Here is a 54,644-nt window from a genome sequence, read left to right as displayed (position 1 = left end):
CGACTTTCCTAAGTGATTGTCGTTACTTAACCTTCTGACAAAGCGTCGCTTTCCACCGTCCCGGTGCTACAAAGTGGTGAGCGTTCCCGCATGCGGGGACGCCCGGTTCACTGATCCACCGACATTGAACCTTGGCAGCAGGTTGACCGCCCGAGCCAAGACATCGATCGGCCACTCACCGTAGGTCTCTCCGATGCTGCGGGGCGCGTGGCCTTGGATCGCGTCGCGCACTTCGGGCTCCATCCCCGCTCGGCGTGCGACGGTCTTGTATAGATGCCGCCACCCATGGTTGGGCTGGACATGCGGATCATCGACGCCGAGGTCGCGCACCCATGCGGCCAAGCGTTCGCCGACCTTCCGATAATGGGCGTTGCCAGCAGACCCGCCTCGGCCACGGGCAGGGTCATAGAAGATCGGCCCGTCGCCAGCCTGTTCCGCGACCCTCAGCAACCCCTGTTCAACCAGATGTGGGTGAAGCGGCACGATCCGCGCTTGTCCGCTCTTGGTCGAACCGGCCTCCGGCGTGATCCGCATCGCCCAGATGCCCTCCACCTCAATGATGTCCCGGCCTCGCATCTGAGCAATCTCGCCGACACGCGCGCCGCTGTAGGCGCACATCCATGGTATCCACCGTCGAGCCAGAGCGTGCTCTCGGCTGATCTTGCCCTGATCCCTTGAGAGCGATGCCGACAGGATCGTGCGCGCCTCGGCTGAGGTGAAGCTCGCCCCACGCGGGCGGTGCCGCTTCGGCACCCGCACGGAGACGCCAGCGGCGGGGTTGGCGTCCAGCTTCCGATTCTCGACGCCCCATGCGAACACCACCTTGGCGGCGGCGAGATACACTTCGCGGATAGTCCGCCCACTCGCGCCCTGACGGGCCAGCGCCTCCTTCCAGCCAATGATGTCATCGGCGCTGATGCTACCCGGCTCGTCATGCCCGAGATGATCGACGAGATGGGTGATCACCGGACGCCACCGCTTGATCGTCGCAGGCGACGGTTGCCGTTCGCGCAGATACCCGTCGAAGATTGCCATCAGTTTCGGCGAGAAAGCCTGCCGGGGAGAAGGCTTCGAAGGCTGGGGCAAGGTGGCGACGGCAACAGGTGCAGGAGATCGATCGTCGAGCGGTCCTGCCTTTGCTCGCTCAATGAGATCATGGAACTGCTGGATGACCGGTGCGGCCAGACGATTGGCGTCCGATTTCGAGAGCCGCCCGAGGCGTCGGGTGAGGTTCGTTTTTCCAATCGTGGAGCGAAGGCCAGCGGGGACCACTATGCGGACTTCGAATCCGCCATCACTCGACCTTCGAACATGCGTCATCAACCGCATTTTGTAGCACCACTTTGTAGCACCGGGACGGTGGAAAGCGACGCTTTGTCAGAAGGTTAAGTAACGACAATCACTTAGGAAAGTCGTGGCGGAGAGGGTGGGATTCGAACCCACGGTACCCGCTAGGGCACGCCGCATTTCGAGTGCGGTACATTCGACCACTCTGCCACCTCTCCGCAGAAGGTTCAACAGGCCGTTCAAGGCGCCATATTCCCGGTCGAGGGGCGGCCATTAGCGAATGAATTCGCACTTGCCAAGCGCTCTTTCGGCTATTTTTCTTGTGTCCGTGCAACAGGCTCCTAAATTGGTCACATGAAAGACACGATTCAGATTTTCGGCACCGGCATCACCGCTCCGCCGATCGTCCATGCCCGTTTCAGCATTGGCGATGTGGTCAAACACCGCATGTTCGGCTTTCGCGGGGTCGTGTTCGATATCGATCCGGTCTTCGCCAATAGCGAGGAATGGTATGAGGCGATTCCCGAACATGCCCGGCCCGACAAGCAGCAGCCCTTCTATCACCTGCTCGCCGAAAATGGTGAGTCCAGCTATGTCGCCTATGTCAGCCAGCAGAATCTGGCGGTGGATGACAGCGACGAGCCGGTCGATCATCCCGCCATCACTGGCATGTTCGGCAGCTATGCGGACGGCAAATATAATCTGCGCCCGTCCCATCGTCATTAAGGCGGCCTTGCCCGGCATGGGGCCCGGCACAGGCCCCGGTATGAGGCCCGCCGTCGTGAAGGCGTTGGCCGCGTTGCTGATCGGCTGCGCCGCGCCGGCGGCCATCCTTGCGGCACCGCCATCCGGCCCGGCCGATCCTTTGGCGCCCAATGCCGATCCGTCCTTCCCTTTTTCGAGGGAGATAGAGGCCTTTGCCCAGGCGAACAGTGCGGGATTGCCGGTGCGCGATGCCACCTTGTTCCTGGGCAGTTCGAGCATCCGCCTGTGGGACATAGCGGACAGCTTCCATGATATCGGCACCGTCAACCGAGGCTTTGGCGGTGCGACGACCGCCCATGTGCTGCATTATTATAAACGGCTGCTGCCTCCCGTGCCGCCCCGTTCGGTGGTCGTCTATGTCGGAGAGAATGACCTGGCGGCGGGCACATCGCCCGAAGCCGTGTCGCGCGACATATTGACGCTGCTCAAGAAATTGCGGGCGGATTATCCGCGCGCGTCCATCGCCTGGCTTTCCCTGAAACCCAGTCCGATCCGATGGACGTTGCGGCCCAAGATGGCGCAGGTCAACGCCGCCGTCGCCGCGCGCGCCAAGGCGGACGGGTTCGACTATCTGGACGTTGGTACAGTGTTGCTGGCCAGCGATGGCCTGCCCGACGCCTCGCTGTTCAGATCCGACGGCCTGCACATGAATGCGCGCGGCTATCAGCGCTGGACCAGCCTGGTCGATCATTGGCTGGACCATCTGCCGCCCGTCGCGACCACCCGAAACGCCTCCTGATTCCACTTTCCGATTGATCCAAGCCCAAGCAAGATTATTACCAGCCGTCTGATAGAAGCTGCCAAGCCAAGGATTGAGAGAGATGACGGACGCAACAGGCCAGGGTGCGCAAACCCACGCCATGGCCGAACTGACGCTGCGCGGGGTCATACTCGGCGCGCTCATCACCCTCGTCTTCACGGCGGCCAACGTCTATCTGGGTCTCAAGATCGGCCTGACATTTGCGACATCGATTCCCGCCGCCGTCATCTCCATGGCGGTGCTGCGCCTGTTTGCGACCGGCACGATCCTGGAAAACAACATCGTCCAGACGATCGCGTCCGCCGCCGGCACATTGTCGGCGATCATCTTCGTGCTGCCGGGCCTGGTCATCATCGGCTGGTGGCAGGGTTTTCCCTATTGGCTAAGCGCCTGCACCATCGCGCTGGGCGGCATATTGGGCGTGATGTATTCGGTACCGCTGCGCCGGGCGCTCGTCACCGGGTCCGATCTCCCCTATCCCGAAGGCGTCGCTGCGGCCGAAGTGCTGAAGGTCGGTGCCGGCTCGCGCGAAGGGCTTGAAGAAAACAAGCGCGGCCTGGCCGCCATCGTCGCCAGCGCAGTGTCCGCCGCCAGCTTCTCGATCATTGCCAAGACCCGCATCCTGGCGGAGGAAGCCGCCACCTTCTTCAAATTCGGCGCGGGTGCGACGTCCGTTTCCACCAGCTTTTCGATGGCGCTGATCGGTGTCGGCCATCTGGTCGGCCTGTCGGTGGGCGTCGCCATGTTCATCGGCCTGCTGATCAGCTGGGTCGGCCTCGTCCCCTATCTCACCTCGCCATTGCCCGGCGGCGCGGAGCTTTCGGACATCGTCGGCACCGCCTTCCGCATGAAGGCGCGCTTCATCGGCGCCGGCACGATCGGCATCGCGGCGATCTGGACCCTGCTCAAGATCCTTGGCCCCATCGTCAGCGGCATCCGCAGCGCGCTGGTCGCCAACGCCACGCGCAAGTCCGGCAACGCCGCCAGCCTCGACATTACCGAGCGCGACCTGCCGATCGGCATCGTGGGCGGCACCATCCTCCTGGCGTTGCTGCCCATCGGCATCCTGCTCTGGGTCTTTGCGCAGGGTGGCCCGATCGCTGCCAATCCGGTGCCGGTCATCGGCCTGACGCTGGCCTATGTGCTGGTCGCGGGGATCGTCATCGCGTCGGTCTGCGGCTATATGGCGGGCCTGATCGGCGCATCGAACAGCCCGATTTCGGGTGTAGGCATCCTTGCCGTGCTGGGCGCATCGTTGCTCCTCGCTGCCATTTACGGGTCAGGCAACAGCGACCCGTCGCAGACGCAGGCACTGATCGCCTATGCGCTGTTCACCACCGCGATAATCTTCGGCATCGCCACCATCTCCAACGACAATCTCCAGGATCTCAAGACCGGCCAGCTGGTCGGCGCGACCCCGTGGAAGCAGCAGATCGCCCTGATCCTGGGCGTGTTGTTCGGCGCGCTGGTGATCCCACCGGTGCTCGACCTGCTCAACAGCGCCTTCGGTTTCGCCGGCGCGCCGGGCGCTGGCCCCAATGCCCTGCCCGCCCCGCAGGCCGCGCTGATCTCCGCGCTGGCCAAAGGCGTGCTGGGCGGCGACCTGGACTGGAATCTGATCGGCATCGGCGCCGGAATCGGCGTGGTCGTGATCGCGATCGATGAACTGCTGGGCAAGTCGGGCAAGCTGCGCCTGCCCCCGCTCGCAGTCGGCATGGGCATCTATCTGCCGATGGCGCTCACGCTGCTGATCCCGGTCGGTGCGCTGGTCGGCCATCTCTACAATCGCTGGGCGGTGCGTCAGGCGAACCCGGAATTTGCCGAGCGTATGGGCGTATTGATGGCGACCGGCTTCATCGTGGGCGAAAGCCTGTTCGGCGTCGCCTTCGCCGGCATCGTCGCCAGTACGGACAGCGATGCGCCGCTGGCGCTGGTGCCGGAAAATCACTGGGCCGTCCCGCTTGCCATTCTGGTGTTCGCCGGGGTGATCGCGGGCCTCTATGCACGCCTGAAGCGCTGGGCCTCCGATCCGTTGTAATATTTTGCAAGACGCGCCGTTTCATCAAAATGTAACCAAAACAGCATGAAGCTGTAAGGAACGCACCGCAATTGCGCCCCCGAAGCGACGGGGGCGTCGCGGCCGTGCGCTGCTGGACCTCCTCGCCAACAGGGAGTCCATCATGAGTCGCATTTTCCGTGGCGTCAGCCGCGTCGCCATCGTCGTTGCCCTCGCCACGCCGGCCGCCGCCTTTGCAGGCACCATCACCGGCACCGTGTCGGATGGCACCGGCACGCGCGCGCTTCAATCCACCCAGCTGCGCATCGTCGAAAATGGCCGCGTCGCCGAAGCCGGCCGTGATGGCAATTACCGTTTCCCCGACGTCGCCCCCGGCACCTACACGATCGAAGCACGCTATGTCGGCGCCGATCCGGTCCGCACCACCGTCACCGTGCCCGCCAGCGGCGACATCGATGCAGACATCCGTATCGGTTCGGATGTCGACAGCTCGATCATCGTCGTCGGTCAGGTTGCGAACCAGGCATCGACCCTGTCGCGCCAGCGCGCCGCCGACGGTGTGGAGAGCGTCCTGACCCGCGACGCCATCGGCCAGTTCCCTGACCAGAACGTCGCCGAATCGATCCGCCGCCTGCCCGGCGTCAACATCCTGAACGATCAGGGCGAAGGCCGCTTCGTATCGGTTCGCGGTCTCGACCCCGAACTCAACGCCGCGTCGATCAACGGCACCCGCGTTCCTGCTCCCGAAAGCGACGTCCGCTCGGTCGCGCTGGACGTCATCCCGTCCGAACTGATCGAATCGATCGAAATCAAAAAGTCGCTGACGCCCGACATGGATGGCGACACGATCGGTGCCTCGATCGAAATCAACACCACCAGCGCCTTCGACCGCAAGAAGGATCTTTATTCGGTCAAGCTGGAAGGCAGCTACAACGACTATGCCGACGCGCTGACGCCCAAGGGCAGCGTCGATTTTTCGACCCGCATCACCGATCGCTTCGGCATCGCCGGTGGCTTAAGCTATTACAAGCGCAAGTTCGAGAGCGACAATATCGAGGCGACCGACTGGAACCAGACCGACGATGGCATCGCCTATGCCGAGGAAATCCAGTATCGCGACTATGACGTGCAACGCAAGCGCCTGGGCGGTTCGCTCAGCCTCGACTGGCTGGCGACCGACACGACCAAGCTCTACGCGCGCGGCCTCTACAGCCAGTTCGAGGATCAGGAATATCGTGGCGATGTGATCTTCATCATGGATGAAGAACCGGCCTCCGGCTCCGCCACCACGGCCCAGTTCACCGACGAAGACGGCCGCATCGAAGTGCGCCGCCGCATGAAGGATCGCTTCGAAAAGCAGCGGATCAAGTCGTTGACCCTGGGCGGCGAAACCAACACCGGTCCCTGGAAGCTGACCTATTCGGGCAGCTGGTCGGAAGCCAGCGAGCGTGAAAATGGCTCGATCGACCCGACCCGCTTCCGCGCCCGCTTCGATGGCGACGGCGTTGACGTCGGCTTCGATTATTCCAACCCGATGAAGCCGACCTACACCGTGACCGGCAATACCGAAGCCTTCTACGATGCGTCGGAATATGGCTTCAACGAATTGGAACGCACCACCCTGTCGGATTCGAAGGATCGCGAATATACGATCAAGGGCGACATCAGCCGCGCCTTCGCCATGGACGGCGGCACCCTCACGGTCCAGACCGGCATGAAGGCGCGCTGGCGCAAGAAGAGCTATAATCTGGAAGCCGACGTCTATGACGGCTATGATGGCGACTATACGCTGGCCGACGTGCTGGGTGGCCAGACCTATCGCATCCAGGATATCCTGCCGCAGGCCAGCCACACCGGCCCGACCAACTTCTTCTACGACAATCTGAGCAATTTCGAGCGCAACGACTTCGACTCGCTGCTCAATTCGACCACGTCGGACTATTCGGTGACGGAAGATATCCTTGCCAGCTATCTGATGGGCCGCTGGGACAGCGACACGCTGCGCGTCATCGCCGGTGTTCGCATGGAGCAGACCCGCAACGACATTCAGGCCTTCCAGACGCTGGCGACCGGTGATGAAGTCGAGGACATCACGATCACGCCGACCCGCTTCATCCGCAACTATACCAACTGGCTGCCCAGCCTGACGGCGCGCTACGAGCCGGTCCGCAACCTCGTCTTCCGCTTCGGCGGCTACAAGAGCCTGGTGCGTCCCAAGCTGTCGAACCTGGCGCCGCGCTTCGACATCAACGAAGATGGCGAAGCCACGCTCGGCAACCCGAACCTGAAGCCCTATGATGCCTGGAACATGGACGTTTCGGCCGAATGGTATTTCGGCACCAATGCGGCCCTGACCGGCGGCTTCTTCTGGAAGTCGATCAAGGACTTCGTCGTCGAGCAGACGATCGACCAGCCGGGCACCATCTATGGCGTCGACTATAATCAGCTCACGACCTACATCAACGGCGACAAGGCGAAGATCAAGGGCTTCGAACTGTCCTACAGCCAGGTGTTCAGCTTCCTGCCCGCGCCGCTCGACGGCCTGCTGCTGAACGCCAACTATACCTATACCGATGCCAAGGGCACGGTGCTGACGGACGGCGACATCACCGACCCGCGCAGCATCCCGCTGGCCTCTTCGTCCAAGAACACGTTCAACCTGGTCCTGGGGTATGAAAAGGGTCCGATCTCGCTGCGCGCGGCGGGTACCTATCGCGACAAATATCTGGACGAAGTGGGCGGCAAGGCGGAAGACGACCGTTATGTCGACAATCATTTCCAGCTCGACCTGAGCGCGAAATATCGTGTCGCACCGGGCGTGCGGGTGTTCGCCGAGTGGATCAACGCCACCAACGAACCTTATTTCGCCTATCAGAATTACGCCGGTGCCAAGCGCCTGCTGCAATATGAGGAATATAATTGGACCGCGAAGTTCGGCATCACCGCCAGCTTCTGATCCTTACCCATTCCCGTGCTTGCCGGTCGCGCCCCTGCGTGGCCGGCAAGTCTGGTTTTAAGGAGGCCATGATGGTCCGACTATCCATCGCCATGCTTCTGATGGCGACCGCCGCTCCACTGGCGGCGCAAAATGCCGCGCAGTCGCCCATCCCCCGCTCGGCCGGCACGCCCTATGCGGCGCGCACCCTGCCCGATCGCATCATGCTGACGCCCGCCGCCGATCCGTCGCGCGGCATGGCTGTCGCCTACCGGACAGACGCGGTACAGACCGCCAGCCAGGCGCAGATCGCCATTTCGGTCGACGGCCCGACGCTGGAGGAAAAGGCGGCGACCGTGACCGGCCCCGCCGGCGTGGCGAAGGACAGCGCCAACGGCCCGGCCCTTTATCACCAGATCCGCTTCGACAATCTGACCCCCGACACCGTCTATGCCTATCGGCTGAAGGGCAGCGCGGGCTGGAGCGAATGGCTGCAATTCCGCACCGCATCGGCGCAGGCCAAGCCGTTCCGCTTCCTTTATCTGGGCGATATCCAGAACGGCATATTGACCTATGCCAGCCGCGTCATCCGTCAGGCCTTCCACGCCAATGGGGGGATCGAACTGGTCGCCCATGCCGGCGATCTCGCCGCGCAGCGCGACGATCTGGACCATGATGACGAATGGGGCGAATTCAACCAGGCGGGTGGTTATAACTGGTCGATCGTTCCGCAACTGCCCGCCACCGGCAATCATGAATATGTCGATGTGACGCTGTCCAACGGCCAGGAAAGCCGCCAGCTCGGCCCCTATTTCCCGTTGCAATTCGCGCTGCCGGACAATGGCGTGCCGGGCCTGAAAACCACCTATTATGTCGATTATCAAGGCGTGCGCTTCATCATTCTTGACGGCACGTCGGCGATTGATCTTGGCACCATGGCCCAGCAAACCGCATGGCTGGACGCCACTCTTTCGTCCAGCAAGGCGAAGTGGAATGTCGTGCTGTTCCACCAGCCCGTCTTCACCTGCGCCCGGCCGCAAGACACGGCGGAGGTGAAGGCCGCATGGAAGCCGGTGTTCGACAAGCGCAAGGTCGATCTGGTGCTACAGGGCCATGACCATTGCTACAGCCGCCTGACCTCCGAAGCCGGACGTGACGCCTCCGTACAGGCGCGCAAGGACGGCGCGATCCAGGGGCCGGTCTATCTCGTCTCCGTCACCGGGGCCAAAATGTACGGCCTCAACGACCGCGCCCGTACCCAACCGGACAAGACCGCCGAAGCCACCGAACTTTATCAGGTCGTGGACGTGGATGGCGATCGCCTGAAATTCCGCACCTTCACCGCATCGGGCAAGCTGTATGACGGCTTCGACCTGGAAAAGCGGGCGGATGGCAATCACCTGATCGACACCAGCGAACCCACCATCGCCGTGCGCACTTGTATAGTTTCTGGCACCGGCACTATCGGCCCGGACGGCGGCAAATGCGTCGCGCGCGGCAAATGAGGATCAGCATGATGAAGCGTTTCGCCCTTTCCCTGACCAGCCTGCTGGCGCTTTCCGCTTGCGCCACCGCAGAACAGGAAGCGCCGGTTGCCGTCCGCATCGCCAATGCCACGCCGGCCGTGACCGTCACTGCGCGCGGCGAAACGACGCCGGTCGGCACCCCCAATGCCGACGCGGCGGACGATCCGGCCATCTGGCGCAACGCCGCCAACCCTGCGCAAAGCCTGATCGTGGGTACCGACAAGAAGGCCGGCCTTTATGTCTATGGCCTGGACGGAAAGACGCGCGACTTCCTCGACGCCGGCCGGGTGAACAATGTCGACCTGCGTGATGGTGTCAGCATCAACGGCGGTAATGGCATCCTCATCGTCGCCAGCGACCGCAACGACGTGGCGAACGCCAAGCTGGCGCTGTTCCGCCTCGACCCCGCCAACGCAAAGATCAGCGCCCTGGGCAAGGTCGATGCCGGCAAGGGCGAGGCCTACGGCATCTGCCTGTATCAGGCCGCTGAAGCGACCTATGCCTTCATCGTGCTGAAGGATGGGACGGTCAATCAGGTCGCGCTCGACGCATCGGGCGCGGTGCCGACGGGCAGGATCGTCCGCACGATGAAGCTTGGCACCCAGTCGGAAGGCTGCGCCGTGGATGATCGCACCGGCATCCTCTACGTGGCGGAGGAAGATGTCGGCCTGTGGCGCTTCGACGCCCACGCGACCGGCGCCACCACGCCCACGAAGATCGCAGCGGCGGACGGCAAGAATCTGGTCATGGATGCCGAAGGCGTAGCCATCGCCCCCATCGGCGAGAAGGACGGCTATGTTCTCGTCTCCAGCCAGGGCGACAATGCCTATGTCGCCTACCGGATCAGCGACGACTCCTATGTCGGTCGGTTCCGCGTGGTCGACGGGGCCATCGGCGGATCGGAGGAAACCGACGGTATCGAACTGATGCTCGGCGATTTCGGCCCGGCTTATCCCGGCGGCCTCTTCATCGCGCAGGACGGCCACAATGCCGCGGCGGCCCAGAATTTCAAGCTGGTCGCCTGGGGCGATATCGCGAAGGCATTGGGCCTGCCGCAATAATGTCCCACTAATGGTGGATTGCCCTCTCCGCGCCATCGGGCGACAAGGCTGGAAAGAGCCAGGGAGAGGGCATGACCGTCAAGGCAATCTACGACGCGAAGCGGATGACGGCGGATCAGGCGATCGCCCTGATCCCCCACGGGGCAAGGATCGCCACTGGCCTGGCCGTCAGTTTCCCACCCGCCCTGGTGGCCGCGATCGCCGATCGGGTCCGCGCAGGCGACCTGCATGATGCCAGCATCTACACCATGCTGCCGCCCGCAGCCTCGGCCGCGCCGATTCTGTCCCCCGACCTTGCCGACCGCATCCGCCATGTCAGCCTGTTCCATGGCGGGATAGAGCGCGCCAGCGACGTCGCCCGCCTGGAAGGCGACGGGCCGCTTATCGACGTGCTGCCGGTCCAATTCCACCAGATACCACGCATGCTGAGCGAGTATATCGGGGTCGATACGTTCATTACCACCGTATCCAACATGGACGCCAATGGCTGTTTCAGCCTGGGTACCGACGCTGACTATGCGCTGGCCGTTGCGCGCAGTGGCGCGCGGCTGATCGTGGAGGTGAACCCGGCCATGCCCTATGTCCATGGCGACTGCATGATCCATGTGTCGGACGTCGCGGCGCTGATCGAAAACCATGTCCCGCTCTGTCAGGTGCCGGCCCTTCCCCGCAATGCGACCGACGATGCGATCGGCGCGATCATCGCAGATATGGTGGAGGATGGCGCCTGCCTGCAAATGGGGATCGGCGCAGTGCCCGACGCGGTCTGCGCCGCGCTGATGGGGCACAAGCATCTGGGCATCCATACCGAATTGCTCACCCCCGGCCTCGTCGGCCTGATCCGTGCGGGCGTGGTCGACAACAGGGCCAAGGCGCTGCATCCGGGCAAGTCGGTCTTCACCTTTGCCATGGGCGACCAGTCGCTCTACGACTTCATCCATGATAATGTGGCCGTTGCCGCGCATCCGGTCGAACATGTAAACGCCCCCCATATCATCGCGCAGAACGATCGCGTGCTGTCCGTCAATGCAACGATCCAGATGGACCTGAGCGGCGCGTGCAATTCCGAATATATGAACGGACGCCAATATAGCGGCACCGGTGGCCAGCTGGATTTCGTGCGCGGCGCCTATGCGTCGAAGGGCGGCCGGTCGATCATCGCCTGCCACTCGACCGCAGCCAAGGGCACGATATCGCGCATCGTCCCCTGGCTCGATGGACCGGTGACGACACCCCGCACCGATACGCATATCGTCGTCACCGAATTTGGCTGGGCCGACATGAAGGGCAAGTCGCTGGCCGAGCGCGCCCGCGCCCTCATCGCCATCGCCCATCCCGATTTTCGCGAGGATCTGGAACGCGCCGCCTGCGAACGGCGCCTGTTGGCCTGAAGCAGGAAGGGCGGCCTTGCGAGCCGCCCTTCCCCTTGCTTATTTCTTCGCGAACCATGCCGCCGTCGGCGCCTTCAGCCGACCGCGCGTCTCGATCCGCGTCTTGATAGCGGCGATGGAGCGGTCCACCACCTTGCGCGATTCCGGCGTCAGATATTGGGTCGCATAGGCGTCCAGCTTCGTCACCATCGCCGGATCGGCCGATCCGCCACCCAGTCGTGCGAGCGCCTGGCTGCGCGCCGACACGTCGATCAGCGCCTCATATTGCGCCTTGTGCGCCAGCACATAATCGACCGCCTGCATCGGATGCGCTGCGCCCACCTGACTGATGATCGCGGCACTGGTGGTCTTGCCCGGCTCGTCGGTCAAAGCCAGATCGAGCGCCTGGCTGGTCAGCTTTTCATCCTTCGCCTTGCCCAGCAAGGCATAGACAGTGCTTTTCTCCAGGTCGCTCTTCGCACCCTTGGCCATGGCACGCAGCTTGTCCCATGTCGCCTGATCGGCATTTTCAGCGATGATGCCCAGCCACACATTGCGCAGCGGCCCGTCCAGCGCCGCGGGGTTGCTCGCCAAAGCGGCAAAGCGCTTGTTGGCTTCGGCCACCACCGCCTTGTCGCCCATGCTGCCCAGCGTGGACACGAGGCTGGTGCGCAATACCGGCACCTGCGGCCCTTCTCCAACCTTGGCATCATAGCCGATCCCGGCCAACGCAGGGCTAAGCTTTTTGCTGGCATAGGCCGCGACCTTCGACCGCCCGACGGCATCCCCCTCCAGCATGTCATAGCTGCTCTTGAGATAGGAGGGCACTTCGGCCAGCACGGCGGGGCTGCCATTGGCCGGCACCGCATCCACCAGATCGAGCGCCAGCCCGATCGGCTGATATCCGCCCAGCGCAAGCTGGAAATTATCCGCCATCAGGCCGGTCTGGTCGATGCTCGCAAGACTGCCAAAGCCCTTGGCCAGCGCCTTCACATTCTCGGCCGGATAGAGCGAGCGATAATAGCCCGTCTGGCCCGCATTGATGACATAGGCGCCGCAACCCGGCAGCGTGATCTGCCCCTTGCCAACGGTCAGGATCAGGCGCTGCGCTTCCCCGCCGGTCGTCTGCGCCTTCACCGGCACGTTCCAGCTTTGCGGCGCCTTGTTCTTGGCATCGCGGCTATATTCGCCTTGGCTCAGCGTCAGCAACATGTTGCCGCCCTGGCACTGGGCACTCTCCACCTTGACCAGCGGAATGCCGGGCTTGCTGGTAAAATCATGCGCGATGCTGACCAGCCCCTTGGCGCCAGCCCCCTCGACCGCTTTCCACAGGTCGTCGGTGACGGTGTTCCCATAGGCATGGGCCTTCATGTAGGACTGGATGCCCGCCTTCCACACATCCTCGCCGGCATAGCCTTCCAGCATGGTGATGACGGCTTCGCCCTTTTGATAGGTGATGGCGTCGAACGCCTGATTCACTTCATCCACCGTATGGATTTTCTGCACGACCGGGTGCGTGGTCTTGAGCGCGTCAAGGCTCATCGCCCGTTCGCGCCCATCGACGCGCGACAGCAAGGTTTCCCATTCCGGGTTCAGCTTGTCCGTCACCTTGGTCGCCATCCAGCTGGCGAAGCCTTCGTTCAGCCACAGATCGTCCCACCAAGCCATGGTGACGAGATCGCCGAACCACTGGTGCGCCATTTCATGCGCCGCGACTTCGTAGATGGTCCGCTTGGTTTCTTCCGAGGTGAAGCGCGGATCGACCAGCAACGTACGCTCGAAGGTGAAGATCGCGCCCCAATTTTCCATGGCGCTGAAAAACTGGCTCTGGCCCGGCCCGGCGACGTTGTCGAGCTTGGGCAGCGGGAAGGGTACGCCGAAATAGTCGTTATAATAGGGCAGGATCGCCGCCGAAGCGTCCAGCGCCAGCTGCGCCTTCCCGGTATTGCCCTTGCCGGTGATGACGCCGACTTCGGTATTGCCGGCCATCTTGGTCGCGCGATCCAGTTCGCCCAGGCCGAAGAAGAGCAGATAGGACGACATTTTGGGGCTGGTGCCGAACGTCACCAGCTTCTTGCCACCGCCCAGATCCTTGCTCGCCTTGACCGGCATATTGCCGACCGCCAGCTGGTCCGCCGGAACCACGGCGGAGAGGTCGAAGGTCGCCTTGTAGCTCGGCTCGTCGAAGCTCGGCACGAAGCGACGGGCATCGGGCGCTTCGAACTGGGTGAAGAGCGCGCGCTTCGCGGCGCCTGCGTTGTCGGTATAGTCCAGCGCGAACAGGCCGTTGGCCTGCTGGTTGATGATGCCGGCATAGGCGACGTCCAGCTTGTAGCTGCCCGGCGCGATCGGCTTGCCGAAATCGAAGCTGACGGTCTGCGCGTTGGCATCGACCTTCGCCGTGCCGGTAATGGCCTTGCCCTTGGCGGGGGTCAGGGTGACGGCGGAGACGCTGAGGTCTGCGGCGTTCAGCACCAGTGCGGGGAGCGCGGTCGCGACGGTAAGGTCGATCGTCACCTTGCCGGTGAACTTCAGCTTCGCCGCGTCGGGCGTCACTTCGATCGCATAATGGCTAGGCGCCGCGCCGCGCGGCAACTGGGTCGTGATCCCGGCGGCGGGGCCGGCAGGCGCGGCCGGCTGAGCCAGTGCGGGCGTCGCCAATGCGACCGGGGCGGCCGCGATCAGCAGCGGCAGGATTTTCTTGAAGGACATAGGGTTTCAGACTCCGACACGTCTTGAAAGCGACATGAGATAATATCACGCGCTCCATGAACGTCGGATCGGCCGTTTGGCTGCGCGGGTCAAGTGAACTCTCCGCAAGCCTATGTCGTTCGTCGAACCCTGTCAGCCGTTCGTCAGCCAGAAAGAAGCATCGTCCCTATCCCCATTCGCTTCGAGCGAAGTCGAGAAGCGGCCAGAAATGCGCTTCCCATTTCTCGACACGCTCGAAACGAACGGATGCCCGCTTATCCCCGCCCGCGGTAGCCCGGTACATCCTGCGCCGGCAGCCACAGGCCGGCGGGCGGTGCGTCCGACTGCCAGAAGACGTCGATCGGAATCCCCCCCCGCGGATACCAATAGCCGCCGATGCGCAGCCAGATCGGCTTCATCTCGTCGAACAGGCGCTGGCCGATGCCCACGGTGCAGTCCTCATGGAAGGCGGCATGGTTGCGGAAGCTGCCCAGGAACAGCTTCAGCGACTTGGATTCGACGATCGTCTCGGCCGGGGCATAGTCGATCACCAGATGGGCAAAGTCGGGCTGCCCCGTCACCGGGCACAGCGAGGTGAATTCCGGCGCGGTGAAGCGTACCAGATAGGGTTTGCCGGGACGCGGATTGGGCACATAATCCAGCACGGCCTGTTCGGGGCTGGCGGGCAGCGCACTGGTCTGACCCAGATGCAGCGGAGTCGTGGAAAGGTCGGTCATGACCGGCCATCTACGCCATCGCACGGCTGATGTCAGCCTTTCGCATTGTTCACTTGCGGTTCAGCCATTCTTGTGCCTTGGCTGGGCCATGGGGTTTCATATTCGTCCGTTGCTTCTCGCCGCGCCGCTGATGGTGGCTGCGCCCGTTCACGCCCAGCAGGCCGACGCGCCGGCCGGTGGTTTTCAGCTGCCGTCGGCAGGGTCCGCACCGACGCCCAATAGCAGCCAGCAAGGCCCCGAACTCAACGTCTATCGCGATCCGGTGACGCCCCGGGCCACTCAGCCGGCGACGCCGCCGGTCGTCGCGCCCACGGTCACGCCATCGCCCGCAACGGTGCAACCTGTGCCGCAGCCCAGCCGTCCACGCCCAGCACCGGCCACGACGCAGACAACGCCCCCGGCCGAACCGCGTGCCACCCGTCCAGTCGATCGCCCGACACCCACGCCGCCATCAGCCCAGACGCGCCCTGCGGTCCCTACACCGGCCCCGGCTGAACCGACGCCGACCGACGCGGCCAATGCCAGCGCCAACAGCAGCGCGCCTGCTACCCCACCGGCCCAGCCGCTCCCGGCTCCGGCTGCCAATCCGGTGGAAAATCCCGCCGACAAACCAGCCGCTACCGTTACAGGGGACGAGGAAGGCATCAGCCTGCCTTGGATCATCGCCGGTGCGGTCGCGGTGCTGGTGCTGGTGGCGGGCCTCGTCCTGTTGCGTCGCCGGCGGCCAGCCGCCTTGCGAGAAGAATCGACCGCCACCCGGCCGAGGCCGGTCGCTCCGCCGCCGGCTGCACCGGCTCCGGCCCCCGAACCCGCCGACACCCTGCACGTCCCTGCAACCGCCCCTGCTACCGCTCCTGCAATCGCGGCCGACCGCCCCTGGCTGGACATGGACATGGCTGTGGGTCAGGCCCGCTATTCGCTGATGGGCGTGACGATCAGCTATGCGTTGATCCTGCACAATCGCGGCGACCGCCCGGCGCAGGATGTGCTGGTGCGCGGCATGATCGGCAATGGCGGCGCGCAGCAACAGGCGGTGCTACAAGGCTTTTTTACCGGACAGGACGGTCTGCCGCTGCACAGCGCCGTCGCGATCCAGCCTGGCGAGACGATCCAGCTGAATGGCGAACTGCGCCTGGCGACCGACGAAATCGTGCCGGTCGAAATGGGCCAGCGCAGCCTGCTCATCCCGCTGGCCGCCTTCGACGCTGCCTATCGCTGGGACGGGGAGGCAGGCGATGCGGTGGGTCAGGGGCGCACCGCCCGCGCCTTCATCGTCGGACAGGAACAGGAACCGCCGGCCGCCCGGCTGGCGCCGCTGCGCCTCGATCAGGGGCCACGCCAATATCGCCGCCCCGCCGCCCGCGCCGCAGCCGAACTCACCCCGGCTTGAATCAGACGCAAGGGTCGACGATCCACTGGCTCTTGTCGAAACGCCACGCTTTCTTCAAAGACCTGGCAGGGCAATAGGCAGGACATGGCCAAAGGAAACCGCATGACCATCTTCGTTTCTACCGACTGGCTTGCGACCGAACTGGGCGCGCGCGACCTCATCATTCTGGACGCTACACTTTTCCTGCCGGGTACGCCGCGCGACGCCCGCACCGAATTTGAGGCCGCCCATATTCCAGGTGCCGCTTTTCTCGATCTCGATACGCTGGCCGACCCATCCGATCCCGCACCCCACGCCTTGCCGACCGATGACCTGATGACGCAGCGGCTCCAGACCCTGGGCGTCAATGCCGACAGCCGCGTCGTCCTGTACGACAATAGCCCGATCCGCAGCGCCGCGCGCGCATGGTGGATGATGCGTCTTTATGGCGTCGGCAGCTTTGCCGCGATCCTGGATGGCGGCCTGCCCAAATGGCTGGCGGAAGGACGCATTACGGAAGGTGGCGCCACCACGCCGCCCCGCGGCAATGTCGTCGCCCGCATCGACCGTATGCAGGTTCGCAGCAAGGCCGATCTTCTCGCCAATCTGGACAGCGGCGAGGCGCAGGTGCTGGATGCGCGCGGCGCCGGCCGCTTCACCGGCACGGAAGCCGAACCGCGCCCCGGCATGGCATCGGGCCATATTCCCGGTTCGCGCAACCTGCCCTATGCGGCCCTCTTCACCGCCGAAAACAGCCTCAAATCGGATGAGGAGCTGCGTGCGCTTTATGAAGATGCGGGCATCGACCTTAGCCGGCCGATCATAACAACCTGCGGCAGCGGCGTGACCGCGGCCATCTTGCTCGCCGGGCTGGAACGGATCGGCAAGACCGACGTCAGCCTGTATGACGGCAGCTGGTCCGAATGGGGCTTCGACCCTGCGACACCCAAAGCGACAGGCCCAGCATGAGTGAAACCGATAATCGCAGGCCGCTGACCAAATTGGCGCAGGCGGGGCGCAAGCCGGAATGGACCGGCATGCCGGGGCAACCTGGCGGTATCGTCAACCCGCCGGTCTGGCGCGCCTCCACCATCCTTTATGACGATGTCGCCCATCTGCGCAAAGCGGCGGGCAGCAGTACGCATGAACGCCTCTTCTACGGGCGGAAAGGCACGCCGACCGCCTGGTCGCTCGCCGACGCACTCACCGATATGGAGCCCGGGGCGGAGGGCACGATGCTCTTCCCTTCGGGCGTCGCGGCAATCGCCTGCGCGCTGATGGCGGTGCTAAGGCCCGGCGACCGGCTGCTGATGGTCGATAGTGCCTACGACCCGACCCGCAACTTTTGCGAGCAGATGCTGCGCCCTTATGGCGTCGATACCATCTATTACGACCCGACGGACATGCCGGCACTCGCCGCCCATATGGCCGACGGCCCGGTCCGTGCGATCTTCCTGGAAAGCCCTGGAAGCCTGACTTTCGAGGTGCAGGATGTGCCCGCCATCGCCGCCTGGGCGAAAGCGAACGACATCGTCACCCTGCTCGACAACACCTGGGCTACGCCACTCTATTTCCCGGCGATCGGCCATGGGGTGGATATATCCATCCTTGCCTGCACCAAATACATCGTCGGCCATAGCGACGTGATGATGGGCAGCGCGACGGCCAATGCCGACTGGTTCGGCAAGATTCGCCAGACCGCCTATCTGTTCGGCCAGATGGTCAGCCCCGACGATGCGTGGCTGGCCTCACGCGGCCTGCGCACTTTGGGCGTCCGCCTGCAACAGCATCAGGACAGCGCGCTCGCCATCGCGCTCTGGCTGAAGGATCAACCCGACGTCGCCCGTGTCCTCCACCCTGCACTCCCCGACTGTCCTGGCCATGCGCTCTGGCAACGGGACTTTGGCGGCTCTACCGGCCTGTTCAGCTTCATCCTGAAGGGCGGCGACGAAGCCGCCCGTGCCGCGCTTATCGACGGCCTGGTCCATTTCGGCATCGGTTATAGCTGGGGCGGGTTCGAAAGCCTGGCCCTGCCCGTCGATCCGGCCCGTTACCGCAGCGCCACACAATGGGAAGCGCAAGGCCCGGCCATCCGCCTCCATATTGGCCTTGAAGACGCGGCCGACCTCATCGCCGATCTCGACGCCGGCCTCGCCCGCTTCCGCGCCGTCCGCGACGCAGCATAGGGCGGTGGGGCCAGCCGCCCCACCGTCGATCGCCTGTCTGTGCTTCGACAGCATGACAGGCTAAAGCCGATCGACTCGCTGACATTTTGTTGCAGTCTAGCAACATTACAGAAGCAAAAGACATCATGTGGCAATAATTTCTTGTGCGCCGCAGCGCGTGGAGGCACATCGAAGGCGTTGAGGCAGCCGGCCCATCCCGAGCGGGGGAAGCAAAGAGGCAGGCGCCTGGACGCAGGCGGGACGATCGCAGACCACCATCAAGGGGAATCCCATGCGTAAGTCCATCATCGGCCTCTCGGCCCCCATTTTTTCGGCCATCGCTCTTGTCAGCGCTCTCGTCGCCACGCCGGCCATGGCCCAGGACGAGCCTACGCCAGAGATCACCGTCACCGGCAATGCAGCCGTCGTGACCGACTATCGCTTCCGCGGCATTTCGCAGACCAACAAGAAAATCGCGCTTCAGGGCGGCATTACCGTCAGCCACGCTTCGGGCTTCTATGCCTCGATCTGGGGCAGCTCGATCGACGAATATGTCGCGGCCGGATCGGATCAGGAACTCGACCTGATCGGCGGCTATTCGACCACTGTCGGCGCCGCCACGATCGACGTTGGCGTGCTCTATTATTATTATCCGGGCAATGCCGGCCAGAACACCGACTTTGTCGAGCCTTATGCATCGGTCAAGGGCACGTTCGGCCCCGCCACCGCCAAGGTGACCGTCAACTACGCCCCCAAGGCGAAGGCGCTGAGCGTCGGCAATGGCAAGGAAGACAGCCTCTATGTCGGCGGCGACCTGTCGGCGTCGGTCCCCAACACGCCGATCGGTGTGTCGGCGCATCTGGGCCATAGCTTTGGCCCCAGCTACCTGACCATCGGCGATGAATATACCGACTGGAATATCGGCGCGACCTATACCTGGAATCACCTGACCTTCGGCGTGTCCTATGTCGATACCGACAAATCCTCCTACACGGCGGCAGGCCATAATATCAGCAAGGCCGGGGTGGTGGGATCGCTGACCGCGTCCTTCTGATCCCATATCCTTTCGGGGTGAACCGGGCCGCGATCTCGCATGGGATCGCGGCCCTTTTTGCATCTGACATTCCGGGCCATTACGGGGTCGCCACCCCGCCCCGTCCGCCCTATATAGGCGCGCATGTCGCCCATCATCCTCCTCCTCCTGCTCTTCATCGCCACGGTCGCCGTGATGGAGGGGTTCGCCTATGTCATGCATCGCTGGGTGATGCATGGTCCCGGCTGGTTCCTGCATGCCAGCCATCATCGGCCCCGGACCGGCTTTTTCGAGGCGAACGACCTCTATTTCGTGATCTTTGCCCTGCCCTCCATCCTGCTGCTGCTGGGCGGGGTGCAATGGGGTTGGGGCGATTGGGCGACGGTGGTGGGCGCTGGCGTCGCCGCCTATGGCGCCATCTATCTGGGCTTTCATGACATCATCGTGCACCAGCGGATTGCCCATCGCTATGTCGCCCGCTCGCGCTACATGAAGCGGATCGTGCAGGCGCACCGGCTGCACCATGCGGTGGAGACGAAGGGCGGCACGGTGAGCTTCGGCTTTCTGGTGGCGCCCCATCCCACCGACCTGAAACGTACGCTGGCAGAGCGCGGCCGCAACGGCATCCGCGCTGCCAAAGGGCGGGAGGACGCACAGGCAGAAGGATAATCGGCGCGATCAAGCCTTGGATTTCCATCGCTTCTCCCTACATGGGACTGAGTTTGCGACCGATTCTTAACTGGGAGTCCTTCTGAATGTCCGCTACCCGTATCGAGACCGACAGCATCGGCGCCATCGACGTGCCGGCCGATGCCTATTGGGGCGCACAGACGCAGCGCAGCATCGAAAATTTCCCCTTCGGCGATACGGAACGCATGCCGATCGGCATCGTCCACGCACAGGCGATCGTGAAGCAGGCGGCAGCGCGGGTGAACGGCAAGCATGGGCTGGACGGCAAGATCGTCGCCGCGATCGAGGACGCGGCGCAGACCATCGTGTCGGGCAAGCTGGACGACCAGTTCCCCCTCGTCATCTGGCAGACCGGGTCGGGCACGCAAACCAACATGAACGTCAATGAGGTGATCGCCGGCTTCGCCAACGATCGTCTTGCCGGCACGCGCGGCGGCAAGAGCCCGGTGCATCCCAACGACCATGTAAATATGAGCCAGTCGTCCAACGACAGCTTCCCGACCGCGCTGCATGTCGCGACCGTGCTGGCGACCCGCGACCGGTTGATCCCCGCATTGGAAAAGCTGACGGGGGCGCTGACCGCGAAGGCGGAAAGCTGGCGCCACATCGTCAAGATCGGCCGCACCCATACGCAGGATGCGACGCCGTTGACGCTGGGACAGGAATTTTCCGGCTATGCCGCGCAACTGATCAGCGGCCGGGCGCGGGTCGAGGGTGCGCTCAATGGCAATATCCGCAAGCTGGCGATCGGGGGCACGGCGGTCGGCACCGGCCTGAACGCACCCGATGGGTGGGCGCAGGATATGGTCGCGGCGATCAGCGATATCGCCGGCACGGATTTCGAAAGCGCGCCCAACAAGTTCGAGCAACTGGCGGCCAAGGATGGCCTCGTCTTCTTCTCCGGCGCGCTCAACACATTGGCCGTGTCGCTGACCAAGATCGCCAACGACATCCGTTTCCTGGGTTCGGGACCGCGATCGGGGCTGGGCGAACTGGACCTGCCGGCCAATGAACCGGGAAGCTCGATCATGCCGGGCAAGGTCAACCCGACCCAATGCGAATCGTTGACCATGGTGGCGGCGCAGGTAATCGGCAATCATCAGGCCGTGACCGTCGGCGGCATGCAGGGGCATTTCGAGTTGAACGTGTTCATGCCGCTGATCGGCGCCAATGTCTTGCGCTCCATCCATCTGCTCAGCGTCGGCATGGAGAGTTTTGCAGATCGCTGCGTCGACGGGCTGGTCGCCAACGAGGCGCGGATTGCCGAACTGGTCGACCGGTCGCTGATGCTGGTGACCGCGCTGGCCCCGGAAATCGGTTATGACAATGCCGCCGCCATCGCCAAACATGCGCACAAAAAAGGGCAGACGCTGAAGGAAGCCGGCCTGGAGTTGGGCCTGGTGGACGAAGCGACCTTCGACCGGCTGGTACGCCCAGAAAATATGGTCTGATCCAGATCAACATGGCGGAACCGGCGGGGCTGCGGTACATTAATCCTCTATGAAGAGGAAAGCCCCGTCCCCCGCCATTCGGCCAGCCGCACCGCTGGTGACGATCCGTCCGCCGAAAAAAGCCGGGCTGCTGCGAAAGGCGGCGCGTGTCGGGGCCACTGTGGTCGCCGCGCGGGTCGCCGCTGCGACCGGCAAGAAGGGTGTGGTCGGCCTGATCGCCGGCGCCGGGGCCAAACGCATCATCATGCGCTATCCTGCCGGCGCGCTGTTCGTGACCGGCGCCTATATGGCCGGCAAATTGTACGAGGCGAAGCGCGAGGCGGAACGCAAGAAGGCGATCAAGCTGTTGCCAGACAAGAGCAACGAGCCAGTCCCGCAGGCCCCCATCCCGATCGAGAGCGCCCGCAAGGTCCAGGGATAGCGCCGGGGCATAGCCCTCTTGCAAAAAAGCGTCGGCGGAGGCACTAGCGGCCATGGCCGACAGCATCCCCACCGATACTCCCGACTTCAAGCGCCGCGGCGTGCTTTTCGTACTGTCCTCGCCCTCTGGCGCGGGCAAGTCCACCATCGCGCGCAAGCTGCTGGCCGCCGAAACCGACCTGTCCATGTCGGTATCCGCGACGACGCGGCCGATGCGGCCCGGCGAAATCGACGGCAAGGATTATCATTTCGTCGATCTGGAAGCGTTTCGCCGGATGACGGCGGATCATGAATTTCTGGAATGGGCGCATGTGTTCGGCCAGCGTTACGGCACGCCGCGCGCGCCCGTGGAAGCGATGCTGAAGTCCGGCAAGGACGTCTTGTTCGACATCGATTGGCAGGGCGCGCAGCAGCTGCATCAGATTGCCGGTGGCGACGTCGTGCGCATCTTCATCCTGCCGCCGTCGATGGAGGAGCTGGAGCGTCGCCTGCGCGGGCGCGCGACCGACAGCAACGAAGTGATCGAAGGGCGCATGGCGCGTGCCGCCGGCGAGATCGCGCATTGGGACGGCTATGACTATGTGCTGTGCAATGTCGATGCGGAGGCCTGTTTCCAGCAGGTCAGGACCATCCTGCACGCCGAACGGATGAAGCGCAGCCGCCAGACCGGCCTGATTGGCTTCATCCGCAAGCTCGGCCGTTATCATCAGGAAGACTGAGCGCGTTGCCATGTCCCGTCCGTGCGCCTGAAATACACGAATAGGACAGTTATTTTTCGAACCCCGCAGGATCGGCCCAGTCCGGGTGCGTCCAGGCCATCGCCTTGAACAAGGTCCCCATCTCCGCCTCGTCGGTCAGGCGATGGCGGGCGGTTTCCACTTCGGCGGCGCGCGCCGGGGCGGTGGCGGCAAGCTGGGCGGCGCGGGCGTCTATGCCCAATTGTTGCAGGAAGGCGCCCTGCCCCACGGCCCCATGGACACGAAGCCCCGCCTGACGCGCCATATTGCCCAGCACGGTGAAATCGACATGGGTGGTCAAATCCACTTCGCCAGGATCGGCGAAGGGGTCGGCGAACTGGTGCGCCTTCACCGCTTGCAGCGTGTCGCCCAGCGCCGGGCCTTCATAGCCATAGTCGATCAGGATGGCGGCGCCGCCCTGCTTGGCGATGCGGTGGGCCAGCGCATAGGCGATGCCCGCTCCCACGATCGGCGATTCGATGATTGCCCCCTCCGGCGCGTCGCTGGCGAAGGCGGGGAGGCCCGATTCGATCCGGCGATAACCGGGGACGGCAAGGAAACGCCCCTCCTCATCGCGGCTGACGACGACCCGCTCGCGCCATTCGTCACCGACGCGGATGCACTGGCGCACCGGGAGCGCGTCGAAAAATTCATTGGCGACCACCAGCAGCGGGCCGTTGTCGGGCAGATCGTCTATCGTATCGTGGTGGACGACAGGGGGCAGCAGCGCCCGTTGCCGATCGCGCAGGGTCGGGCTGGTTTCGACCAGATGCAGCCTGGGCGCCAGATCGGCGCGTTCCATGGCGCGCAACGCATCGGATGCCAGCGTGCCGCGGCCCGGCCCCAGCTCGACATAGGTGGGGTCGGCACGGCGGCCCGATCGCATCCAGACGTCGGCCAGCGCCAATCCTACCAGTTCGCCGAACATCTGGCTGATTTCCGGCGCAGTGGTGAAATCGCCGTCCGCCCCCAAGGGATCGCGGGTCGCGTAATAATGCTGGTTCGCCTCACCGATATAGTGGGCGACCGAGATCGGGCCGCCTGAGGCGATCTGGCCGGCGAGGCGCCGGGCCAGAGGGGGCATGTCAGCCGACACTGGCACTGCCGGCCACCGGTTCGACGCGCAGACGGCGGCCCTTGGCCGTGACGATCAGGTAGAGGCCACCCAGGATCATCGGCAGGCAGAGCCACTGGCCCATATGCAGGCCGGTGCGTGCGGCGAACTCCATCAACTGGGCGTCGGCTTCGCGAAAATATTCCACGGCGAAGCGGAAACAGCCATAGCCAAAGACGAAGATGCCCACGAGCATCCCCGGCTTGTAGCGTGCCCTGGTCTTCCAGAAGGCGAAGGCGAGGATGAGAAACAGGACCACGCCTTCCAGCGCGGCTTCGTACAGCTGGCTGGGGTGGCGGGCGAAGGGACCGCCTGTGGGAAAGATGATCGCCCAAGGCACGTCGGTTTCCTTGCCCCACAATTCGCCGTTCACGAAATTGGCGAGGCGGCCGAAGAACAGGCCGAAGGGCACGACGCAGGCGACATAGTCATGGATACGCAGCCAGCTGAGCTTTTCCTTCCACGCCATGTAGAGAATGCCGAGCGACACGCCGACCGCGCCGCCATGGAAGGACATGCCGCCATTCCATAATTTGAAGATATCCAGCGGATGGGCGAGGATTTCAGGCTGGTAGAAAATCACATAGGCCAGCCGCCCGCCGATGATGATGCCCAGCGTCGCGTAGAAGATCATGTCGTCGGCATGGCGCCGCGCCATCGGCGATCCGGGCTGATCGACCAGCTTGAGCAGATACCAATAGCCGATCAGGATGCCGGCCAGATAGGCGAGGCTGTACCATTTGAGCGTGAAGAAGCCCAGGTTCAGGGCCACGGGGTTCAGCCCCAGATCTTCAAAGCGAATGGCGCCCGAAGCGGCGGCGGCGATATCCAGGATCAAAATGGCGTCCTCTTGGGAATTGGAGTGCGGACATAGAACAAGCGCGCGGCAAGATGAAGGGGAAGCTGCGAACGGGACGCGGATTTGGCGCAGAAGGCGGCCGAATAGGTCACTGGTCGAAGTTCACACCGTCGCACGGCCTTTTCGGCCGGAAGCGCTCGCGAGGCTTTCGCGACGCGCGCACAAGGCTTCCGCGACGCATCACCTCCTACATGGTCAGGGTCACATCGGCGCGACACATATGCGCCTGTGTTTGGGCTGGGGAAAGCCGATGGGCCGTTGGAGAGCGAAGGCTTCATTGCGCAGGATAGATCAGAGAATATCCTACATTGGAAGCAGAACGGATGCGCACAGCCGGGCAGGTTGCTGACAATATCGGTTATCTGGTGGCCAATCTGCACCCAATAATCGTGATCCCAACCCAGATTGGAATCTTGGGCGGCGGAAGGAGGCCAGCCGTTTGGCGCCCTCCGTTTACGCGGCGCATCCATGCCTGAGAGCAAGCCTGCGCAGGGATGACGGGATGTTTCGCGCGTTCGCCCTGAAAGCAGATCGTCGCCTAATCCAATCCGCCCCATATTCCCCGCAACAGCCCAATGCAAAAGGGGCCGCCTTTGCAGGCAGCCCCTTTCATCCTCTCCCTGAAAACAGGGATGATCCGTCCGGCCTTATTCGGCCTTCGACTGGAGGTTCACCGCAGCATATTTGCCGCGACGATCGACTTCCAGTTCGAAGTCGAGGCGGTCGCCTTCATTCAGGGCACCCATGCCGGCGCGTTCGACGGCGCTGATGTGGACGAAGGCGTCGGGCTGGCCATCGTCGCGCTGGATGAAGCCGAAGCCCTTCATGGCGTTGAAGAACTTCACGGTGCCGCTGGAGCGCTCACCGGTCAGCTGACGCTGCGGACCACGATCGGGCGCACCACCAAAGCCACCGGCGCGCGGTTCGCGTGCTTCACGCGGCGGGCCGCGATCGGTGACGGGGAGCGGTTCGCCGTCGATGACCAGATCGGTCGCCGACACCTTGCCACCGCGATCGACCAGCGTGAAGCCAAGCGGCTGACCTTCGGCCAGACCGGTCAGGCCGGCCTGTTCGACGGCACTGATATGCACGAACACGTCTTCGCCGCCATCGTCACGAACGATGAAGCCGAAACCCTTCTGGCCGTTGAAGAACTTTACAACGCCCTTACCTTCGCCGACGACCTGGGCAGGCATGCCGCGGCCACCGCCGCCGCCACCGCCGAAACCACCGCCGCCGCCGCCAAAGCCGCCGCGACCACCGCCGCCGCCAAAGCCGCCGCGATCACCACCGCCAAAACCGCCACGATCGCCGCCGAAGCCACCGCCGCCGCCGCCGAAGCGGTCACCGCCGAAGCCACCACCGCCGCCGCCGAAGCCGCCACGATCGCCACCACCGTAGAAGTTGTCGTCGCCGAAACCGTCGCGCTTATCCTTGCCGCGCCCGCCGCGGCGACCTCTATCAAAACTCATGCCCTGTTAGTCACTTTCGCTTCGCCCCAAAGACAATCGGACAAACATGTCGGGCGAATGACATGCAGAATCCACCGCAAAGGCGGGTTTGGGAATCACTATATCAATTTTTCAGGGCAGCGCGAATGATTTTCACTGTTGTGGTCATGTTCCGTTCCAATAACGGAAAATTGCGCAATGTTCCACCGCTCGGCGCAGGAACGCTACGCTTGGCCGCAGCTTTCGCCACGGTAAAAGGGCCGATTGCGGTCGAACCGGTTTCGCCATAGAGGGGAAGCCATGACCGTGTATTTCCATGAAGAAGATTTGCCCGCCGGCGTGCTTGCCGCCGGCCCGATCGCCATCGACACCGAAACGATGGGCCTCATCACGCCGCGCGACCGCCTGTGCGTGGTCCAGATCAGCGATGGCAAGGGCGACGAGCATCTCGTCCGCTTCAACCCCGGCAGCGATTATGCCGCGCCGAACCTGAAGGCGGTGCTGGCCGATCCGGAACGGCTGAAACTCTATCATTTCGGCCGGTTCGATATCGCCGCGATCAAACATTATCTGGGCGTCGTGGCTGCGCCTGTCTATTGCACCAAGATCGCGTCGCGCCTGATCCGTACCTATACCGACCGCCACGGCCTGAAGGAACTGGTCCGCGAATTGCTGGGCCAGGACATCAGCAAGCAGCAGCAGTCGAGCGATTGGGGCGGCCCGGTCCTGTCCGACGCGCAGAAGGATTATGCGGCGTCCGACGTACGCTATCTGCATGCGCTCAAGGCCGAACTGGACAAGCGCCTGATCCGCGAAGGGCGGATGGAACTGGCCCAGGCCTGTTTCGATTTCCTGCCGCATCGGGCCGAACTCGATCTGGCAGGCTGGCCGGAAATCGACATTTTCGCGCATATGTAAGGGAGCAGACGCTTCGTGTCCGTCCAGGCCGATCAGCAACGCGACGTGCGCCGCCACTGGGCGCGGCCGGGGGGCAGCCACGACCGTCTGGTCGGGCTGCTCAAAAACTGGCTGCCGGTCGCGGTCGGCGTGCTGGCGGCGTTGCTGGCGACCGCGCCCTTCACCGGCGGCGACAAGGTCAGCTTCGTACTCGACAAGAACAAGGTCGAAGTGGCGAAGGACAGGATGCGGCTGACCGAGGCGCTGTATCGGGGCGAGGACAGCAAGGGCCAGCCCTTCTCGCTGCGCGCCGGATCGGCCGTGCAGAAAAGCTCACGCGAGCCGATCGTCGATCTCAACACCCTGTCCGCGCGCATCCTGTTGTCGGATGGCCCGGCCGTGCTGACGGCGCAAAAGGGCCGGTACGACATGGAGACGGAGCGAGTCGGCATCCAGGGACCGGTGCAGTTCGAGGCATCGGGCGGATATCGGCTGACCACCCGCGACGTCGGCGTGGACCTCAAGACCCGGCGCTTGAAGAGCGCGGGCCGGGTCGACGGCCGTATCCCGATCGGCACGTTCAGCGGCGATCATCTGGAAGCGGACATGAACGCGCGCACCGTGACATTGAATGGCCGGGCAAGCTTGCGCATCGAGCAAAATGGTCTCAAAGGGCGAAACTGATGAAACGCACCCTGATCCTGCTGTCGTCCGCCCTTGCGGGTACCGCCGCGCTGATGCTCGCCGGTGCCGATACGCCATCATTTGCGCAGGTGTTCAAGAATCACGACAGCAATGCCCCGGTCAATTTCAACGCCGACCGGATCGAGGTGCAGGATCGCGCCGACCGCGTCGTCGTGTCGGGCAATGTCGTGGTGACGCAGGCCGGCATGACGCTGAACGCCGCGCGCATGACCGTGGCCTATAACAACCAGCCGGGCGGCGGCACCGGCACGGACGGCATCCAGATCAACCGGATCGATGCGTCGGGCAATGTCGTGGTGAACAAGGCGGACCAGACCGCGCGCGGCAATGTCGCCATCTACGATCTCAACAGCAAGCTCATCACCATGCTGGGCAACGTCACGCTGACGCAGGGGGCGAACAAGCTGACCGGCGGGCGGCTGGTGATGGACCTCAACAGCGGTCGATCGACGGTGGACGGCCGGTCGTCGGGTGGCGGCGGCGCCGGCACCGGCACCGCGACCAGCCCAAGCGGCCGCGTATCGGGTACCTTCACGGTTCCGCAACGCAAGAATTGAGGCGGTGCGCCGGTCAGGCGCCTGCCACTTCTCATGACCGAAGGAAGCGGGATCCCGGATCAAGTCCGGGATGACGTGTAGGTGTGCTTCTGATCACGGCATGATGAAGACTATCCACATGATGCGTTCCGGGGAACGCATGACCATGGGTTCATATCAATGCGTGTTGAGACTTACTGGCCGGCCAGCGCGTCCATGATCTGGCGCACGGGGGCGATGTCGTAGCCGGCGGCGGCGGCCTGGGCGGCCAGCACATCCCCATTCTCGCCGGCGCGGGCGCGGGTCAGCGCCCAGAGCAAAGTACTGCGCGTGCCGGAACGGCAGTAAGCGAGCAGCTTGCCATCACCCGCCTGTTCCAGCGCCTGCGCCATGCCGTCCAGCTGCCAGGGGGCAAAGCCGCCATGGGCGACCGGCACGGCCAGATAAGCGATGCCCGCCGCCTGCGCCGCTGCCTCGATCGCAGCGCCGTTGACCTGACCCGGCTCTTCATCATCGGGCCGATTGTTGATGATGAGGGTCACGCCCTGCGCCTTCGCCTCACCGACCTGCTCGACGCTGATCTGCGGGGATACCAGGATGCGGTCGGTCAGCTTGCGGAACATGGGCTTCTCCTTTTGCCAGCGCCATGCGCTTTGGCCGGGCAGGTTTCAAGATATTTGGTCAGAGGAAAGGGCGGATCGCGGCGAGAAAGGCATCGCCCCAGGCGTCCAGCTTCTTTTGCCCGATGCCGCTGACATGGCTCATTTCGCGGATGGACGACGGACGCTGTTCCGCCATTTCGCGCAGGGTCGAATCGTGGAAGATGACATAGGGCGGCACCCCGGCCTCCTGCGCCAGTTCGCGGCGGCAGGCGCGAAGGGCGTCGAACAGCGGATCCCCGACCGGGTTCGCATCGGCGCCGTTGCGGGCGCTGCGCTTGCTGCGCCGTTCGCGCCTGGGCGGCATGAGGATGCGGACTTCCTCCTCCCCGCGCAGGATCGGCCGGGCGTTGGGGCCGAGCATCAGCCCGCCATGTTCGGTCGTTTCCAGCGCATCGCGCACCAGCAGCGCGCGCGACACCGGGCGCAGCAGCGCAACCTCCTCCCCCGCGACGATGCCATGGACGGAGATGCGGTCGTGGCCGCGCTCGCGAATCTTGTCGTTGGGCGTAGCGGTCAGCACCGCTTCGATATGGCCGGCGCCAAAGCTCTGGCCAGTGCGATAGACGGCGGACAGATATTTGCGCGCCGTTTCGGTCGCATCGACGCTGGCGGGCGGGGTCAGGCAATTGTCGCAATTGCCGCAGGTGGCGGGTGGATGCTCGCCGAAATGGCGCAGCAATATGGCGCGGCGGCAGGTGGCGGTTTCGACCAGCGCGCCCAAGGCGGCGATCCGGGTGCGCTCGCCCTGCTGGCGGCTTTGTTCCAGTTCGGCGATGCGCATCCGGGCGCGGGCGAAATCCTCCGCGCCCCAGAAGAGATGCGCAACCGCCGGTTCGCCATCGCGGCCGGCGCGGCCCGATTCCTGATAATAGCCCTCGATCGACTTGGGCAGGCCCGCATGGGCGACGAAGCGCACGTCGGGCTTGTCGATGCCCATGCCGAAGGCCACGGTGGCGACCATCACCATATCTTCGCTGGCGATGAAGGCGGCCTGATTGGCGGCACGCACCGCCGGCTCCATGCCGGCATGGTAAGCGCGCACGGCCCGCCCGCCCCGCCCCAGCGTTTCGGCGAGCTTCTCGGTGGCGGCGCGGGTCTGGGCATAGACGACGCCGGGGCCGGGATTGGCGGCGACGAGATCGGCCAGCTGGCGCGTCAGACCATCGCGCGGATGGACGGCGTAACGGATATTGGGCCGGTCGAAGCCGGAAATGATGAGGCCGTCGCGCGGGATGCCAAGCTGGACGAGGATATCCTCGCGCGTGTGCGCGTCGGCCGTGGCGGTGAGCGCCAGGCGCGGGACATCGGGAAATTCGTCCAGCAACGGACGCAGCAGGCGATAGTCGGGGCGGAAATCATGGCCCCATTCGGACACGCAATGGGCTTCGTCGATGGCGAAGAGGGCAATCTTCGTGGCGCGCAGCAGGTTGCGGAAATTTTCCTGACTGGCGCGTTCGGGCGCGACATAGAGCAGGTCGAGATCGCCATTGCGCAGGCGATCCTGCGTTTCGCGCCAGTCGGCGTCCACGCTGGTCAGGCTGGCGGCGCGCAGGCCCACCGCATTGGCGGCGCGCAACTGGTCGTGCATCAGCGCGATCAGCGGCGACACGACGATGCAGCAGCCATCAAGCGCGGCGGAGGGAAGCTGGTAGCAGAGCGACTTGCCCGCGCCGGTCGGCATGATCGCCAGCGTCGGCCGCCCCGCCATGACGCGGCCCACCACCTGTTCCTGCACGCCGCGAAAGGCGGTGAAACCGAAAATATCGTGGAGAAGCGTGGAGATGTCGCGCGCCATCGGGCGGCCTTAGCGGGTGCAGGGCGACGGGGCTAGGGGGTTGGATAGGATTGCACGAAGACTCCCTATCACCCCACAGGGTCGAGCAGGCAGCCCCAGCCGGGTTTGAACCGCGCCGTCCGGCTCGCGAGCAACGGCACGCTGGCCTGAACGGCGCGCTGGTCGGGCAAGTCGGTCAGCCGTACCAGACCCATGCCCGGTTCCTTGTCGTCATTGCAGCTGCCCATGGCGCGGCCTTCGACATAGCGACAAGAGCAGCCGAGGCGCGCGCCATAGGCGGCACCGAGCCGCGCGCGAGCGCTGAGCGCCGTCCAGTGCCAGGCGAGCGCGCCGAGCAGCGCCAAAACGAGCACCCCGGCCAATATCCACCATTTGCGTCGAACCAGCATGGTCCTTTTCGAATCCCTTCTGTAAGGGCGCGGCTTATGCAGATCGATAGTCGAATCGTAAAGCGCCTTGGGCTGGCGCTGGGGGTGGCCGGTGTCGTCGTGGCGGGCACGCTGGCCAGCCGCGCGGCGCCCGTGGCCGACCCCGTCTATCGCGTGTCCAGCGACACGGTGGTGGGGGCAAGCGCGCTGCGCGGAGCGATCGACCCCTTGTTCGATGAAGATGCCATGGGGCAGACGCGCGCCCTGCTGGTGATGCGCGATGGCAAGGTGATTGCCGAACGCTATGCCCCCGGTTTCGGGCCGGAGACGAAGCTGCTGTCCTGGTCGATCGCCAAGAGCGTGACGGCGGTGCTGGTCGGCCTGATGGTGGCGGACGGGCGGCTGGCGCTCGACATGCCGGTGCCGGTCGCGGCCTGGAGCCAGCCGGGCGATCCGCGCGGCAAGATCACGCTGCGGCAATTGCTTCAGATGCGGTCGGGGCTGGACCATGTCGAGGATGGCGAGCCGATCACCAACGGCGACACGGTTCGGATGCTGTTCATGGCTGGCGCGCAGGACATGCGCGCCTATGCCGAAGCCAAGCCGTTGGCCCATCCGCCCGGCGCGGTTTTCTCCTATTCCACCGGCAGCAGCATCATCTTGTCCGACCTGATGACGCGGATGCTGACCAACAGCGGCGATCCCGATGTGCGACGGCGGGCGATGCAGATGTTCATCGACGGGCGGCTGAAGGCGCCGGGCAAGCTGCCCAGCCTGACGCCCGAATATGATGCGGCCGGCACGATGATCGGCGGCAGCATGCTGCACATGACTGCGCGCGATTATGGACGCTTTGGCGAATTGCTGCGCAATGACGGGCGATCGCCCAACGGGCATCAGATCTTGCCGGAAAAATGGGTCGATTTCATGCGGGCGCCCTCCCCGCGCAACCCAGCCTATGGCGCGCATCTGTGGCTCAATCGGGACAGCAGCGAAAGCGCGCTGATGCCGGGGCAGGCGCCTGCCAGCCTGTTCGGCTGCGTCGGGCATAATGGGCAATATATATTGATATCGCCCGCCCAGCGGCTGACGGTCGTGCGGATCGGCATGTCGCCGCACAAGGAACAGCGCGCCGCCGTGCGGGGCGCGCTGGCGAAATTGATCGGGCTGTTCCCGGGGTAAGTCCCTGCGCCTTGCCCATGGGTTCTCGACAAGCTCGACCCAAGCGGGCGGTATGTCAGAAGAAAAACCGCCCCTCGATCACCGTACGGCATCGGCCGGTGAGGATGACCCGGTCGCCCGCCAACGTACAGCCAAGCCGACCGCCACGGGCCGAGGCCTGACAGGCGCTGAGGACCGATTTGCCCAGCCGATCCGCCCAGAAGGGAACGAGCAGGCTGTGGGCGGAGCCGGTAACAGGGTCTTCATCCACGCCGCCGCCGGGCACGAAGACGCGACTGATGATGTCGCTGTCGTCGCCGGGCGCGGTGGCGATCAGCATGACGTCGCCAAGCCGCTTCAATGCGGCGAAGTTCGGTGTCAGCGCGCGGACCGCTGCGGCGTCGGGGAAGAGGAAGAGGCTGTAGCCGCCATCGCGCCAGTGGGATTCGATCGGCTGGCCGCCAAGGCCGGCGGCAAGATCCGGCAACGCCATGGGCGCCATGGGCCAGGCCGGCAGCGACAGCGCATAGCCATCCCCGTCGCGGGTCACGGTCAGGATGCCGGACTGGCGGGTGCGGAAGCGGATCGAATCGCCACCGATCAAGACATGGCCGCTCGCCAGCGTGGCATGACCGCACAGCTTCACCTCCACGGTGGGCGTGAACCAGCGGAGTTCGTAATCGGCCTCCGGGTCTTCGTGCGTCGGCACGGTGAAGGCGGTTTCGGACAGGTTGTTTTCTTCGGCGATGGATTGCAGCGTGGCGTCGTCCAGCCAGGCATCGAGCGGAATGACCGCGGCAGGATTGCCGGTGAAGGGTGCGTCGGCGAAGGCATCGACCTGGGTGAAGGGCAGGCTGGTCATGGGCATATCCTGTTGGCTGTGACGCCCCGTGATGCCCCGCACGCCGGCACGGAGACAGGGCCGCAGGCGTGGCAATGGCCTTAGACGGACATGAAATGGGCCAGCCATGTCGCCATGGCTGGCCCGTGTCGCGGCTTTGAGGGGACGGTTTGACCGTCAATCCGCGCTTTTTCATCGCAGCGTTTTTGCAAGAAAAACGCATGGATGCGTGGTGACGCTCCCCAGGCTTACGCTCTGCCGCTCGCCCTCCCGCGGGCGATGACCGTCATCATAGCGTAACAGGGGCGAGTCGTCTCGCCCTCCACGAAGATTGGGCGCGCGATTGGCGCGGTTCGGCGATTCCCTGCATCATCCGAATAGCGCTGCGCCATCGGTTTCCCGGCTTCATGTTTATCCCGAGCGCCTACCGCAGGCGGTCGGTCGAAGGGCCCGAAACGAACGGACGATTCGTAACAGAGCTTATTCGGCCCGATCGCCGCACTGGGCGCGGTGGAGCAGCTTCTGGTCGGCCAGCACCAGCGCCATCATTGCCTCGACCACCGGGACGCCGCGTATGCCGACGCACGGGTCGTGGCGGCCCTTGGTGATGATTTCCGACGCCTCGCCTTCGCGCGTGACGGTTTCGACCGGGATCAGGATGGAGCTGGTCGGCTTGAAGGCGATGCGGACCTTGATCGGCTGGCCGGTGGAAATACCGCCTGCAATTCCGCCAGCATGGTTGGCAAGGAAGACTGGTCCGTCATGGGGCTGTTCGGGATTGGGGCGCATCGGGTCCGCATTCTGCTCGCCGCGCAGACGGGCTGCGGCGAAACCGTCGCCAATCTCGACACCCTTGACCGCATTGATGCTCATCATCGCGCTCGCCAGTTCGCTGTCCAGCTTGGCATAGAGCGGCGCGCCCCAGCCGGCGGGCACGCCGCTGGCGACGCATTCCACGACCGCGCCGATGGAAGAGCCGTCCTTGCGCGCGCCATCGACCAGCGCTTCCCAACGAGCAGCGGCAGCCGGATCGGGGCAGAAGAAGGGGTTCTGGCCGATCTGCGAGGCGTCGAAATTGGCGTAGTCGATCGCATCGCCGCCGATTTCGCTGACATAGGCGAAGATATCGACTTCGGGGATGACGGCGCGGGCGACGGCGCCGGCCGCTACCCGGCTGGCGGTTTCGCGGGCGGAGGAACGGCCGCCGCCGCGATAATCGCGAAAGCCATATTTGGCGTCATAGGCATAGTCGGCATGGCCGGGGCGATAGGCCTTGGCGACGTCCGAATAATCCTTCGAGCGCTGGTCGGTATTTTCGATCATCAGGCTGATCGGCGTGCCGGTGGTGCGCCCTTCGAACACGCCCGACAGGATGCGGACCTCATCGGCCTCACGCCGCTGGGTGGTGAATTTGGAGGTGCCGGGCTTGCGCAGATCGAGCCAGGGCTGAATATCCGCCTCGCTCAATTCCAGGCCCGGAGGACAGCCATCCACGACCGCGCCTATGGCAGGACCATGGCTCTCGCCCCAGGTGGTGAAGCGGAAAACGCGACCGAAACTATTGAAACTCATTCTGCTGCTTCACTATCCCAATCGGAGCCGAACCGCTGCGCCATATAGCCTATGCTGCCGAACGGCCAGCCAACAGTCCTTCGACGCTCAGGTCAGCATCCAGTTCTTCCCAATGCAGGCCGAAACCGGCGCCGGCAATCTCGACCTGATCCAGTTGGTCGGCACGCGCATGCTCCAACCCTTGCGCCAGGGCCGCAGGGAAGGAGAAGGTGGCGCCGCTCACCAGGTCGATGACGATATGGCCGCTGTCCCGGTCGTAGCGCGCAGCGCGGGCGCGCGGCTCGATCGCCAAATCAAGCTCACCACGTATCACGGCCTCGTCGAACTGGGACTGGGTCAGTTCACCCATGAACGTCCTACCACCTTTCAAGCAGATAATCGCGCTTTTCTCGCACGATTTCCAGCACCCGTCGACTCTCGCGCCGATCGGCTCCGACGATCCGCACGACCGCCGACGCGCCCTCACTTGTCCAGCGCGATGTCCGGTGCGTCTTCGGCCTTCATGCCGATGACGTTATAGCCCGCATCGACATGGTGGATTTCGCCGGTGACGCCAGATGCTAGGTCGGACAGCAAATAGAGGCCCGCCCCGCCCACATCCTCGATCGTCACGTTGCGGCGCAGCGGCGAGTTCAGCTCGTTCCACTTGAGGATATAGCGGAAGTCGCCGATGCCGCTGGCCGCGAGCGTCTTGATCGGGCCGGCCGAGATGGCGTTGACGCGGATATTTTCCGGGCCAAGGTCCATCGCCAGATATTTGACGGAGGTTTCCAGCGCCGCCTTGGCCACGCCCATGACGTTATAATGGGGAATGACCTTTTCCGCGCCATAATAGCTCAGCGTCAGCAGGCTGCCGCCGTCCTTCATCAGCTTGCGCGCGCGCGCCGTCACGGCGACGAAGCTATAGACCGAAATGTTCATGGTCAGCAGGAAATTGTCGAGGCTGGTGTCGGCATAAAGGCCGCGCAGCTCATTCTTGTCGGAAAAGCCGATGGCGTGGACCACGAAGTCCAGCTTGCCCCAGCGCGCCTCGATCTCCGCGAAGGCGGCATCCAGCTTGTCCATGTCGGACACGTCGCAGTCGATCAGGAAATCCGACCCGACCTGCTCCGCCAATGGGCGGACGCGCTTGGCGAGGGCATCGCCCTGGTAGGAAAAGGCGAGTTCCGCGCCCTGTGCGTGCAGTTGCTGGGCGATACCCCAAGCCAGCGACTTGTCATTCGCCAGCCCCATGATCAGCCCGCGCTTTCCTGCCATCAAGCCTGTCATAATCTTATTCCGTTCCCTTCGTCCTGCGCGATCGGCTGCTCATCCTCTTCGGGGAATTCCGCCAGCGCCGCGTTCAATTCCGCGCCAATTACCACGCCAAGCCCGACGAGAAAGAAAAAAATGAGGGTGATCATGACACCGGCAAGACTGCCATAGGTCCGGCCATAGCCGCCCAGCAGCGACAGGGTGGGCGGCAGCAGGAGCGTGGTGCCATACCACCAGAGCGACGTCGCCACCGCGCCCGGCCATTTGGGGAAGCGGCGCGCCTTGTAGGCGGTGGGGGTCAGGGCCACGAACAGCGACCAGAGAGCGACGCACAATATCCCCATCGGCACCAGTTTGGCCGAGGCGACCAGCCCGATCGCCTGGTCCGCCCAGGGCAATATCTGATGCAGGAACTGGTCGATGCCGGTTATCGCGACCTGAAGCGAGAAAGCGAACATCACCAGGAAGACGCTGACCAGCGTGATCCCGATAGCGCCCAGGCGATAGCGCCAGAAGGGCTTGGTACTTTTGGTGCCATAGGCACGGCGCAATATGTCGCGGATCGTTTCGATCAGGCTGCCCACGGTCCACAGGCCCACGACGCCGCCCAGCCAGAGCAACGGACCGCTGCGCGCGGTCAGCACATCATTGATCGGCTGGCGCACCACATCGGCGACACCGCGCGGCACGGTGGTGAGAAAGGCGTTGACCGCCTGCACCCCATCTTCAGTGCGGCCAAAGATGCTGGCCACCGCCGCTGCGACGATGAAGAAGGGGAACAGCGTCATCAGCGACAGATAGGCAAGGTTTCCTGCATGGATGAAGCCGTCGCTATAGGTACCCACGGCCACGCGCCTGGCCACTTCGAAAACATGCGATCCCGGCCGGACCCGATCCATCTGACGATGGAAACGGGCGCGCGCCTCCTGCGCCATTTCACGACGTTGTTCGGGCGACAGGGGCGATGGCATCGGCATCTGCGCGCCCTAACGCATCAGACGCCCAGATGGGCGCGCACGGCCCGCTGGTCCTGCCAGCTTTCGACCAGTGCCTGGATCGCGGGATCGTCTGCCGGCACGTCGATCTGGAGCGTGACGAGCTGGTCGCCGCGCTGGCCATCCTTGCCGGTGAAGCCACGCCCGCGCAGGCGCAGCGTCTTGCCCGACGTGGCGCCGGGCGGCACGCCCAGCATCACCGGGCCATCGACGGTCGGCACTTTGACCTTCCCGCCCGTCACCGCTTCATCCAGGGTGATGGGCAGGTCGAGCAGCACATTGTCGCCATCCCGCCTGAAGAAAGGATGCAGCTTCACATCGATCGTGACGATCGCGTCGCCCGCGCCGCCGGGGCCAGCCTGCCCCTTGCCCGAAAGGCGCATCTGCGTGCCCGTCTCGACGCCGGCGGGCAGTTTGAGGTCGATCGTCTTGCCGTCCTGCAACGTGATGCGCTGCGGCGCGAGGGTCGCGGCATCGACGAACTGGACAGCCAGGCGATAGGTCACATTGGCGCCCTTTGGCGGTGGCGCCTGCCGGCCGAAACCGCCCCCGCCAAAGCCGCCCCCGGCACGACGCCCTGCGCCGCCGAACAATCCTTCGAAAATGTCGCCGAAGTCCGCGCCGCCGGATTCAAATCCGCCACCGGACGAACCGCGCCCGCCACCGCCGCCAAAGCCGAAAGGCGCAGCCGGATTGCCGTCGCCGTCAATTTCGCCGCGGTCGAACCGGGCGCGCTTATCCTTGTCGGACAACAGGTCATAGGCGTTGGTGACAGCGGAGAATTTGTCCGCCGCCTTGGGGTTGTCCTTGTTCTTGTCCGGGTGAAGCTCCTTGGCGAGCTTGCGATAGGCGGACTTGATTTCCGCCTCGGTCGCGCTGCGGGTCACACCCAATAGGGAATAGGGATCGGCCATTTTCTTACCTGTTGCACAAAAGCATCACTTGGCGACTATGTGGACGATGCGGCCCCGACATTCAAGCTGCGGATGGCAAGAAGAGGTCGGCCGGAAGCCAAGGATAGAAGATGATGGCTAGGCATGCGCCGACGGTGTGTCCCCTTATCGACAGTTTCGCGCGCCTCCCCTAGAGCATGGGCATGACCGATCCCTTCGCCCTTTTCGACGACTGGTACGCGCAGGCGCGCGACACCGAACTCAACGACAGCAATGCGATGGCGCTGGCTACCGCCGATGCCCGTGGGCGGCCATCCGTCCGCATGGTGCTGCTGAAAGGGCATGGCCCTGACGGTTTCGTCTTCTACACCAATTTCGAGGGGCGCAAGGCCGGCGAGTTGCTGGACAATCCCCATGCCGCCCTACTGTTCCACTGGAAATCGCTGCGCCGCCAGATCCGGATCGAGGGATCGGTCGGCCCGGTCGACGATGCCACCGCCGACGCCTATTTCGCCACGCGCAGCCGCGACAGCCAACTGGGCGCCTGGGCGTCCGACCAATCCCGCCCCCTGCCCGATCGCGCCACCTTCATGGACCGGTTCGAAAGGGTAAGCGCGCGATTCGAGGGCGGCCCGGTGCCGCGCCCGCCGCACTGGTCGGGCTTTCGCCTGACGCCTGAGCGGATCGAATTCTGGCAGGATCGCGAACATCGGCTGCACGAGCGCCGCCTGTTCGAACGGACCGGAAACGACTGGTCCGAAGGGCTGCTCTACCCCTGATATCCTGACGCGGGCCATAGAAACGGGGCGTGGAAAGGCGCGCCTGCTTCGTCTTGTCTTACGTGCGTGGATGCGGCCCCGATTGCGGGCACTCCATGCGCCTGTTAGGTGTCGGCCTGACAGACGGATAATGAAGCGGGGCACGTTCTTGGGCCTCCAGAGGAATTTGATGCGAAACAGACTGACGGCCTTCATCCTCATCGGCATGGTCCTGGGGGTGATAACGGGCTTCGTGGCCAATCAGATGGTCGGCGGCGATGCAACGCTGGCGAAGGATGTGGCAGGTTATTTCCACCTGCTGGCCGACATCTTTCTCCACCTTATCAAGATGATCATCGCGCCGCTGGTCTTTTCCACGCTGGTCGCGGGTATCGCCCATATGGGCGACAGCGCGGCGCTGGGGCGGATCGGCGGGCGCGCGCTCGCCTGGTTCATCATCGCCAGCCTGATCTCGCTGACCCTGGGCCTGATCTTCGTCAATTTCTTCGCGCCGGGCGACGGCCTCAACCTGGTCCGCTCCGGTGCGGATGCGGGCGTGAATACCGAAGCGCTCAACTTCCGCGACTTCATCCTGCATGTCTTCCCGACCTCCATGATCGGGGCGATGGCGGACAACCAGATCCTGCAAATCGTCGTCTTCTCGCTGTTCGTGGGCGTCGCGCTCACCGCCATCGGCGACAAGGGCAAGCCGATCATCACCCTCATCGAGGCGATGGTCGAACTGATGTTGCAGGTGACGGGCTATGTCATGCGCGTCGCGCCCTTCGCGGTGTTCGGCGCGCTGGCTTCGTCCGTGACGGTGCAGGGGCTGGGCGTGCTGAAGACCTATGGCGCGCTGGTGGGCGAATTCTACATCGCCCTCATCTGCCTTTGGGTGCTCCTGTTCTGCGCGGGCGCGATTTTCCTGGGCAAGCGGATGTTCAAGCTGATCCGCTATGTGCGCGAACCGATCCTGATCGCCTTCTCCACCGCCTCGTCCGAAGCGGCCTATCCCAAGATGCTGGAGCAGCTCGATCGTTTCGGCATTCCGCGCCGCATCTACAGCTTCGTCCTGCCGCTGGGCTATTCGTTCAATCTGGACGGGTCGATGATGTATTCGACCTTCGCGACGATCTTCATCGCGCAGGCCTATGGCATCGACCTGCCGATCGCGACGCAGATCACGATCCTGCTCGTGCTGATGGTGACCAGCAAGGGCATCGCCGCCGTGCCGCGTGCGTCTCTGGTGGTGGTCGCCGCGACGCTGGGCCAGTTCGACCTGCCGGTCGAAGGCATCGCCTTCATCCTGGCGGTCGATCACTTCATGGACATGGGCCGCACCGCCACCAACGTGCTGGGCAACGCCATCGCCACCTCGGTCATCACCAAGTGGGAAGGCATGCTGGAGGTCGAGGAACCGATCGACGTCGCGCATCCCAAGGCGCCGGCGCATGGCACCGCCCATGGCCGGGCGGGTTTGGAACTGGCGCCCGACATGGTGGACGACAGCCGCAAGGTTTGAAGACCCCGCCTGCCACCATAAGGAAAACGCCTCCGTTCCTGGTGAACGGAGGCGTTTTCGTTTCTACCAGAGGACGCCGCGTATCGGCGTGATCGGTTCGGGTGCCGGGTCGCCGATCGATTGCAGCAGGTCGATCTCGATCGTGCGGCACATGGCGGTCAGCGGCACGTCATGGACGCTGTCGGCAAAAGGATCGGTCAGGTCGTCGCCGATCCGCAGCACCGACATGAACATGAAGCCCGCCACCGTCGAGCCGAGCGGCGTTGCAAAGCCCAGCGATTCGACCAACCCGATCGGCAGCAGGATGCAGAACAAATGGGTGAAGGCGGTCGGGATGAAACGATATTGATAGGGTAAAGGCGTGTTCTTCAGCCGCTCCATGCCGCCCTGCGCATTGGCGATATCGACCAGCACGGCCTCCATCTGGCTCTGCTGGATGGTGTCGATCCAGCCTTCGCGCCGGGCCATGTCGATGCGGCGACCGGTGCTGTCGAGCAGGCCGTTGGCGGGATTGGCGCGGGCCAGCGCCTTACCCTTGTCCACATCCCGCAGCAGCCCCGTCACATCCTCGCCGATCGGCTGCCGCCGCAGCTGGCAACGCAGCGCGTTCACATAGGCGATCTGCCGCTTGACGATCTCGCGCTTCAGATCCTTCGCTTCCGGATCGGGCAGGAAGTTGCGCGTGGCGCGCGAAAGGCTGCGCGAGGCGTTGATCATTGCCCCCCACAAAATGCGCCCTTCCCACCAACGCTGATAGCTGCTGTTCGACCGAAAGCCCAGAAACAGCGCCAGCGCCGAACCGAAGATGGTCAGCGGCAGCGAGGGCGCCTTGAAGGGCAGTACATAATAAGTGATCGTCACGGCACAGTCCCAGATGAACAGCGCCGTCAGCGGCTTCCACACTTCAGATGCGATCCTGCGCATGCTGGGAACGGCATCGACTATCATGCAAAACTCCTGATGATGAACCGGCGCAACGCCTAAAGGCCCGGAAATGCTCCCTTGATGCCATAGCGAAACGAAACATTGCTGCGACTGCAACCTGCGCAGTTGCGGGTCGTTACACAACAATCACGGGAGGCGGGCCATCGGGACACGGGCCAGCGGGAGACAAGGCATGAGCAGCGACGCGGCCGGCGCCGGCGAAAAGAAAGCGGCCCTGTCGCTCCAATGGCAGATGCTGGGTGGCTTCCTGACCGGGCTGATCGCGGGTCTTGCCGTCTATATGGTCGCGCCCGATGCGCGCTGGGTCGATGCCGTCACCACCTATGTTACCGGGCCGATCGGGCAAATATTCCTGCGGCTGCTGTTCATGCTGGTCATACCGCTGCTGGTGTCGGCGCTGATCGTGGGCATTGCCGAAATGGGCGAGTTGCGGTCGCTGCGCCGGGTGGGCTTGCGCACGCTTGTCTATACGCTGATCGTGTCGGGCATCGCGGTGGCCGTAAGCTTGTTGCTGGTCAACCTGCTGCGCCCCGGCGCCGGGGTCGATCCCGCGCAGGCGCAGGCCCTGCTCGCCGATGCGGGGCAAGGGGCCAAGGCGATCCTCGACCGGGGCGGCGAAACGCCATCGGGGATGGAAGCGCTGCTGAACATCATACCGCAGAACATCATCAAGGCGATGGCCGACAATGATATATTGGCGGTGATGGTCTTCGCCCTCTTCTTCGGCATCGGTCTGGTACTGGTGCAGACGAAGGAATCCAAGCTGTTGCTGAACGCGATGGAGGGCCTGTTCGAGGTGACGATGCGGCTGATGGGCATCGTCATCCGACTGGCCCCGATCGCCATCGCCTGTTTCATGTTCAACCTCGCCGCGCAGTTCGGCTGGGATCTGCTCATTCGCCTGTCCGCCTATGTCGGCGTGGTGCTGCTGGCCTTGGCGCTCCAGATGTTCGGCGTCTATTCGCTGCTGATCGCCTTTGTCGCGCGCCGGTCGCCGCTACGCTTCTTCGCGGCGGTGCAGGAAGCCAGCGTCATGGCCTTTGCCACCGCCTCCTCCAACGCCACCTTGCCCACCGCCATCCGCGTGGCGGAAGAGAAGCTGCACCTGCCACGCCGCATATCCCGCTTCGTCCTGACCATCGGCGCGACCGCCAACCAGAACGGCACCGCGATGTTCGAAGGCATTACCGTGATCTTTCTCGCCCAGTTTTTCGGCGTGGATTTGTCGCTGGGCCAGCAATTGATGGTGATGCTGGTGTGCATATTGGGCGGGGTCGGCACAGCCGGCGTGCCGGCCGGATCGCTGCCCGTGGTGGCGATGATCCTGGGCATGGTCGGCGTGCCGCCCGAAGGAATAGGCCTGGTGCTGGGCGTCGACCGCTTCCTTGACATGTGCCGCACCGCGCTCAACGTGACGGGCGATCTTGTCGCTGCTACCGTGATCTCCGCAGGCGAGGATGACGGGCGGGAGGAGGCGCGGGCGTGACCGGAACAGCAGGGCGGATCGGGGCGGGCATCGTCGCGCTGACCGCATTGGCGGGGCTGGGGGTGCAGTTCGACGCCACGTTGGCGCAGACCGGATCGGTCGGCGCAACGCTGTGGACCCTGCTGCGCTTCTTTACCATCTGGGCCAACATATTGGTCGTCTTCACATTCGGGCCGATCGCAGCCGGGCGGCATGTGTCGGCTCGCCGGGTGGGCGGCACGGTGCTGGCGATCCTGCTGGTCGGCATCATTTACGGCCTGCTGCTGCGCGGGCTTTTGTCACTGAGCGGTGGCGCGTTGCTGGCCGATACGCTGCTGCATAAGGCGACGCCGCTGCTGGCGCCGCTCTGGTGGATCGGCTTTGCGCGCAAGGGGCGGCTGGACCGTCGCGATCCCTGGATCTGGGCGATATTTCCGGCAGCCTATCTGCCCTACGCCCTGCTGCGCGGCATGATGGAGGGGGCCTATGCCTATCCCTTCATCAACGTGGCGAAGCTGGGATGGGGGCAGGTCGCGATCAATGCGCTGCTGATTGCGACCGGCTTCGTGCTGGCGGGCTATGCCCTGGTCTGGATCGACGGCCGGTTCAGCGGGCGGCCTTCGCGGCTTCGCCCCACCAGATAAGGGTCTTTGCAAAACCGGCGAAACCCCGTTCCAGCGCCGCGCCGCTATCCCCCTGCGGCTGCGCCTGCTCATCCAGCGTTTGGCCGATCTGACCGACGCTGAGGCGCTCCGGCACTACCGCCATGCCCATGGCCGACAGCGTCACCGTCCAGTCGGCATGGCTGTTCACCCCGGCAAAGCGCCCCATCGAATAGCTGGCGATGGCGGCAGGGCGGCGATCAAATTCCTTGAGATAATGATCGACCAGATTTTTAAGGCCCGGCTGCATGCCGCGATTATATTCGCCCGCCACGAAGACGAAGGCGTCGGCGACGGAGAGCCGGTCGGCCAGTTTCGCCATGGCGGCAGGCGCCTCGCCAGCCGGATAGTCGCTGTAGCGCAGGTCGAGCATGGGCAGGTCGACCGCCTTGGCGTCGACCAGTTCCGCCTTGTGGCCCAGCCCTTCGAATCCCCGGACCAGATAGTCGGCCAAGCGGATACCGAGCCGACCCCGGCGATAGGAACCGTAAAGGACGAGGATGTCGAGCGCCATGCGAAGCCTTTCCTGTTGTGATGGAACGGCTTGTCGCACCGGCGCCCGGCAACGTCCACTCCTACCGCAGCTTGGCGATGTTCAGCCCATCTTCCTTGGCGCGGGCCTTGGTCGATTCCTCGCTGCGGGTCAGCGCCTTGGCGATCGCCTTCAGCGCCATGCCCTTCTTGGCCAAGGTGTGCAGCTTCTGGATCTCATCCTGCGTCCAGGGCTGCTTGTGCCGTTCGAAACGATCGCCTGCCATCGGGATCAATCCGCGAAGGGATCGCGGACGAGGATGGTGTCGTCGCGTTCCGGCGAAGTGGACACGAGCGTGACCGGGCAACCGATCAGCTCTTCGATGCGGCGGATATATTTGATCGCCTGCGCCGGCAGTTCGGCCCAGCTCCGCGCGCCGGCCGTCGTGTCCTGCCAGCCTTCGATATCTTCGTAGATCGGCTCCGCCTTCGCCTGGTCCTGCGCATGGGCGGGCAGATAATCGAACGTCTGGTCGCCGATCTTGTAGCCGACGCAGATTTTGAGCGTATCGAAGCCGTCCAGCACGTCCAGCTTGGTGAGCGCGATGCCGGTCACGCCCGAAACCGCGACCGACTGGCGCACCAGCACCGCGTCGAACCAGCCGCAACGGCGCTTGCGGCCGGTGACGGTGCCGAATTCATGGCCGCGCTCGCCCAGCCGCTGGCCGGTGGCGTCGTCCAGCTCGGTCGGAAACGGGCCGGAGCCAACGCGCGTGGTATAGGCCTTCACGATGCCCAGCACGAAGCCAGCCGCATTGGGGCCAAGGCCGGTGCCGCTCGCCGCCGTACCCGCCACCGTGTTGGACGATGTGACGAACGGATAAGTACCATGGTCGATGTCGAGCAAGGTGCCCTGCGCCCCTTCGAACAGGATGCGCTGGCCCGCTGCCTTCGCCTTGTTCAGCGTCAGCCAGACGGGCTTCACGAAGGGCAGGATGAAGGCCGCGATTTCGGTGAGGTCTGCCATCAACTGCACGCGATCGATCGGCGCTTCGCCGAAACCGGCACGAAGCGCGTCATGATGGGCGGTCAGGCGGTCGATCTGGAGGTCGAGATCGTCGAGATGCGCAAGGTCGCAGACGCGGATGGCGCGGCGGCCGACCTTGTCCTCATAGGCCGGGCCGATGCCGCGACGGGTGGTGCCGATCTTGCCCGCGCCAGACGCATCTTCACGCAGGCCGTCAAGGTCGCGGTGGAAGGGCAGGATCAGCGGGCAGGTTTCGGCAATCTGAAGATTTTCCGGCGTGATCTCGACGCCCTGCCCCTTCAGCTTGGCGACTTCATCGTGGAAGTGCCAGGGGTCGAGCACCACGCCATTGCCGATGACCGACAACGTGCCGCGCACGATGCCCGAGGGGAGCAGAGACAGCTTATAGACCTTCTCGCCCACCACCAGCGTATGGCCGGCATTATGGCCGCCCTGAAAGCGCGCGACGACATCGGCCCGTTCCGACAGCCAGTCGACGATCTTGCCCTTGCCTTCGTCGCCCCACTGAGCGCCGATCACGGTCACATTTGCCACAGATACAGTCCTCCGCCCGCCGCGCGGACCGGCCATGCCCTTCGACGGGACTCGGCATGCCGGTGGGATAAATGGACGCGGTGCGTCCTGCGGGCCGCGCGTTACCCGCGTGCGGGCGGCGCGTCAAGGCAGCAGGGCCATTACACTTTGATACAGCGTGACGGCTTTACCTGGACATGCGGCGGAACGATCATGGCAGGGAAGTGGATGAGATGATGCGCGAACGATTTTCCCTGTTGCTGATCCCCGCCCTGCTGACGGCAGGCGCCGCCGACGCGCAGACGATGCGCGAGCGATGGGCCGCGCGCATGACGCAGGGGCAGCAGCCCGCAACCGGCGGTCAGGCCATGGCCTATGGCAAGGACGCGCTTCAGTCGCTCGGCTATTGGCGCGGCAGGGGTGCAAAGCCGCCGCTGGTCATCTTCGTTCATGGCGGCGGGTGGAAGCGGGGCAGCAAGGACAATGCGACCGGCGCGGCCAAGGTCGATCATTATACCGGCCTTGGCTATGCCTTTGCGTCGATCAACTATCGGCTGGTGCCTGCCGCGACGCTCGAACAACAGGCGCAGGATGTGGCCGATGCGGTGGCTTATCTGCGGCGCCAGGCGTCGACGCTGGGCTTCGATCCCGACCGCATCGTGCTGATGGGCCATAGCGCGGGCGCGCATCTGGTGGCGCTGGTCGGCACGGACATGCGCTATTTCGCCAAGGCGGGGCTGAAACCCGATGCCGTGAAGGGCATCATCCCGCTCGACGGCGCGGCCTATGACGTCCCCCGACAAATGCAGGATGGCAACCGCTTCATGGCCGACACCTACGAACAGGCGTTCGGTACCGATCCGGCCCGACAAAGGGCATTGTCGCCGACGCAACAGGTCGCCCGCCCCAACGCCCCCGCCTTCCTCATCCTGCATGTGGACCGGCAGGACGGTACCGCACAGTCGGAAGCGCTGGCCAAAGCGCTGAACGCTGCGGGAACGCCGGCGCAAATCCAGGCGCTGGAAGGGCGCGGGCTACGCGGGCATATGCAGATCAACCGGTCGATGGGCGATCCCGATTATGCGGGCACGACAATCGTGGACGACTGGCTGAAACGCATTTTCGCTCAGTAAGCGCGCGGTTCGCCGCCATCCAGCCAGTGCGAGCAGCGCTGGGCCGCGCCATCCTCGCCTTCCGACAGAGCCGCGACCGTGTGCCAGCCTTCCGCGCGCAACGCTACAGCACGCGCCGCATCATGGCCCAGCGGAAGGAACAGGCGCCTGGGCGCTTCGCCACCGAAGCCAGCGTCGATCAGCGGATCGGGATAGAGCGAAAAGCCCATGGCCGGCTCGTCCGCCCCGTCCGCCCGCGCGATGGCGTAGCTGCCGCCGCGACCGATCTCGCCGATGAAGCCTTCGGCAAAGATGGAGAAGCCGAACCAGTTCTGAAATTCGAAGCCATGCCGTTCGGTCGGGTCGAGCGTGAGGGTGATGTCCCAGCCGATCGGCTTGGCGATGGCACGCAAGCCCGCGATGCGGCTCTCGATCGCGCCACCCACTTGCGCGTTCAGCGCTTCCAGTCGGTCCATCGCGGCGTGGAACGGGCCGGTGGCTTCCATGAGCGGCAGATAGGCGGCCGCTGCGGGGCTGATTGCGACCAGCGCGCCGGCATCCTTGGCATCCAGTTCGGCGCGCACCGCTTCAATCTCATTGACAGCAAGCGGCAATGGCCCGGCGGCCAGCGCGTCGATCAGGTCGGGCAAGGTGAAGTCGATGGTGATGCCGGTCACGCCGGCGGCCTGCAAAGCCTCGATCGCGATATTGACGATCTCGACCGCGGCGGCGGCACTGTCGCTGCCGATCAGTTCGGCGCCCAGTTGGAGCTTTTCGCGCTCCGGGCGAAGCTGGCTCGCTTTTTGGCGGATGACCGGGCCGGCATACGACAGGCGCAGGGGGCGCGGCGCGGCACTAAGCCGGGTGGCGGCGATGCGGCCGACCTGCGCCGTCATGTCCGGGCGGAAGGCCAGGCTGCGCTGCGAGACCGGATCGACGGCGCGGACCAGATCCTGCGCGCGCATCGACTTCAACCGCTGGGTCAGCGTATCCTCGAACTCCGCCAGCGGCGGCATGACCCGTTCATAGCCATGGGTCGCCACCGTATCCAGCACGCGGCGCGTCAGGCGCGCGGAGGCTTCGGCCTGCGGCGGCAGGCGATCGGAAAGGCCTTCGGGAAGAAGGCTTGGCGGGATCATGGTCATGGGACAGGCCCTTTAGCGGAAATTTGGGGCTAGGCCATCCCCAACTCCGTTCGGTTCGAGCCTGTCGAGAACTGTTCTCGACGGACGCTTCTCGACAAGCGCGAAGCTGCTCGAACCGAACGGTAAGGTTTGCTTTACGCGAAGCGCAGCAGCTTTACCTGCTTGACGCCGGTGAGGTTGCAGATTTCCCAGCGCAGCGGTTCGGTCACGGTGCCATCGACCGACAGCAGCAGCACGGCTTCACCGCCCTGGTTGCGACGGCCCAGATGGAAGGTGCCGATATTGACGTCCGATTCGCCCAGCTTGGACCCCAGGCGACCGATGAAGCCCGGCGCGTCCTGGTTGACGATGTAGAGCATCGTGCCGTCCAGATCGGCTTCCACCTTGATGCCGAACAGTTCGACCAGCCGCGGCTGGGCGTGGCCGAACAGCGTGCCGGCGACCGAACGCTCGCCACTTTCGGTGGTGACGGTGACGCGCACCAGCGTCTGATAATCGCCTTCGCGGTCATGGCGCACTTCGCGCACGTCAAGGCCGCGTTCCTTCGCCAGGAACGGCGCGTTGACCATGTTCACCGTGTCCGAATAGACGCGCATCAGGCCGGCGAGAACGGCGGCGGTGATGGGCTTCTGGTTCAGTTCGGCGGCATGGCCTTCCACTTCGACGGCAACGCCGCTGATCTGGTCGCCTTCAAGCTGACCGATCAGGCTGCCCAGCTTTTCCGCCAGCGCCATATAGGGCTTGAGCTTGGGCGCTTCTTCGGCGCTGAGCGACGGCACGTTCAGCGCATTGGTGATGCCGCCATCGAGCAGATAATCGGACAGCTGATCGGCGACCTGCAACGCCACATTGACCTGTGCTTCGTCGGTCGATGCGCCCAGATGCGGGGTGCAGATGAAGTTGGGGGTACCGAACAGAGGCGATTCCTTGGCCGGCTCGGTCTGGAACACGTCCAGCGCGGCGCCCGCGACCTGGCCCGAATCCAGCGCGTCCTTCAGCGCGGCTTCGTCGATCAGGCCACCACGCGCGCAGTTGATGATGCGCACGCCCTTCTTGGTCTTGGCCAGATTTTCGCGGCTCAGGATGTTGCGGGTCTGGTCGGTCAGCGGCGTGTGCAGCGTGATGAAGTCGGCCTTGGCCAGCAGCGTGTCGAGGTCCGCCTTTTCCACGCCCATTTCGATGGCGCGTTCCGGGGTCAGGAACGGATCGAAGGCGACGACCTTCATCTTGAGGCCCAGCGCGCGGGTGGCGACGATCGAGCCGATATTGCCGGCACCGATCAGGCCCAGCGTCTTGCCGGTGACTTCCACGCCCATGAAGCCGTTCTTGGGCCACAGGCCCTGCTGCGTCTGGGCATTGGCTTCGGGCAGCTGACGGGCCAGCGCGAACATCAGCGCGATCGCATGTTCGGCGGTGGTGATGGAGTTGCCGAACGGCGTGTTCATCACGATCACGCCCTTGGACGAGGCATAAGGGATATCGACATTGTCGACGCCGATGCCGGCGCGGCCGATGACCTTCAAATTGGTTGCGGCGTCGAGTATTTCCTTCGTCACCTTTGTGGACGAACGGATGGCAAGGCCATCATAATCGCCGATGATGGCGATCAGTTCTTCGGGGGTCTTGCCGGTGATGACATCGACATCGACGCCGCGCTCCTTGAAGATTGCGGCGGCGCGGGGGTCCATCTTGTCGGAAATAAGAACCTTGGGCATGACGAATTGCCTTTCTGTGCAATTCGTCATCCTGACGAAAGTCAGGATCTCAGGAGGCTATGCTTGTGCCTGGAGGCCTGAGATCCCAGCTTTCGCTGGGATGACGGGAATATGAAGGAAGAAGTGAGTTAAGCAGCCTTCACGGTCGCATAGGCCCAGTCGAGCCAGGGACCGAGCGCTTCGATATCCGCCGTATCGACGGTCGCGCCGCACCAGATGCGCAAGCCCGCCGGGGCGTCGCGATAGCCAGCGACATCATAGGCGGCGCCTTCCTTTTCGAGGAGGGCGGCGAAGGCCTTGATGAAGGCTTCGTCGGCGCCTTCGACAGTCAGGCAGACGCTGGTCTTCGACCGCGACGCTTCGTCGACGGCCAGGTGGCCGAGCCAGTCGCGTTCCGCGACGATCTTGCCGAGCGCCGCCGCATTGGCGTCGCTGCGCGCGATCAGGCCGGCCGAACCGCCCAGCGACTTGCCCCATTCCAGCGCGAAGATGGCGTCTTCGACCGCCAGCATGGAGGGGGTGTTGATGGTTTCGCCCTTGAACACGCCTTCGGCGAGCTTGCCCTTCGCCATCAGGCGGAAGACTTTCGGCAGCGGCCATGCGGGGGTGTGGGTTTCCAGGCGCTCGACGGCGCGGGGGCCGAGGATCAGCACGCCATGGCCCCCCTCGCCGCCCAGCACCTTCTGCCAGGAGAAGGTGGCGACGTCGATCTTCGCCCAGTCAATGTCATAGGCGAACACCGCGCTGGTCGCGTCGGCGAAGGTCAGCCCTTCGCGATCCGCCGGGATCCAGTCGGCGTTCGGCACGCGCACGCCCGACGTGGTGCCGTTCCATGTGAACAGCACGTCGGTGCTGAAATCGACGGTCGACAGGTCGGGCAACTGGCCATAGTCGGCGCGGATGACGGTGGGGTCGAGCTTGAGCTGCTTGGCAGCGTCCGTCACCCAGCCTTCGCCGAAGCTTTCCCAGGCCAGCGTCGTCACCGGGCGGGCGCCCAGCATGGTCCACATCGCCATTTCGAACGCGCCGGTGTCGCTGCCGGGCACGATGCCGATGCGATGGGTGTCGGGCAGGTTCAGCAGCTCGCGCATCAGGTCGATGCTGTAGGCAAGGCGGGTCTTGCCGATCTTGGCGCGGTGCGAACGGCCAAGCGACTCGGTGGCCAGCTTGGCGGCATCCCAGCCCGGAGGCTTGGCGCAGGGACCGGAAGAGAAAAAGGGGCGGGCCGGACGGGCTTCAGGCTTTGCGGCAGGCGCAAGGGTGGCGTCAACGGCAGTCAGATCAGTCATGTATGCTTCTCCTTACAGAGAGCTGCGCGGCGTTGGGACCGCGTGGCCCGTCGGCCGCACTAATGTCGGCGGAAAAAGAGTCAAGCCGTTTGTCGAAATGCGACGAGCTGCATTGCCGGTTAACTTTCGTAAAGATTCGCGATGGTAAACATCCGATTCATGGAAGAGCGGGTGACAGAAACGGGTTTTCTGCGCGGCGCGGCCCTGGCCGCCGCCTGTGCGATGATGCTGAGCGCGTGCAGCGGAGACCTGGTGCCACGCGGGCGTATAGCGCGCGCGCCTGCGCCGCCGGCGAAACCGGTGCGTGCGCCTGCGCAACCCGCGATGGAAACACGCCAGTGCTTTGCGAAACTGACGTCGCAGGCGGTGGCGTTCACCCCCTTGCCCGACCGGAATTTCGGTGGCGGATGCAGCGCGGTCAACAGCGTCAAACTGATCGACATCGGCGTGCCGACGACCGGCATCGGCGCGATCACCTGCAACCTGGCCGCCAATTTCGCGGCCTGGGCGAAATATGGCGTGCAGCCCGCCGCGCGCGTCATCTTCGGCGCTGAGATCGAGAAGATCGAGACGTTCGGCACCTATAATTGCCGGCCGATCGCGGGCAGCGGCAAGCTGTCCGAACATGCGCACAGCAATGCGATCGACGTATCCGCCTTCGTCCTGTCCGACGGCCGGCGCATCAGCATCCAGAAGGATTGGGACGGCGACCGGCAGACGCGCCAGTTCCTCAAGATCGTCCATGCCAGTGCGTGCAAGCGGTTCAATACCGTGCTCAGCCCCGACTATAATGCCGCGCATCACGACCATTTTCATTTCGACATGGGCGGGCGCGGGGGTTTCTGCCGCTAAAGTGGCGGGGCGGCTTTTGCCGCCGAGCGGCGGGGGCGGTTAGATCACGAGGCCACCCCATGAATTTCGCACCAATCCGCGCTTGGTTTTGTCACGGCCCGACACTAAGTTGGTGCAAATGACGAAAAAAGAAATCGAAGAACGCAAATTCCGCCCGGCCCGCGAAGAGGCCCATGACGCCAAGAAGCAGCTTGGCACCCCCCAGACACAAAGCGCGGCCTACAAGCTGGCCTTTCAGGATAATGATTTCCTGCTGCGCGAAGACCTGCGCCCGGTGCGGTTTCAGCTGGAATTGCTCAAGCCCCAGTTGCTTATGGATGAGGCCAAGATCGAATCGACCTTCGTCTTCTACGGCTCCGCGCGCATCCCGGAACCGGATCAGGTGCAGGCGCGGATCGACGCTGCGACCACGCCCGAACAGAAGCGCATCGCCCAAAATCTGGGCGCGAAAGCCCGCTATTATGAAGAAGCGCGCAGGCTGGCGCGAATTTCGGCGCAATATCCCGTCAATGCGCAGGGCGGTCGCCATTTCGTGGTCTGTTCGGGCGGTGGCCCCTCGATCATGGAAGCGGCCAATCGCGGTGCGCGCGATGTCGGCCAGACCACGATTGGCATGAACATCGTCCTGCCACATGAGCAGGCGCCCAACCCCTATGTCACGCCGGAACTCAGTTTCCAGTTCCACTATTTCGCGCTGCGCAAGATGCACTTCCTGCTGCGCGCCCGCGCATTGGCGGTCTTCCCCGGCGGCTTCGGTACGTTCGACGAGATGTTCGAGCTGCTGACGCTGATCCAGACCGGCAAGATGAAACCCATCCCGATCCTGCTGTTCGGCAAGGATTTCTGGACTCGCGTCATCGATTTCGAGGCGCTGGCCGACGAAGGCGTGATTTCGCACAGCGACCTTAACCTGCTCACCTGGGTCGAAACGGCCGAAGAGGCGTGGGACGCGGTGCAGGCCTTTTATCAGGACAGCGAAACGCCAGGCCACTGAGCAAACAGGATAGATTAAAAAGCCCGGAGCGATGCGGAGCCGGAGGCCTTGCCCTCATCCCCTCATCGCTTTAGGGCGCGGCCATGCACGGTGACCTCGCCCATGTCGACACCTGGATCTTCGATCTGGACAATACGCTCTATCCGGCGAAGGCGGACCTGTTCGCGCTGATCGACGTGAAGATGGGCGAGTTCATACAAGGTCTGCTGGGCTGTGACCCGGTCGTGGCGCGGCAGACGCAGAAGCGCTATTTCATGGACCATGGCACGACGCTGTCGGGCCTGATGCACCATCATGGCATCGAACCGGGCGCCTTCCTCGACTATGTCCATGATATTTCGATGGACCGGCTGGAGGTGGACGCCACGCTGAACGCCGCCATCGCCGCCCTGCCCGGCCGCCGGCTGATCTTCACCAACGGCGACGCCGCCTATGCCGGCCGCGTGCTGGACAGGCTGGGCCTGGCCGGCGCTTTCGAGCTGATCCACGACATCCACGCCTGCCAATATATCCCAAAGCCCGACCCGTCGGGCTATGCGGAATTGTGCCGGGTCCATGGCGTCGATCCGACCCGCGCCGCCTTTTTCGAGGATATGGCCCGCAACCTGAAGCCCGCCAAGGCAATCGGCATGACGACCATCTGGGTCAACAACGGTTCCGAAGCGGGCAATCACGACCATCATCCCGATTTCATCGATTTTGAAACCGACCATCTGACGCCATTTCTGACGAAAATCACTGGGGAAGCAGCATGAGCCAAGACCTGATCGCCACCATCGACGCCGCGTGGGAAGACCGCGCCAACGTCAACCTCCAGACCCAGGGTGACGTGCGTTCGGCCGTCAACCAGGCGCTGGCCCTGCTCGACAAGGGCGAGCTGCGCGTGGCCGAGCCGACCGCAGAGGGATGGCAGGTCAACCAGTGGGCGAAAAAGGCCGTGCTGCTCTCCTTCCGCCTGAACGACAATGTCCTGATCGACAATGGTCCGGGCGCGGGCCATTGGTGGGACAAGGTGCCCAGCAAGTTCGCCGGATGGGACGAGGCCGCCTTCCGCGCCGCCGGTTTCCGCGCCGTGCCGGGCAGCTTCGCCCGCGCCGGCAGCCATATCGCCAGGAATGTCATCCTGATGCCCAGCTTCGTCAACATCGGCGCCTTCGTCGACGAAGGGACGATGGTCGATACCTGGGTGACGGTGGGCAGCTGCGCCCAGATCGGCAAGAATGTCCATCTGTCGGGCGGCGTGGGCATCGGCGGCGTGCTGGAACCGTTGCAGGCCGACCCGGTCATCATCGAGGATGATTGTTTCATCGGCGCCCGCTCCGAAGTCGTCGAAGGCGTGCGCATCGGCAAGGGGTCGGTCCTGTCGATGGGCGTGTTCATTGGCATGTCGACCAAGATCGTCGACCGCGCCACCGGCGAAGTGTTCGTCGGCGAAGTGCCGCCCTATTCGGTCGTCGTCCCCGGTTCGCTCCCCGGCAAGCCCCTGCCCGACGGCACGCCCGGCCCCAGCCTCTATTGCGCCGTGATCGTCAAGCGCGTGGACGCACAGACGCGGTCGAAAACCGGCATCAACGAACTACTGCGCGATTGATATTTTCTCCGTTCGGTTCGGGCGGGGCGAGAAACGAGTGGTGCAGGCCGCCTCTCGACCCCGCTCGAGGCGAACGGATATTCGCTGTCACATCCGTTTTATCGGTTCATGACCGCTTTGTTGCAGGCGCTTTTCGCGCTGACGCACAGTGAAATCCCGCCGCGATAAAGGCGGGCCATAAAGCCATCGGGGTCTGCACCGATGGAGATTTTATGGGACGCGACTGGTTCGACCGGAGCGACGCCGCGACGCTGGCGCCGCCGCAACGGCTGTGCTTTTTCTTCAACGCCCAGATTCACCAGCTTTTCCACGCCCTGCCGATCGCGATCGCCCTGTCGCGCGATCCCGGCTTCGCCGTGGATGTCATGGCCGCGACCGACGATCATCTGGCGATGGCGCGCGATATCGCCGCAACGCAGGGGGCAGGGCCGATCCGCTTTCTGCG

At 64.2% G+C, this 54,644-nt stretch carries 51 protein-coding genes and 1 tRNA gene (1 of these 52 cut by a window edge); 29 read left to right on the top strand and 23 right to left on the bottom strand.

The window, feature by feature from the left end:
* Positions 1–66: 66 nt before the first annotated feature.
* Positions 67–1,329: a hypothetical protein gene (locus AC07UX_RS14110; protein WP_495192626.1), complete on the bottom strand. Its 1,263-nt coding sequence runs from the start codon at positions 1,327–1,329 to the stop codon at positions 67–69.
* Positions 1,330–1,415: 86 nt separating this feature from the next.
* Positions 1,416–1,505: transfer RNA gene (locus AC07UX_RS14105), tRNA-Ser, on the bottom strand.
* Positions 1,506–1,641: 136 nt separating this feature from the next.
* On the opposite strand from AC07UX_RS14105, the gene hspQ reads away from it, so the two are divergent.
* The 7 genes from hspQ (at position 1,642) to AC07UX_RS14070 (ending at position 11,742) form a co-directional block, all read left to right on the top strand.
* On the top strand, positions 1,642–2,013 hold the full coding sequence (hspQ, locus tag AC07UX_RS14100; protein WP_495192625.1) for a heat shock protein HspQ: 372 nt from the start codon (positions 1,642–1,644) through the stop codon (positions 2,011–2,013).
* Entirely contained in the window at positions 1,970–2,791 is an 822-nt protein-coding gene (locus AC07UX_RS14095; RefSeq protein WP_495192624.1) for a GDSL-type esterase/lipase family protein, read from the top strand. The genes hspQ and AC07UX_RS14095 overlap by 44 nt, the downstream gene beginning before the upstream one ends.
* 121 nt (positions 2,792–2,912) lie before the next feature.
* Positions 2,913–4,850 carry an OPT family oligopeptide transporter gene (locus AC07UX_RS14090; RefSeq protein WP_495192651.1) on the top strand — a complete coding sequence of 646 codons (1,938 nt, stop codon included), beginning with the start codon at positions 2,913–2,915 and terminating at the stop codon, positions 4,848–4,850.
* A 142-nt stretch (positions 4,851–4,992) separates the two neighbouring features.
* Positions 4,993–7,785 carry a TonB-dependent receptor gene (locus AC07UX_RS14085; RefSeq protein ID WP_495192623.1) on the top strand — a complete coding sequence of 931 codons (2,793 nt, stop codon included), beginning with the start codon at positions 4,993–4,995 and terminating at the stop codon, positions 7,783–7,785.
* Positions 7,786–7,856: 71 nt separating this feature from the next.
* A complete protein-coding gene (locus tag AC07UX_RS14080; RefSeq protein ID WP_495192650.1) occupies positions 7,857–9,269 on the top strand; it encodes a purple acid phosphatase family protein in 1,413 nt (470 codons plus the stop codon).
* Between the two features lie 8 nt (positions 9,270–9,277).
* Positions 9,278–10,351: a phytase gene (locus AC07UX_RS14075; RefSeq protein WP_495192622.1), complete on the top strand. Its 1,074-nt coding sequence runs from the start codon at positions 9,278–9,280 to the stop codon at positions 10,349–10,351.
* Between the two features lie 71 nt (positions 10,352–10,422).
* Positions 10,423–11,742, top strand: a complete 1,320-nt coding sequence (locus tag AC07UX_RS14070; protein WP_495192621.1) for an acetyl-CoA hydrolase/transferase family protein — start codon at positions 10,423–10,425, stop codon at positions 11,740–11,742.
* Positions 11,743–11,781: 39 nt separating this feature from the next.
* On the opposite strand, the gene AC07UX_RS14065 is transcribed toward AC07UX_RS14070, so the two are convergent.
* Positions 11,782–14,433, bottom strand: a complete 2,652-nt coding sequence (locus AC07UX_RS14065; RefSeq protein WP_495192620.1) for a M1 family metallopeptidase — start codon at positions 14,431–14,433, stop codon at positions 11,782–11,784.
* Positions 14,434–14,687: 254 nt separating this feature from the next.
* The gene (gene queF / locus AC07UX_RS14060) at positions 14,688–15,149 is read right to left on the bottom strand and encodes a preQ(1) synthase (protein WP_495192619.1); all 462 of its coding nucleotides are present in this window, start codon (positions 15,147–15,149) and stop codon (positions 14,688–14,690) included.
* An 88-nt stretch (positions 15,150–15,237) separates the two neighbouring features.
* Here queF and AC07UX_RS14055 point away from each other — a divergent pair, with 88 nt between their 5' ends.
* The 8 genes from AC07UX_RS14055 to gmk all read left to right on the top strand — a co-directional run bounded on the left by AC07UX_RS14055 (position 15,238) and on the right by gmk (position 22,996).
* The gene (locus tag AC07UX_RS14055) at positions 15,238–16,539 is read left to right on the top strand and encodes a hypothetical protein (protein WP_495192618.1); all 1,302 of its coding nucleotides are present in this window, start codon (positions 15,238–15,240) and stop codon (positions 16,537–16,539) included.
* 102 nt (positions 16,540–16,641) lie between these two features.
* Positions 16,642–17,487 carry a 3-mercaptopyruvate sulfurtransferase gene (gene sseA, locus AC07UX_RS14050; RefSeq protein ID WP_495192617.1) on the top strand — a complete coding sequence of 282 codons (846 nt, stop codon included), beginning with the start codon at positions 16,642–16,644 and terminating at the stop codon, positions 17,485–17,487.
* Positions 17,484–18,704 (top strand): cystathionine beta-lyase, encoded by a 1,221-nt coding sequence (metC, locus tag AC07UX_RS14045; protein WP_495192616.1) that lies wholly within the window; start codon positions 17,484–17,486, stop codon positions 18,702–18,704. Before sseA ends, metC begins: the two co-directional genes overlap by 4 nt.
* 271 nt (positions 18,705–18,975) lie before the next feature.
* Positions 18,976–19,737 carry a TorF family putative porin gene (locus AC07UX_RS14040; RefSeq protein ID WP_495192615.1) on the top strand — a complete coding sequence of 254 codons (762 nt, stop codon included), beginning with the start codon at positions 18,976–18,978 and terminating at the stop codon, positions 19,735–19,737.
* Positions 19,738–19,860: 123 nt separating this feature from the next.
* Positions 19,861–20,385 carry a sterol desaturase family protein gene (locus tag AC07UX_RS14035; RefSeq protein ID WP_495192614.1) on the top strand — a complete coding sequence of 175 codons (525 nt, stop codon included), beginning with the start codon at positions 19,861–19,863 and terminating at the stop codon, positions 20,383–20,385.
* Between the two features lie 86 nt (positions 20,386–20,471).
* The gene (gene fumC, locus AC07UX_RS14030) at positions 20,472–21,857 is read left to right on the top strand and encodes a class II fumarate hydratase (RefSeq protein ID WP_495192613.1); all 1,386 of its coding nucleotides are present in this window, start codon (positions 20,472–20,474) and stop codon (positions 21,855–21,857) included.
* Positions 21,858–21,906: 49 nt separating this feature from the next.
* Complete coding sequence (locus tag AC07UX_RS14025; protein WP_495192612.1) at positions 21,907–22,278, top strand: hypothetical protein; 372 nt, start codon at positions 21,907–21,909, stop codon at positions 22,276–22,278.
* A 52-nt stretch (positions 22,279–22,330) separates the two neighbouring features.
* Positions 22,331–22,996 (top strand): guanylate kinase, encoded by a 666-nt coding sequence (gene gmk / locus AC07UX_RS14020; RefSeq protein WP_495192611.1) that lies wholly within the window; start codon positions 22,331–22,333, stop codon positions 22,994–22,996.
* 49 nt (positions 22,997–23,045) lie between these two features.
* Here gmk and AC07UX_RS14015 read toward each other — a convergent pair whose 3' ends face one another.
* From AC07UX_RS14015 to AC07UX_RS14005, 3 genes are all read right to left on the bottom strand, one after another.
* Positions 23,046–24,098 (bottom strand): class I SAM-dependent methyltransferase, encoded by a 1,053-nt coding sequence (locus tag AC07UX_RS14015; RefSeq protein ID WP_495192610.1) that lies wholly within the window; start codon positions 24,096–24,098, stop codon positions 23,046–23,048.
* A gap of 1 nt (position 24,099) precedes the next feature.
* Positions 24,100–24,966 (bottom strand): prolipoprotein diacylglyceryl transferase, encoded by an 867-nt coding sequence (gene lgt / locus AC07UX_RS14010; RefSeq protein WP_495192609.1) that lies wholly within the window; start codon positions 24,964–24,966, stop codon positions 24,100–24,102.
* Positions 24,967–25,634: 668 nt separating this feature from the next.
* Positions 25,635–26,459 carry a cold-shock protein gene (locus AC07UX_RS14005; protein WP_495192608.1) on the bottom strand — a complete coding sequence of 275 codons (825 nt, stop codon included), beginning with the start codon at positions 26,457–26,459 and terminating at the stop codon, positions 25,635–25,637.
* Between the two features lie 279 nt (positions 26,460–26,738).
* Between AC07UX_RS14005 and AC07UX_RS14000 the strand changes: the two genes are divergently transcribed.
* The 3 genes from AC07UX_RS14000 to AC07UX_RS13990 are packed head-to-tail and all read left to right on the top strand — an operon-like array spanning position 26,739 to position 28,597.
* Entirely contained in the window at positions 26,739–27,356 is a 618-nt protein-coding gene (locus tag AC07UX_RS14000; protein WP_120251713.1) for a ribonuclease D, read from the top strand.
* 15 nt (positions 27,357–27,371) lie between these two features.
* Positions 27,372–28,019 (top strand): LPS export ABC transporter periplasmic protein LptC, encoded by a 648-nt coding sequence (locus tag AC07UX_RS13995; RefSeq protein ID WP_495192607.1) that lies wholly within the window; start codon positions 27,372–27,374, stop codon positions 28,017–28,019.
* Complete coding sequence (locus tag AC07UX_RS13990) at positions 28,019–28,597, top strand: LptA/OstA family protein (RefSeq protein ID WP_495192606.1); 579 nt, start codon at positions 28,019–28,021, stop codon at positions 28,595–28,597. The genes AC07UX_RS13995 and AC07UX_RS13990 overlap by 1 nt, the downstream gene beginning before the upstream one ends.
* A 173-nt stretch (positions 28,598–28,770) precedes the next feature.
* On the opposite strand, the gene AC07UX_RS13985 is transcribed toward AC07UX_RS13990, so the two are convergent.
* From AC07UX_RS13985 to AC07UX_RS13975, 3 genes are all read right to left on the bottom strand, one after another.
* Positions 28,771–29,199, bottom strand: a complete 429-nt coding sequence (locus AC07UX_RS13985) for a protein tyrosine phosphatase family protein (RefSeq protein ID WP_495192605.1) — start codon at positions 29,197–29,199, stop codon at positions 28,771–28,773.
* A gap of 58 nt (positions 29,200–29,257) precedes the next feature.
* Positions 29,258–31,033, bottom strand: coding sequence for a DNA helicase RecQ (gene recQ / locus AC07UX_RS13980; RefSeq protein ID WP_495192604.1), 1,776 nt, complete (start codon positions 31,031–31,033; stop codon positions 29,258–29,260).
* A 68-nt stretch (positions 31,034–31,101) separates the two neighbouring features.
* A complete protein-coding gene (locus tag AC07UX_RS13975) occupies positions 31,102–31,422 on the bottom strand; it encodes a hypothetical protein (RefSeq protein ID WP_495192603.1) in 321 nt (106 codons plus the stop codon).
* Between the two features lie 36 nt (positions 31,423–31,458).
* Here AC07UX_RS13975 and AC07UX_RS13970 point away from each other — a divergent pair, with 36 nt between their 5' ends.
* Complete coding sequence (locus AC07UX_RS13970; protein WP_495192602.1) at positions 31,459–32,583, top strand: serine hydrolase domain-containing protein; 1,125 nt, start codon at positions 31,459–31,461, stop codon at positions 32,581–32,583.
* A gap of 55 nt (positions 32,584–32,638) precedes the next feature.
* Here AC07UX_RS13970 and AC07UX_RS13965 read toward each other — a convergent pair whose 3' ends face one another.
* The 6 genes from AC07UX_RS13965 to AC07UX_RS13940 form a co-directional block, all read right to left on the bottom strand.
* Positions 32,639–33,424 (bottom strand): PhzF family phenazine biosynthesis protein, encoded by a 786-nt coding sequence (locus AC07UX_RS13965; protein WP_495192601.1) that lies wholly within the window; start codon positions 33,422–33,424, stop codon positions 32,639–32,641.
* Between the two features lie 459 nt (positions 33,425–33,883).
* A complete protein-coding gene (gene aroC / locus AC07UX_RS13960; protein ID WP_495192600.1) occupies positions 33,884–34,975 on the bottom strand; it encodes a chorismate synthase in 1,092 nt (363 codons plus the stop codon).
* Between the two features lie 49 nt (positions 34,976–35,024).
* The gene (locus AC07UX_RS13955; RefSeq protein ID WP_495192599.1) at positions 35,025–35,324 is read right to left on the bottom strand and encodes a DUF2442 domain-containing protein; all 300 of its coding nucleotides are present in this window, start codon (positions 35,322–35,324) and stop codon (positions 35,025–35,027) included.
* Between the two features lie 113 nt (positions 35,325–35,437).
* Positions 35,438–36,244, bottom strand: a complete 807-nt coding sequence (gene fabI / locus AC07UX_RS13950) for an enoyl-ACP reductase FabI (RefSeq protein ID WP_093016935.1) — start codon at positions 36,242–36,244, stop codon at positions 35,438–35,440.
* Positions 36,241–37,206, bottom strand: a complete 966-nt coding sequence (locus AC07UX_RS13945) for a YihY/virulence factor BrkB family protein (protein WP_495192598.1) — start codon at positions 37,204–37,206, stop codon at positions 36,241–36,243. The genes fabI and AC07UX_RS13945 overlap by 4 nt, the downstream gene beginning before the upstream one ends.
* Before the next feature lie 17 nt (positions 37,207–37,223).
* Complete coding sequence (locus tag AC07UX_RS13940; RefSeq protein WP_495192597.1) at positions 37,224–38,138, bottom strand: DnaJ C-terminal domain-containing protein; 915 nt, start codon at positions 38,136–38,138, stop codon at positions 37,224–37,226.
* A gap of 182 nt (positions 38,139–38,320) precedes the next feature.
* Between AC07UX_RS13940 and pdxH the strand changes: the two genes are divergently transcribed.
* Together pdxH and AC07UX_RS13930 are read left to right on the top strand one after the other, a co-directional pair.
* Positions 38,321–38,896, top strand: coding sequence for a pyridoxamine 5'-phosphate oxidase (pdxH, locus tag AC07UX_RS13935; protein WP_495192596.1), 576 nt, complete (start codon positions 38,321–38,323; stop codon positions 38,894–38,896).
* 169 nt (positions 38,897–39,065) lie between these two features.
* On the top strand, positions 39,066–40,397 hold the full coding sequence (locus AC07UX_RS13930) for a dicarboxylate/amino acid:cation symporter (protein WP_495192595.1): 1,332 nt from the start codon (positions 39,066–39,068) through the stop codon (positions 40,395–40,397).
* A 63-nt stretch (positions 40,398–40,460) separates the two neighbouring features.
* On the opposite strand, the gene AC07UX_RS13925 is transcribed toward AC07UX_RS13930, so the two are convergent.
* On the bottom strand, positions 40,461–41,345 hold the full coding sequence (locus AC07UX_RS13925) for a bestrophin family protein (RefSeq protein WP_495192594.1): 885 nt from the start codon (positions 41,343–41,345) through the stop codon (positions 40,461–40,463).
* Between the two features lie 169 nt (positions 41,346–41,514).
* Between AC07UX_RS13925 and AC07UX_RS13920 the strand changes: the two genes are divergently transcribed.
* Both AC07UX_RS13920 and AC07UX_RS13915 read left to right on the top strand, forming a co-directional pair.
* On the top strand, positions 41,515–42,828 hold the full coding sequence (locus tag AC07UX_RS13920) for a dicarboxylate/amino acid:cation symporter (RefSeq protein WP_495192593.1): 1,314 nt from the start codon (positions 41,515–41,517) through the stop codon (positions 42,826–42,828).
* Positions 42,825–43,451: a Pr6Pr family membrane protein gene (locus AC07UX_RS13915; RefSeq protein WP_495192592.1), complete on the top strand. Its 627-nt coding sequence runs from the start codon at positions 42,825–42,827 to the stop codon at positions 43,449–43,451. Before AC07UX_RS13920 ends, AC07UX_RS13915 begins: the two co-directional genes overlap by 4 nt.
* Here the strand turns inward: AC07UX_RS13915 and AC07UX_RS13910 are convergent.
* The 3 genes from AC07UX_RS13910 to AC07UX_RS13900 form a co-directional block, all read right to left on the bottom strand.
* Positions 43,414–43,983, bottom strand: a complete 570-nt coding sequence (locus AC07UX_RS13910) for an NADPH-dependent FMN reductase (RefSeq protein ID WP_495192591.1) — start codon at positions 43,981–43,983, stop codon at positions 43,414–43,416. The two genes, AC07UX_RS13915 and AC07UX_RS13910, sit on opposite strands and share 38 nt — an antisense overlap.
* A 61-nt stretch (positions 43,984–44,044) precedes the next feature.
* Positions 44,045–44,227 carry a hypothetical protein gene (locus AC07UX_RS13905; RefSeq protein ID WP_120251698.1) on the bottom strand — a complete coding sequence of 61 codons (183 nt, stop codon included), beginning with the start codon at positions 44,225–44,227 and terminating at the stop codon, positions 44,045–44,047.
* A 5-nt stretch (positions 44,228–44,232) separates the two neighbouring features.
* The gene (locus AC07UX_RS13900) at positions 44,233–45,522 is read right to left on the bottom strand and encodes an adenylosuccinate synthase (RefSeq protein WP_495192590.1); all 1,290 of its coding nucleotides are present in this window, start codon (positions 45,520–45,522) and stop codon (positions 44,233–44,235) included.
* A gap of 215 nt (positions 45,523–45,737) precedes the next feature.
* On the opposite strand from AC07UX_RS13900, the gene AC07UX_RS13895 reads away from it, so the two are divergent.
* Positions 45,738–46,634 (top strand): alpha/beta fold hydrolase, encoded by an 897-nt coding sequence (locus tag AC07UX_RS13895; protein WP_495192649.1) that lies wholly within the window; start codon positions 45,738–45,740, stop codon positions 46,632–46,634.
* On the opposite strand, the gene AC07UX_RS13890 is transcribed toward AC07UX_RS13895, so the two are convergent.
* The 3 genes from AC07UX_RS13890 to AC07UX_RS13880 all read right to left on the bottom strand — a co-directional run bounded on the left by AC07UX_RS13890 (position 46,628) and on the right by AC07UX_RS13880 (position 50,762).
* Positions 46,628–47,758 (bottom strand): ATP phosphoribosyltransferase regulatory subunit, encoded by a 1,131-nt coding sequence (locus AC07UX_RS13890; RefSeq protein ID WP_495192589.1) that lies wholly within the window; start codon positions 47,756–47,758, stop codon positions 46,628–46,630. The genes AC07UX_RS13895 and AC07UX_RS13890 overlap by 7 nt on opposite strands.
* Positions 47,759–47,892: 134 nt before the next feature.
* On the bottom strand, positions 47,893–49,473 hold the full coding sequence (gene serA / locus AC07UX_RS13885) for a phosphoglycerate dehydrogenase (RefSeq protein ID WP_495192588.1): 1,581 nt from the start codon (positions 49,471–49,473) through the stop codon (positions 47,893–47,895).
* Positions 49,474–49,601: 128 nt separating this feature from the next.
* Positions 49,602–50,762, bottom strand: a complete 1,161-nt coding sequence (locus tag AC07UX_RS13880) for a phosphoserine transaminase (protein ID WP_495192587.1) — start codon at positions 50,760–50,762, stop codon at positions 49,602–49,604.
* A 159-nt stretch (positions 50,763–50,921) separates the two neighbouring features.
* Between AC07UX_RS13880 and AC07UX_RS13875 the strand changes: the two genes are divergently transcribed.
* From AC07UX_RS13875 to AC07UX_RS13855, 5 genes are all read left to right on the top strand, one after another.
* Complete coding sequence (locus AC07UX_RS13875) at positions 50,922–51,614, top strand: extensin family protein (RefSeq protein ID WP_495192648.1); 693 nt, start codon at positions 50,922–50,924, stop codon at positions 51,612–51,614.
* A gap of 118 nt (positions 51,615–51,732) precedes the next feature.
* Positions 51,733–52,608, top strand: a complete 876-nt coding sequence (locus AC07UX_RS13870) for an LOG family protein (RefSeq protein WP_495192586.1) — start codon at positions 51,733–51,735, stop codon at positions 52,606–52,608.
* An 83-nt stretch (positions 52,609–52,691) separates the two neighbouring features.
* Positions 52,692–53,363 (top strand): pyrimidine 5'-nucleotidase, encoded by a 672-nt coding sequence (locus tag AC07UX_RS13865; RefSeq protein WP_495192585.1) that lies wholly within the window; start codon positions 52,692–52,694, stop codon positions 53,361–53,363.
* Positions 53,360–54,199 carry a 2,3,4,5-tetrahydropyridine-2,6-dicarboxylate N-succinyltransferase gene (gene dapD, locus AC07UX_RS13860; protein ID WP_495192584.1) on the top strand — a complete coding sequence of 280 codons (840 nt, stop codon included), beginning with the start codon at positions 53,360–53,362 and terminating at the stop codon, positions 54,197–54,199. Before AC07UX_RS13865 ends, dapD begins: the two co-directional genes overlap by 4 nt.
* Before the next feature lie 212 nt (positions 54,200–54,411).
* Positions 54,412–54,644, top strand: partial view of a CDP-glycerol glycerophosphotransferase family protein gene (locus AC07UX_RS13855; RefSeq protein WP_495192583.1) — the start only. The gene runs 1,012 nt beyond the window's last position; 233 of the gene's 1,245 nt are visible here — the first part of the coding sequence; the start codon lies at positions 54,412–54,414; its stop codon lies beyond the right edge, outside the window.

The sequence above is a fragment of the Sphingobium sp. GW821-FHT02B05 genome, from assembly GCF_059421905.1.
This window is presented reverse-complemented; position numbering and strand designations above follow the sequence as displayed.

Excerpts from the sequence above, each read along its gene's own strand:
- AC07UX_RS13870 (WP_495192586.1), top strand. The coding sequence starts at position 51,733 with ATGACGAAAAAAGAAATCGAAGAACGCAAATTCCGCCCGGCCCGCGAA.
- AC07UX_RS13985 (WP_495192605.1), bottom strand. The coding sequence starts at position 29,199 with ATGTTCCGCAAGCTGACCGACCGCATCCTGGTATCCCCGCAGATCAGC.
- AC07UX_RS14095 (WP_495192624.1), top strand. The coding sequence starts at position 1,970 with ATGCGGACGGCAAATATAATCTGCGCCCGTCCCATCGTCATTAAGGCG.
- fumC (WP_495192613.1), top strand. The coding sequence starts at position 20,472 with ATGTCCGCTACCCGTATCGAGACCGACAGCATCGGCGCCATCGACGTG.
- hspQ (WP_495192625.1), top strand. The coding sequence starts at position 1,642 with ATGAAAGACACGATTCAGATTTTCGGCACCGGCATCACCGCTCCGCCG.
- recQ (WP_495192604.1), bottom strand. The coding sequence starts at position 31,033 with ATGGCGCGCGACATCTCCACGCTTCTCCACGATATTTTCGGTTTCACC.
- AC07UX_RS13945 (WP_495192598.1), bottom strand. The coding sequence starts at position 37,206 with ATGCCGATGCCATCGCCCCTGTCGCCCGAACAACGTCGTGAAATGGCG.
- AC07UX_RS13875 (WP_495192648.1), top strand. The coding sequence starts at position 50,922 with ATGGAAGAGCGGGTGACAGAAACGGGTTTTCTGCGCGGCGCGGCCCTG.
- AC07UX_RS13880 (WP_495192587.1), bottom strand. The coding sequence starts at position 50,762 with ATGACTGATCTGACTGCCGTTGACGCCACCCTTGCGCCTGCCGCAAAG.
- AC07UX_RS14035 (WP_495192614.1), top strand. The coding sequence starts at position 19,861 with ATGTCGCCCATCATCCTCCTCCTCCTGCTCTTCATCGCCACGGTCGCC.
- queF (WP_495192619.1), bottom strand. The coding sequence starts at position 15,149 with ATGACCGACCTTTCCACGACTCCGCTGCATCTGGGTCAGACCAGTGCG.
- AC07UX_RS13925 (WP_495192594.1), bottom strand. The coding sequence starts at position 41,345 with ATGATAGTCGATGCCGTTCCCAGCATGCGCAGGATCGCATCTGAAGTG.
- AC07UX_RS13955 (WP_495192599.1), bottom strand. The coding sequence starts at position 35,324 with ATGGGTGAACTGACCCAGTCCCAGTTCGACGAGGCCGTGATACGTGGT.
- AC07UX_RS14040 (WP_495192615.1), top strand. The coding sequence starts at position 18,976 with ATGCGTAAGTCCATCATCGGCCTCTCGGCCCCCATTTTTTCGGCCATC.
- AC07UX_RS13920 (WP_495192593.1), top strand. The coding sequence starts at position 41,515 with ATGAGCAGCGACGCGGCCGGCGCCGGCGAAAAGAAAGCGGCCCTGTCG.
- AC07UX_RS14070 (WP_495192621.1), top strand. The coding sequence starts at position 10,423 with ATGACCGTCAAGGCAATCTACGACGCGAAGCGGATGACGGCGGATCAG.
- sseA (WP_495192617.1), top strand. The coding sequence starts at position 16,642 with ATGACCATCTTCGTTTCTACCGACTGGCTTGCGACCGAACTGGGCGCG.
- AC07UX_RS13930 (WP_495192595.1), top strand. The coding sequence starts at position 39,066 with ATGCGAAACAGACTGACGGCCTTCATCCTCATCGGCATGGTCCTGGGG.
- AC07UX_RS14005 (WP_495192608.1), bottom strand. The coding sequence starts at position 26,459 with ATGAGTTTTGATAGAGGTCGCCGCGGCGGGCGCGGCAAGGATAAGCGC.
- AC07UX_RS14110 (WP_495192626.1), bottom strand. The coding sequence starts at position 1,329 with ATGCGGTTGATGACGCATGTTCGAAGGTCGAGTGATGGCGGATTCGAA.
- AC07UX_RS13890 (WP_495192589.1), bottom strand. The coding sequence starts at position 47,758 with ATGACCATGATCCCGCCAAGCCTTCTTCCCGAAGGCCTTTCCGATCGC.
- AC07UX_RS13905 (WP_120251698.1), bottom strand. The coding sequence starts at position 44,227 with ATGGCAGGCGATCGTTTCGAACGGCACAAGCAGCCCTGGACGCAGGAT.
- AC07UX_RS13865 (WP_495192585.1), top strand. The coding sequence starts at position 52,692 with ATGCACGGTGACCTCGCCCATGTCGACACCTGGATCTTCGATCTGGAC.
- AC07UX_RS14075 (WP_495192622.1), top strand. The coding sequence starts at position 9,278 with ATGATGAAGCGTTTCGCCCTTTCCCTGACCAGCCTGCTGGCGCTTTCC.
- dapD (WP_495192584.1), top strand. The coding sequence starts at position 53,360 with ATGAGCCAAGACCTGATCGCCACCATCGACGCCGCGTGGGAAGACCGC.
- AC07UX_RS14065 (WP_495192620.1), bottom strand. The coding sequence starts at position 14,433 with ATGTCCTTCAAGAAAATCCTGCCGCTGCTGATCGCGGCCGCCCCGGTC.
- AC07UX_RS14080 (WP_495192650.1), top strand. The coding sequence starts at position 7,857 with ATGGTCCGACTATCCATCGCCATGCTTCTGATGGCGACCGCCGCTCCA.
- AC07UX_RS14015 (WP_495192610.1), bottom strand. The coding sequence starts at position 24,098 with ATGCCCCCTCTGGCCCGGCGCCTCGCCGGCCAGATCGCCTCAGGCGGC.
- AC07UX_RS14085 (WP_495192623.1), top strand. The coding sequence starts at position 4,993 with ATGAGTCGCATTTTCCGTGGCGTCAGCCGCGTCGCCATCGTCGTTGCC.
- metC (WP_495192616.1), top strand. The coding sequence starts at position 17,484 with ATGAGTGAAACCGATAATCGCAGGCCGCTGACCAAATTGGCGCAGGCG.
- AC07UX_RS13990 (WP_495192606.1), top strand. The coding sequence starts at position 28,019 with ATGAAACGCACCCTGATCCTGCTGTCGTCCGCCCTTGCGGGTACCGCC.
- AC07UX_RS14090 (WP_495192651.1), top strand. The coding sequence starts at position 2,913 with ATGGCCGAACTGACGCTGCGCGGGGTCATACTCGGCGCGCTCATCACC.
- gmk (WP_495192611.1), top strand. The coding sequence starts at position 22,331 with ATGGCCGACAGCATCCCCACCGATACTCCCGACTTCAAGCGCCGCGGC.
- pdxH (WP_495192596.1), top strand. The coding sequence starts at position 38,321 with ATGACCGATCCCTTCGCCCTTTTCGACGACTGGTACGCGCAGGCGCGC.
- AC07UX_RS13895 (WP_495192649.1), top strand. The coding sequence starts at position 45,738 with ATGCGCGAACGATTTTCCCTGTTGCTGATCCCCGCCCTGCTGACGGCA.
- AC07UX_RS14025 (WP_495192612.1), top strand. The coding sequence starts at position 21,907 with ATGAAGAGGAAAGCCCCGTCCCCCGCCATTCGGCCAGCCGCACCGCTG.
- serA (WP_495192588.1), bottom strand. The coding sequence starts at position 49,473 with ATGCCCAAGGTTCTTATTTCCGACAAGATGGACCCCCGCGCCGCCGCA.
- AC07UX_RS13970 (WP_495192602.1), top strand. The coding sequence starts at position 31,459 with ATGCAGATCGATAGTCGAATCGTAAAGCGCCTTGGGCTGGCGCTGGGG.
- AC07UX_RS13910 (WP_495192591.1), bottom strand. The coding sequence starts at position 43,983 with ATGGCGCTCGACATCCTCGTCCTTTACGGTTCCTATCGCCGGGGTCGG.
- fabI (WP_093016935.1), bottom strand. The coding sequence starts at position 36,244 with ATGACAGGCTTGATGGCAGGAAAGCGCGGGCTGATCATGGGGCTGGCG.
- AC07UX_RS14055 (WP_495192618.1), top strand. The coding sequence starts at position 15,238 with ATGGGGTTTCATATTCGTCCGTTGCTTCTCGCCGCGCCGCTGATGGTG.
- AC07UX_RS13940 (WP_495192597.1), bottom strand. The coding sequence starts at position 38,138 with ATGGCCGATCCCTATTCCCTATTGGGTGTGACCCGCAGCGCGACCGAG.
- aroC (WP_495192600.1), bottom strand. The coding sequence starts at position 34,975 with ATGAGTTTCAATAGTTTCGGTCGCGTTTTCCGCTTCACCACCTGGGGC.
- AC07UX_RS13975 (WP_495192603.1), bottom strand. The coding sequence starts at position 31,422 with ATGCTGGTTCGACGCAAATGGTGGATATTGGCCGGGGTGCTCGTTTTG.
- AC07UX_RS14000 (WP_120251713.1), top strand. The coding sequence starts at position 26,739 with ATGACCGTGTATTTCCATGAAGAAGATTTGCCCGCCGGCGTGCTTGCC.
- AC07UX_RS13965 (WP_495192601.1), bottom strand. The coding sequence starts at position 33,424 with ATGACCAGCCTGCCCTTCACCCAGGTCGATGCCTTCGCCGACGCACCC.